39 protein-coding genes (1 of these 39 running past the window's edge) are annotated in these 44,066 nt (G+C 69.8%); 10 read left to right on the top strand and 29 right to left on the bottom strand.

What is annotated here, in order from left to right; all coding sequences use genetic code 11:
- Positions 1 to 160: 160 nt before the first annotated feature.
- Positions 161 to 577, bottom strand: coding sequence for a VOC family protein (locus GWK15_RS22530; protein WP_168043648.1), 417 nt, complete (start codon positions 575 to 577; stop codon positions 161 to 163).
- A gap of 441 nt (positions 578 to 1,018) precedes the next feature.
- Between GWK15_RS22530 and GWK15_RS22525 the strand changes: the two genes are divergently transcribed.
- The 6 genes from GWK15_RS22525 to GWK15_RS22500 all read left to right on the top strand — a co-directional run bounded on the left by GWK15_RS22525 (position 1,019) and on the right by GWK15_RS22500 (position 9,561).
- Positions 1,019 to 2,005: a Bug family tripartite tricarboxylate transporter substrate binding protein gene (locus GWK15_RS22525; protein WP_168043647.1), complete on the top strand. Its 987-nt coding sequence runs from the start codon at positions 1,019 to 1,021 to the stop codon at positions 2,003 to 2,005.
- Positions 2,005 to 2,832: a helix-turn-helix domain-containing protein gene (locus GWK15_RS22520; RefSeq protein WP_168043646.1), complete on the top strand. Its 828-nt coding sequence runs from the start codon at positions 2,005 to 2,007 to the stop codon at positions 2,830 to 2,832. Before GWK15_RS22525 ends, GWK15_RS22520 begins: the two co-directional genes overlap by 1 nt.
- Positions 2,833 to 2,869: 37 nt before the next feature.
- Positions 2,870 to 4,942: a hydantoinase/oxoprolinase family protein gene (locus GWK15_RS22515; RefSeq protein WP_168043645.1), complete on the top strand. Its 2,073-nt coding sequence runs from the start codon at positions 2,870 to 2,872 to the stop codon at positions 4,940 to 4,942.
- Positions 4,939 to 6,639, top strand: coding sequence for a hydantoinase B/oxoprolinase family protein (locus tag GWK15_RS22510; protein ID WP_168043644.1), 1,701 nt, complete (start codon positions 4,939 to 4,941; stop codon positions 6,637 to 6,639). The genes GWK15_RS22515 and GWK15_RS22510 overlap by 4 nt, the downstream gene beginning before the upstream one ends.
- 261 nt (positions 6,640 to 6,900) lie before the next feature.
- Positions 6,901 to 7,773: a class I SAM-dependent methyltransferase gene (locus tag GWK15_RS22505; protein ID WP_168043643.1), complete on the top strand. Its 873-nt coding sequence runs from the start codon at positions 6,901 to 6,903 to the stop codon at positions 7,771 to 7,773.
- 612 nt (positions 7,774 to 8,385) lie between these two features.
- Positions 8,386 to 9,561 (top strand): MFS transporter, encoded by a 1,176-nt coding sequence (locus tag GWK15_RS22500; protein ID WP_168043642.1) that lies wholly within the window; start codon positions 8,386 to 8,388, stop codon positions 9,559 to 9,561.
- A 367-nt stretch (positions 9,562 to 9,928) separates the two neighbouring features.
- On the opposite strand, the gene GWK15_RS22495 is transcribed toward GWK15_RS22500, so the two are convergent.
- From GWK15_RS22495 to GWK15_RS22425, 15 genes are all read right to left on the bottom strand, one after another.
- Positions 9,929 to 11,320 carry an amidase gene (locus GWK15_RS22495; RefSeq protein WP_168043641.1) on the bottom strand — a complete coding sequence of 464 codons (1,392 nt, stop codon included), beginning with the start codon at positions 11,318 to 11,320 and terminating at the stop codon, positions 9,929 to 9,931.
- Positions 11,317 to 11,511, bottom strand: coding sequence for a hypothetical protein (locus GWK15_RS22490; protein WP_168043640.1), 195 nt, complete (start codon positions 11,509 to 11,511; stop codon positions 11,317 to 11,319). Before GWK15_RS22490 ends, GWK15_RS22495 begins: the two co-directional genes overlap by 4 nt.
- 64 nt (positions 11,512 to 11,575) lie before the next feature.
- Positions 11,576 to 12,385 carry a DinB family protein gene (locus GWK15_RS22485; RefSeq protein ID WP_168043639.1) on the bottom strand — a complete coding sequence of 270 codons (810 nt, stop codon included), beginning with the start codon at positions 12,383 to 12,385 and terminating at the stop codon, positions 11,576 to 11,578.
- Positions 12,386 to 12,398: 13 nt separating this feature from the next.
- The gene (locus GWK15_RS22480; protein WP_168043638.1) at positions 12,399 to 13,040 is read right to left on the bottom strand and encodes an N-carbamoylsarcosine amidohydrolase; all 642 of its coding nucleotides are present in this window, start codon (positions 13,038 to 13,040) and stop codon (positions 12,399 to 12,401) included.
- 11 nt (positions 13,041 to 13,051) lie between these two features.
- On the bottom strand, positions 13,052 to 14,083 hold the full coding sequence (locus GWK15_RS22475) for an ABC transporter ATP-binding protein (protein WP_168043637.1): 1,032 nt from the start codon (positions 14,081 to 14,083) through the stop codon (positions 13,052 to 13,054).
- Positions 14,080 to 15,066 carry an ABC transporter ATP-binding protein gene (locus GWK15_RS26635; RefSeq protein WP_338147315.1) on the bottom strand — a complete coding sequence of 329 codons (987 nt, stop codon included), beginning with the start codon at positions 15,064 to 15,066 and terminating at the stop codon, positions 14,080 to 14,082. The genes GWK15_RS22475 and GWK15_RS26635 overlap by 4 nt, the downstream gene beginning before the upstream one ends.
- The gene (locus tag GWK15_RS22465) at positions 15,063 to 15,962 is read right to left on the bottom strand and encodes an ABC transporter permease (protein ID WP_168043636.1); all 900 of its coding nucleotides are present in this window, start codon (positions 15,960 to 15,962) and stop codon (positions 15,063 to 15,065) included. Before GWK15_RS22465 ends, GWK15_RS26635 begins: the two co-directional genes overlap by 4 nt.
- Entirely contained in the window at positions 15,959 to 16,900 is a 942-nt protein-coding gene (locus GWK15_RS22460) for an ABC transporter permease (protein ID WP_168043635.1), read from the bottom strand. Before GWK15_RS22460 ends, GWK15_RS22465 begins: the two co-directional genes overlap by 4 nt.
- Positions 16,900 to 18,453 carry an ABC transporter substrate-binding protein gene (locus tag GWK15_RS22455; RefSeq protein ID WP_245211831.1) on the bottom strand — a complete coding sequence of 518 codons (1,554 nt, stop codon included), beginning with the start codon at positions 18,451 to 18,453 and terminating at the stop codon, positions 16,900 to 16,902. Before GWK15_RS22455 ends, GWK15_RS22460 begins: the two co-directional genes overlap by 1 nt.
- A 144-nt stretch (positions 18,454 to 18,597) precedes the next feature.
- Positions 18,598 to 19,905, bottom strand: a complete 1,308-nt coding sequence (locus GWK15_RS22450) for an amidase family protein (RefSeq protein WP_168043634.1) — start codon at positions 19,903 to 19,905, stop codon at positions 18,598 to 18,600.
- Positions 19,906 to 19,946: 41 nt separating this feature from the next.
- Positions 19,947 to 20,612 carry a GntR family transcriptional regulator gene (locus tag GWK15_RS22445; protein WP_168043633.1) on the bottom strand — a complete coding sequence of 222 codons (666 nt, stop codon included), beginning with the start codon at positions 20,610 to 20,612 and terminating at the stop codon, positions 19,947 to 19,949.
- A gap of 106 nt (positions 20,613 to 20,718) precedes the next feature.
- Positions 20,719 to 21,045 (bottom strand): DUF4387 domain-containing protein, encoded by a 327-nt coding sequence (locus GWK15_RS22440; protein ID WP_168043632.1) that lies wholly within the window; start codon positions 21,043 to 21,045, stop codon positions 20,719 to 20,721.
- Between the two features lies 1 nt (position 21,046).
- Positions 21,047 to 22,411 carry an acyclic terpene utilization AtuA family protein gene (locus GWK15_RS22435; RefSeq protein ID WP_245211829.1) on the bottom strand — a complete coding sequence of 455 codons (1,365 nt, stop codon included), beginning with the start codon at positions 22,409 to 22,411 and terminating at the stop codon, positions 21,047 to 21,049.
- Positions 22,408 to 23,379 (bottom strand): tripartite tricarboxylate transporter substrate binding protein, encoded by a 972-nt coding sequence (locus GWK15_RS22430; protein ID WP_168043631.1) that lies wholly within the window; start codon positions 23,377 to 23,379, stop codon positions 22,408 to 22,410. The genes GWK15_RS22435 and GWK15_RS22430 overlap by 4 nt, the downstream gene beginning before the upstream one ends.
- A 26-nt stretch (positions 23,380 to 23,405) precedes the next feature.
- Positions 23,406 to 24,770 carry an LLM class flavin-dependent oxidoreductase gene (locus tag GWK15_RS22425; RefSeq protein ID WP_209442363.1) on the bottom strand — a complete coding sequence of 455 codons (1,365 nt, stop codon included), beginning with the start codon at positions 24,768 to 24,770 and terminating at the stop codon, positions 23,406 to 23,408.
- Positions 24,771 to 24,958: 188 nt separating this feature from the next.
- Between GWK15_RS22425 and GWK15_RS22420 the strand changes: the two genes are divergently transcribed.
- Positions 24,959 to 26,005 carry a LacI family DNA-binding transcriptional regulator gene (locus GWK15_RS22420; protein ID WP_168043630.1) on the top strand — a complete coding sequence of 349 codons (1,047 nt, stop codon included), beginning with the start codon at positions 24,959 to 24,961 and terminating at the stop codon, positions 26,003 to 26,005.
- Positions 26,006 to 26,009: 4 nt separating this feature from the next.
- Here GWK15_RS22420 and GWK15_RS22415 read toward each other — a convergent pair whose 3' ends face one another.
- The 13 genes from GWK15_RS22415 to GWK15_RS22360 form a co-directional block, all read right to left on the bottom strand.
- The gene (locus GWK15_RS22415) at positions 26,010 to 26,975 is read right to left on the bottom strand and encodes a Bug family tripartite tricarboxylate transporter substrate binding protein (protein ID WP_168043629.1); all 966 of its coding nucleotides are present in this window, start codon (positions 26,973 to 26,975) and stop codon (positions 26,010 to 26,012) included.
- 23 nt (positions 26,976 to 26,998) lie between these two features.
- Positions 26,999 to 27,856: an HpcH/HpaI aldolase/citrate lyase family protein gene (locus GWK15_RS22410; protein WP_168043628.1), complete on the bottom strand. Its 858-nt coding sequence runs from the start codon at positions 27,854 to 27,856 to the stop codon at positions 26,999 to 27,001.
- Positions 27,853 to 28,569 carry an FCD domain-containing protein gene (locus GWK15_RS22405; RefSeq protein WP_168043627.1) on the bottom strand — a complete coding sequence of 239 codons (717 nt, stop codon included), beginning with the start codon at positions 28,567 to 28,569 and terminating at the stop codon, positions 27,853 to 27,855. Before GWK15_RS22405 ends, GWK15_RS22410 begins: the two co-directional genes overlap by 4 nt.
- 1 nt (position 28,570) lies before the next feature.
- A complete protein-coding gene (locus GWK15_RS22400) occupies positions 28,571 to 29,788 on the bottom strand; it encodes a CaiB/BaiF CoA transferase family protein (protein WP_168043626.1) in 1,218 nt (405 codons plus the stop codon).
- Positions 29,785 to 30,669, bottom strand: coding sequence for an aldolase/citrate lyase family protein (locus GWK15_RS22395; protein ID WP_168043625.1), 885 nt, complete (start codon positions 30,667 to 30,669; stop codon positions 29,785 to 29,787). The genes GWK15_RS22400 and GWK15_RS22395 overlap by 4 nt, the downstream gene beginning before the upstream one ends.
- Before the next feature lie 662 nt (positions 30,670 to 31,331).
- Positions 31,332 to 31,946 (bottom strand): alkylhydroperoxidase domain protein, encoded by a 615-nt coding sequence (locus tag GWK15_RS22390; RefSeq protein WP_168043624.1) that lies wholly within the window; start codon positions 31,944 to 31,946, stop codon positions 31,332 to 31,334.
- An 11-nt stretch (positions 31,947 to 31,957) separates the two neighbouring features.
- Positions 31,958 to 32,542: a CMD domain protein gene (locus GWK15_RS22385; RefSeq protein ID WP_168043623.1), complete on the bottom strand. Its 585-nt coding sequence runs from the start codon at positions 32,540 to 32,542 to the stop codon at positions 31,958 to 31,960.
- A 39-nt stretch (positions 32,543 to 32,581) separates the two neighbouring features.
- Positions 32,582 to 33,598: a putative FMN-dependent luciferase-like monooxygenase gene (locus tag GWK15_RS22380; RefSeq protein WP_168043622.1), complete on the bottom strand. Its 1,017-nt coding sequence runs from the start codon at positions 33,596 to 33,598 to the stop codon at positions 32,582 to 32,584.
- The gene (locus tag GWK15_RS22375) at positions 33,595 to 35,265 is read right to left on the bottom strand and encodes a dipeptide ABC transporter ATP-binding protein (protein WP_245211828.1); all 1,671 of its coding nucleotides are present in this window, start codon (positions 35,263 to 35,265) and stop codon (positions 33,595 to 33,597) included. Before GWK15_RS22375 ends, GWK15_RS22380 begins: the two co-directional genes overlap by 4 nt.
- Complete coding sequence (locus GWK15_RS26630; protein WP_209442362.1) at positions 35,262 to 36,098, bottom strand: ABC transporter permease; 837 nt, start codon at positions 36,096 to 36,098, stop codon at positions 35,262 to 35,264. Before GWK15_RS26630 ends, GWK15_RS22375 begins: the two co-directional genes overlap by 4 nt.
- The gene (locus GWK15_RS25705; protein ID WP_209442361.1) at positions 36,095 to 37,039 is read right to left on the bottom strand and encodes an ABC transporter permease; all 945 of its coding nucleotides are present in this window, start codon (positions 37,037 to 37,039) and stop codon (positions 36,095 to 36,097) included. The genes GWK15_RS26630 and GWK15_RS25705 overlap by 4 nt, the downstream gene beginning before the upstream one ends.
- On the bottom strand, positions 37,036 to 38,658 hold the full coding sequence (locus GWK15_RS22365) for a TIGR04028 family ABC transporter substrate-binding protein (protein WP_168043620.1): 1,623 nt from the start codon (positions 38,656 to 38,658) through the stop codon (positions 37,036 to 37,038). The genes GWK15_RS25705 and GWK15_RS22365 overlap by 4 nt, the downstream gene beginning before the upstream one ends.
- Before the next feature lie 163 nt (positions 38,659 to 38,821).
- On the bottom strand, positions 38,822 to 40,453 hold the full coding sequence (locus tag GWK15_RS22360; RefSeq protein ID WP_168043619.1) for a TIGR04028 family ABC transporter substrate-binding protein: 1,632 nt from the start codon (positions 40,451 to 40,453) through the stop codon (positions 38,822 to 38,824).
- Positions 40,454 to 40,948: 495 nt separating this feature from the next.
- Here GWK15_RS22360 and GWK15_RS22355 point away from each other — a divergent pair, with 495 nt between their 5' ends.
- The 3 genes in view from GWK15_RS22355 to GWK15_RS22345 are tightly spaced (each overlapping or abutting the next) and all read left to right on the top strand, a layout consistent with a single transcriptional unit that may run on beyond the window.
- Positions 40,949 to 42,301 carry an ABC transporter substrate-binding protein gene (locus GWK15_RS22355; RefSeq protein ID WP_168043618.1) on the top strand — a complete coding sequence of 451 codons (1,353 nt, stop codon included), beginning with the start codon at positions 40,949 to 40,951 and terminating at the stop codon, positions 42,299 to 42,301.
- Positions 42,298 to 44,031, top strand: a complete 1,734-nt coding sequence (locus GWK15_RS22350; protein ID WP_245211827.1) for an ABC transporter permease — start codon at positions 42,298 to 42,300, stop codon at positions 44,029 to 44,031. Before GWK15_RS22355 ends, GWK15_RS22350 begins: the two co-directional genes overlap by 4 nt.
- Positions 44,028 to 44,066, top strand: the start of a protein-coding gene (locus tag GWK15_RS22345) for an ABC transporter ATP-binding protein (RefSeq protein ID WP_168043616.1). It continues 1,002 nt past the right edge of the window; only the first 39 of its 1,041 coding nucleotides appear in the window; the start codon lies at positions 44,028 to 44,030; its stop codon lies beyond the right edge, outside the window. The genes GWK15_RS22350 and GWK15_RS22345 overlap by 4 nt, the downstream gene beginning before the upstream one ends.

Raw genomic sequence — 44,066 nt, 5'->3', positions numbered from 1 at the left:
AACTCACCCGACATGATCCAAGCTCCGCTACCCAGCAGCTTGAATCACACCCCACCGCGCCGCAGCGAGAACTGATTGGGTTTGGAGCCTAAGGCGGTATGCAAGGCGAAGCCAGCATCGGGAGGCGCCATCGATGTCCAGCACGAAGGCTCCCCTGAGCTCAGTCGCCCCGACGTCGTTCCGCCGGGTTCGCGCAGTAGATCGCAACCTTGTTGCCCAGGGGGTCGCGGAGATAGCCGACATAGAAGCGGTCGCTGTACTCGTCCCGGAAGCCGGGAGCGCCCTCGTCGGAGCCGCCGGCTTCGAGGCCTGCCGCGTGGAGGTTTCGGACCATCTCGTGCGTGTCGGCCCGGAAGGCCATCATGGAGCCGTTGCCGACGGTCGCCTCCTTCCCGTCGTACGGCTTCCTCACGTAGACCGCGCCGGGGCTACTGCTACGGCCCGTCTCTTCCGGCAACGTGAATGCGACCCCCAGTGATCCTTCCTCCTTCTGGTAGCCGAGCGGGACCAAGATCGCGGCGTAGAAGCGTCCCGAGCGCGGCAGGTCGTTCGCACCGACCGTGATGTAGCCCAGCATCCCGTCACTCCCGTTCATGATGGAGCCGCGCGGACGAGCTTGCGCCTGATCGGCTCGGCGAAGCTACGAATGTCATGGTCCACCATGAGGAACGGGCCCGGGCCGCGGGCCGACCGCGTACCGTCGAGCCCCGGCATGTCGCCCGGTTCAGGACCGGCGCGATACGGGGACGAGTTCGACGGGGGGCCGCGGACCGGCATCCGCACCCATGAAGGGGGAGATGGCGGAGGCCGCCTATCCGACGCGGCCCGAGGTAGCCAGTTTCAACATAGCACGTCGCGTCGGAAGGCGCAGTGCCTCGCATTGTCAGGGCGGGCGTCGGCACGCATGAGTTGTCCGCCAGGCGAGCAACGCCCCCAGCACCTCTGGCCCGCTGCGGCCTGACTGTCATAGCGTTCGCGCCTGCGGCGACTGCATCCACTGCTCCAGGGGATCGATCCGATGGTCCAGTTGTCCCGGCGCCTGGTCGCCACCCTGACGGCCCTGGGCGGTCTTCTCGCCCTGACCGGCCCGTCGCGGGCACAGGATACCTATCCGTCCCGTCCGGTCCGGATCATCGTCTCCTTCGCCCCAGGCGGCGGCGCCGACATCATGGCGCGGCTGCTTGCTGTGCCGCTCGCGCGTGAACTCGGCCAGCCGGTGGTGGTGGAGAACCGGGCGGGTGGCGGTGGCGTGATCGGCACGGAGGCCTGTGCCCGGGCGCCGGCCGACGGCTACACGCTGTGCTTCGGTTCGACCACGACGCATTCCATCGTACCGCACCTGCAGCAGGGCCTGACCTGGGATGCGATCCGCGACTTCACCCACATCACCAATCTGGGCTTCCAGCCGAATGTGCTGGCGGTGAATCCCAGTTTGCCGATCCGCACCATGCCCGAGCTGATCGAATGGGCGCGGCACAATCGTGGCGCTGCGTACGGGACCAGCGGCGTCGGCACCTCGAACCACCTGGCGGGCGAGTATCTCAGCCGCCAGTTCGATCTGGGGCTCAACCACGTTGCCTATCGTGGCGGGAATCTCGCGCAGCAGGATGCCGCGGCCGGGCAGATCCCGATCGTCATCGATCAGATCACCGCCATGCTGCCGTTGATCCAAGCGGGCCGGCTGCGACCCATCGTCGTCGCCGGCAGCCGCGGGCGCTCCGCACTGCTGCCGGATGTGCCGAACATCACCGAGGGCACGCTGCCGGACTTCCGCGTCGAATCCTACCAGGCGCTGTTCGCACCGGCGGGCCTGCCACCGGCTGTGCTCGCGCGCCTCCATGACGCGGTCGTCAAGGCGGTGAACAATTCCGATGTGCGCCAGCGCTTCATCGAGATGGGTACAGAGCCAGTCCTGAATACGCCGGCCGAATTCACCGCCTATCTGCGCGAGACCTCCCCGATGTACCAGCGCCTGGTCGAGATCTCCGGCGCGCGCGTGAACTGATGGAGACGCCGCCGCGGCGCGAGGAGAGCGTCCGCGCGGTCCGGCGGGCGCTCGATCTCCTGGCGACGATCAACGCCTCACGCGGCGCGACCGTGCCGGAGCTCGTGCGCGACAGCGGCATTCCCCGCCCGACTGTGCTGAGGTTACTCGCGACGCTGGCTGAGGCCGGCTACGTGCTCCGCTCACCGCAGGGGCGGCGATGGGAGGTCACGCCGCGCGTCGCCCGCCTCGCCTCCGGCTTCAATTTCGACACCTGGCTTGCGGCGACCTCGGCGCCGATCCTGGTCGATCTGCTCGGCAAGGTCGGCTGGCCGAGCGACGTGATGATGTTGGGCGGCACCGAGATCCATGTTCGTGCCTCCAACCGCCCGCAATGCGGCGTCGCGATCGAGGCGGACTTCCACGGCATGCGGTCGCCCCTGGCACAATCCGCCTCGGGCCGCGCCTACCTCGCCTGGTGCCCGGAGGTGGAGCGACGTCGCCTGCTGGCGCTTTGCGTACCGCGGGCGCAGGAACGCGCGGTGCTGCGGGAACTCGAGGCGACACGCCGGCGCGGCTACGGCCTGCGGGACGCGTCGCTGAAGCCGCCGGTTGGCGCCATCGCCGTGCCGGTCATGCTCGGCGCATCGGTCGCTTGCGTGCTCGACCTCGTTTTTCTGCCGCGGGTGGAGCCAGTGGAGCGCATCGCAGCGCGCTGTCTTGCCCCGTTGCGTGAGGCCGCCCTCGCTCTCTCCGGCGCGTTCGCAAAGCTGCACGCCGTTGGACCCGATGCTCACCCTACGGACGATCCGTCCATTGCCCCTGGCCAGCGCCACGCCGACCCCTGACCATGGCGACCATACGGCAGGAACAGTGACGAAAAGCATGATCCGCATCGCCACCGACATTGGCGGGACCTTCACGGACATTGCCCTCGATGCCGGGGGAAGGCTTATCACCGGCAAGGTTCTGACCACGTCCGCGGCACCCGAACAGGGCGTTCTGCAGGGTGTGCGGCAACTCCTGGCCGAGGCGGACGTCGCACCCGGCGCGGTCGGGCTGTTCCTGCACGGGACGACGCTCGCCACCAATGCGGTGATCGAACGCAAGGGCGCGCGTACGGCGCTGGTCATGACCGAGGGCTTCACGGATACGCCCGAGATCGGGCGGGAGCACCGCTTCGACCAGTACAACCTCTACCTCGAGAAGCCCGCTCCCCTGGTGCCGCGCGAGCTGCGCTTCGGCCTGCGCGAGCGCGTCGATGCCGATGGCGGCGTCGTCGAGGCTCTGGCCCAGACGGAGATCGTACGTGTCGCCGATCTGCTGCGCGAGAGTGGCGCGACCGCCATCGCCGTCTGCCTCCTGCACAGCTACGCCAACCCAGCCCACGAGGAGCAGCTGGCGGCGGGCCTGGCGCAGCTGCTGCCGGACGTATCGGTCTCGCTGTCCTGCCGCGTCTCGCCGCTGATCGGCGAATACGAGCGCTGCTCGACCACCTGTGCCAATGCCTATGTCCAGCCGTTGGTCGCCTCCTACCTCTCGCGCATGCAGGAGGGCTTGCGCGACCTTGGCATCGCAGCCCCGGTGCTGGTGATGATGTCGGAGGGCGCGCTCGCCTCGGTTGAAACGGCAGCACAGCTGCCGGTGCGGCTGATCGAAAGCGGCCCGGCCGGAGGTGCGATGCTCGCCGCGGCGGTGGCGCGGAGACTTGGGCGCGATCGCCTCGTGGCCTTCGACATGGGCGGCACCACAGCGAAGATCTGCCTGATCGAGAATGGCCGCCCAACCCAAGAGAGCAGCTTCGAGGCAGACCGTGTCTACCGCTTCAAGAAGGGCAGCGGTCTGCCACTGCGTATTCCTGTCGTCGAACTGGTGGAGATCGGCGCCGGCGGCGGATCCATCGCGCGCGTGGACGGCGCGGGCCGCCTTCTGGTCGGGCCGGAGAGTGCCGGCGCCGATCCCGGTCCTGCCTGCTACGGGCGCGGCGGCACCCGGCCAACGGTCACGGATGCGGATCTGCTCCTCGGCCGGATCACCGCAGCGCGGTTCGCGGGCGGGCGCCTTGCGCTGGACCGTGACGCGGCAGCGCGGGCGGTCGGCGGAGCACTCGCCGATGCCTTGGGCCTACCCGTCGATCCGTCGGCTGCTGCGATCGCAGAGGTGGTGGAGGAGGCCATGGCCTCCGCCGCGCGCACCTACGCCGCCGAGAAGGGCTGCGATCTCGGCGGGTGGACGCTGCTCGCCTTCGGCGGGGCGGCAGGATTGCACGCCGCGGGCGTGGCGCGACGGCTCGGCATCAGGGAGATCGTGCTGCCGCCGAACGCCGGCGTCGGCTCGGCGATCGGCTTCCTGGTCGCACCCGCGGCCTTCACGGTGAAGCGCAGCGCCTTCGCGCCGCTTGCTGGCCTGTCGCCGGCCAGTGTCGCGGCGATCCGCCAGGCCATACGGGAGGAGGCGCAGACGATGCTGCAGAGCCTCGGCGACCTGGATGATGCAGAGGAGAGCTGGATGGTGGACCTGCGCTACAGCGGCCAGGGCACCGAGATCACGCTGCCGCTCGCACCCGATCCGATCGAGACCCTGGCCGACCGCCTGCGCGACATCTTCGAGGCCGAATACCATCGTCGCCTTGGCCTGCTGCCGCAGGGCGTGCCGATCGAGGTCGCGGCCTGGAGCCTGACCATCACGCTGCGCGTCGAGCCGACCGACGTGCTGGCGACGCGGCCAGCCGCAGCCGTGACCGCCGCACCTGGCGAGGCGCTCCTCTACGATCTCGACACCGGCACGCACCAGGCCGCAACCCTGGCCGAGCGCGCGGCGATGCCGGCCGGCGGCGCGCTGCGCGGCCCGGCGCTGCTGGTCGAGGACCACACCACGCTGGTCATCCCACCTGGCATGGCGGCACGCTGCGATGCCGAAGGCTTCATCGTCCTGCGCAGCGAAGGAGACGCGGCATGACGCTCACGGCACGCCAGGCGATCGCGATGCAGGTCATGTGGAACCGTCTGCTGAGCGTGGTGGAAGAGCAGGCGCAGACGCTGATCCGCACCTCCTTCAGCCCGGTCACGCGCGATGCCGGGGATCTTTCGGCCGGCATCTTCACACCCGACGGGTTGATGATGGCGCAGGCCGTGACGGGCACGCCGGGACACGTGAACGCGATGGCGCGCTCAGTAGGGCACTTCCTCGCGGCGATCCCGATCAATGACTGGTCGGAGGGAGATGTCGCCATCACCAACGACCCCTGGATCGGCACCGGCCACCTCAACGATTTCTGCGTCGTCACGCCGGTCTTCCGGCAGGGCCGGCTGATCGCCTTCTTCGCCAGCACAACGCATATCGTCGATGTCGGTGGCCAGGGCATCGGCTTCGATGGGCGCGACGTGTTTCACGAGGGCATCCGTATCCCCGTGCTGCGCTTCCTGCAGCAAGGCCGGCCGGATGCACATGTCGAACAGATCCTGCGCGCTAATGTCCGCTTCCCGGACCAGCTGATGGGTGAGGTCTTCGCCCTGATCGCCGCGAATGAAGGTGGGTCCCGCGCCTTGCTGCGCATGTGCGACGAGTTCGGGCTCGACGACCTCGGCGTCCTTGCCGGCTTCATCTTCGATCGGTCCGCCGCCGGGATGCGCGCGGCGATCGCGACCTTGCCTGAAGGGCGCTTCGACACGGCGATGCGTATCGACCTCGTCGGCGAGCCGATCGAGGTCACGGCGAGCATGACGGTGAAGGACGGCACCATCTCCCTCGACCTCGGCGGCGAGCTCACGCCGCATCCGCGCGGGGTGAACGTGCCTTTCTGCTACACCGAAGCCTATGCGGCCTTCGGCGTGCGCTGCATCGTCGGCCCCGACATACCCAACAACGCGGCCTCGCTGGACGCGGTGCGGATCTCGGCGCCGGAGGGCTCGATCCTGAACGCCCGCTTCCCGGCGCCGGTCGCCTCCCGACACATCCTCGGGCACATGATGGCGGACCTTGCACTCGGCTGCCTCGCCGCGGCAGCGCCGGACCGCGTGCCCGGCGAGCACAGCGGAACCCTGTGGAACCTGCGTCTGGCGCGCAGCGACGGTGCGCGGCCCTTCAACGTCCTCTGCTTCCACAGCGGTGGCGGCGGGGCGCGTCCCGCCCAGGACGGCCTCGCCGCCACCGCCTATCCGAGCGGCGTGCAGGCGATCCCGGTCGAGGTCAGCGAGCGGGCGGCGCCGATCCTCTATCGGCGGCGTGCACTGCGCCCGGATTCCGGCGGCGCCGGGACCTGGCGTGGCGGGCTGGGGCAGGTCATCGAGGTGGCGCCGCGGGACGGATCGCCGATCGAGGTGGGTGCGTCCTTCCAGCGCGTCTCGACACCCGCGCGCGGGCGGCAGGGCGGTCAGGATGGTGCGCCGGGGGTCGTGCGGCTTTCGTCCGGGAGGCCATTCAAAGCGGCTGGGCGGCAACCGATCCCGGCCGACGACAGCCTGATCGTGGAGACCCCGGGCGGAGGTGGATACGGAAATCCCCATAAGCGTGCGCCCGAACGCGTCGCCCAGGATGTCCGCCGCGGATTGATCACGCCCGCCGCTGCCCTGCGCGACTACGGTGTCGTGGTGCCGGAGGTCCTCCAGGAGGCGACCGCGGTGCCTACGGACGCCGCTCCGCCTCCGCCCAGGTAAAGGGGACGCCAGGGCCGCAGAGTCGGCCTGCCGCCCCTACCGCCGGGCAGGCCGTGCCGGTTCAGCCCCGATGCGGGCTTTCAGAGAATGTCAGCACCCATTTTCCACGGCTGGAGGAATGGTCACCAGGGAATGAAATTGCCCGGGCACATCGCAAGGCCGGATCAATGCGCCGGGATTCAGCACCCGTTGAAGATCGACCTGAGCCGAGCGTACCGTGATCGCCATTAGGCGGATGTCCCGCCGTCGCGAGGTTTGTCGGTGAACATCACGCGGAAGAGCCTTCTTGTCTCTCTTGCTGCCGGCGCGGGCCTGTTCCATGGCCGCCTCGCTCCGGCGCAACCAACTGATCCGGCGCCGATTTCGCCCGAACGGATTGCGCAGATTGTCGCCAGCCCCGACCGGAGCGCCGCCGATCGCACGAACGATCTGCGCCGCAAGCCGGCAGAGATGCTCGCCTTCATCGGAATTCGCCCAGGCATGACGGCGCTCGATCTCAGCGCGGCCGGTGGCTACACGACCGAATTGCTCGCTCGCGCGATCGGACCGTCAGGTATGGTGTACGGCCAGAGCCGCCCTCCGAATGCCGGTTCGCAGTTCACGCGTCCCGTTTCACCCGAGGGCAACAGCCATCCGAATATGGCGCCCGCGGCAGCGCCGCCAGGCGGGCCACGCCCATCGCCAGTCGCCTTGGCCGAGCGCGATGCGCGGCTTCGCGCCGCCGGCGTGGCCGCCGCGCCGATTGTCGCGGTATCGCGCCCGTTCGAGGATCCCGTTCCGCCTGAGCTTGCGGAGGGGCGGTTCGACCTCGTGACGCTGATGTTCAACTATCACGACCTCGGACATCTCGGCACGGATCGGGCCATGATGAACCGGGCTGTCTTCCGTGCGCTGAAGCCTGGCGGCATTTACGTCATCGCGGACCATGCCGGCCGCCCCGGCACCGGCATATCCGAAGCCGGCACCTTGCACCGCATCGAGGAAGACTTCCTCCGCAATGAGGTTGAAGCTGCAGGATTCAGGCTCGTTGCGACAGGCGACTTCCTGCGCAATCCCAACGACCCTCGTGACAGGAACACGCCTGATCCGCCACAGCCGAAGGACGAATTCGTCCTGAAATTCGGCAAGCACTGAACTGACTTGGTCCATCCAGCGTGCTGGTCGCCGCCATCGTGATTTGCTCCACCGTGGTGCATGGCAGCTGCGCGAGAGGGCGATGAGGTACGACCCCGATATCGCGTCCTGCCTATCGAAAGGGCGGACACGCAGTGACCGAATGGACGAGCTTTCTGGCGCGTCGTTTGGGGCGTCGTTTGTGCTCCCAGATCCGTGGCTGAGACTACCCAGTATCATGACCTCGGGATGCTGGCCGGTTGCCTGGGCCAATGCCTGCAGGATCGCCGCGTCGATACGTTGACATCGTCGGTTGCGCGTCCCCGATTTGAACCGGCTCACTGATTGCCACACGTGTCCGGTCGGCCTGCTTTTTCTGCTCTGATCTGAGCCCGCGAAACAGGAGCGGTTGGGGGCAGGGTTTTCGGTGCCGGGCTTTTCCTGGTCGGGCCGCAACGGAACCGATGAAGGTCTCGGCTGCCGCAGGATCGCCCGCTGGGGAGTCCTCCGCCGATCCGAAAGCCCTCGGTGCGACGAGGAACACTTTGGCACGCGGAGAATATTGGCCAGACTACTGGCGGGAGATCGCAGCATGCACCGGCCGCTCGCCGCCTGCCTCGGGATGTCACCCTCGTGACCCAGACCACGCGCGTCGCGATCGCTCTCGCCGCCGTTGTGGTCCTCAATCTCCCGCTCGGCACCGTCTATGCATTCAGCGTGTTCCTGCGTCCCATGGAGACCCTGCTCGGCCTCACGCGCGCCGAGCTCTCCTTCATATTCGGCATCACGCTGATAGCCTTCACGCTGGGGATGAACCTGGCGCCCTGGCTCTATCGTCGTGCCGCGCCCGCGATCCTTGTAGGTGCCGCGGCGGCGATAGCGGCCGGCGGCATGGCGCTGGCGGCGACGGCGTCGGGGCTGGCGGACCTCGCGCTGGGCTACGGCGCGCTCTTTGGCATCGGTGGCGGCGCAGCCTATGCGCTGCTGCTGCAGGGCATGAACCTGATGCCCATCACGCGGCGCGGCCTGGTCAACGGCTTCATCGTCGGCCTTTATCCGGCAGGTGCCATGCTCGGCGCCGTCGCCTTCGGCTGGTCGCTCGGACACTGGGGTCTTCGGGCGACACTGGGCGGCCTGGCCGCGACGCTCGCGCTCGCTGGGCTGGCCTCGGCGCTGTTGGTCCTGGCCTGCGGCATGACGCTCGTGCCTCAAGGCATCGCGGGAGTTCCGGAACCGCCTGCGCGCCAGCGAGCGATCTTCCTGCAGCTCTGGACGGTCTTCTTCCTCGCGGCGGCGGCGGGGCTCACCGTCCTCGGCCAAGCGGCTGGGATGGTGGAAGCCTATGGCGGCACGCCCGCGATTGCCCTCGGTGCCACCACCGGCATCGCCGCGGCGATCGCGGTGGCGCGCATCGGCGGCGGGTGGCTCGCCGACCGCGTACCGGCGAGCCTTGTCATGGCGGGTGCGCATCTGCTGGCGATGAGCGGCAACGGCGCGCTCTGGCTCTGGCCCTCAGCCATGGTTGCGATCGGCAGCTTGGTGATGGTCGGAGTCGGCTATGGGTTGGTCAGTGGCAGCACAGCGGCTGCGATCGGGGTCTATTGGGGTGCGAACCACTATGGCCGGCTCGCCGGGAGGCTCTACGTCGCCTGGTGCGTCGCGGCTGTCACGCTGCCGGTGCTCGCGGGGCGGCTCTTCGACCTGACCGGCGGCTATGGCAGTGCGATCCTGATTGCCTGCGCGGGCAATGCGCTGGGTTGTATGGTCGCCGTCAGTCTGCCGCGATCGGGAAAGCCATCAAGCGCGTGAGGGCGGCGTGGCGTTGACCCGGTGGACTGTGCACACCGAGGCTTGAGATCAAAGCGTCCGAGCTACCGAGGTTCTGGATGCTCAGTGCCGCGGAGTTCCGTGGTCGGAGTACCCGGGAAAGTTGTTCGGCCGACGGCCCCGTTGCCCGGTTCAGGACCAGGCCTGCTCGTGCCTAGGAACCGAAGGTCAGCCATCGGAGCGCGTGCACGTCAACGTGTCGCAGCCTCTAAGCCCCTGGCATCCAGAACGCGCTTCAGGGCAGGTGGGTCCACCGCAACGTCGCCTCAAATCACGTGACTTCGGAAGCTCCGGAGCGCTCGAACGAGCCGCGCGCCGGTCGGGCCCATCCCGCACGTCCAGTATCACCCTAGATCGGCAAAGGCGGCCGCGCCTTGTTCCACGGCGTCGCCCGTTCATAGGCATCCGCGATCCGGAACAACCGCGCCTCCGCGAACGACGGTGCCACCAGCGACAGGGACAGCGGCATTCCCGTCGCGGCGAACCCGCAGGGCATCACGATCGCCGGATGTCCCGTCGCGTTGAACAGCGCCGTCACCGGGTGCTGCCTGCGGAAGGGCCCTTCATCAACATCGCTCAGCAGGGGCGCCCCGCCGGTCGTGCCGGCGCACAGGATGGCGTCGCAGCCGTGCAGCACCGCATCCACCTCGGCCGTGATCACGCGCCGCAGCCGCTGGGCCTGGACGTATTCCGCGCCGCTCACGAAGGCCCCCATGGTCAGACGCTCCCTCGTGACCCGGCCATAGAGATGCGGCCGCTCGCGCAGCCAGTCCTGGTGGATGGCGAAGGCCTCGGCGAGGAGAATGCCCTGGGTGACGGCGTCGCCGCGCAGACGCGACGGCAATGCCACGTCGACGACCGTCGCGCCTAATCCGCGCAGCACGTCGCAGGCCGCATCCAGCGCGTCCATGGTCTCGGCATCGACGCCGGATTCGATGTCGTAGGCCCGGGCCCGCCCGATGGTCAGGCCCGAGATCCCGGCGCCGAGCGCGGCGAGGTAGTCCGGGATGGGCTCATCCGCCGATCCGGGATCCCCCGGATCGTGGCCCGCCAAGGCCTGCACCGCCATGGCGCAATCCTCGACGGATCGCGTGAGCGGGCCGGCGTAGTCGAGGGTGAATGACAGCGGAAAGATCCCTCGGCGGCTCACCAGGCCATAGGTCGGCTTGAGCCCCACGACGCCGCAATAGCCCGCCGGCAGGCGGATCGACCCGCCCGTATCGCTGCCCATCGCCATGGCGACCAGGCCAGCCGCGACCGCGGCGCCCGAGCCCGAGGAGGATCCACCGGCGAAGCGCGCCGGGTCCCAGGGATTCTTCGCGTTGGGGAACGGCAGCACATCCGTCGGCCCGCCCCTCGCGAACTCATGGGTCGACAGCTTGCCGAGCAGCACCATCCCGGCCGCCTCCAGCCGGCGCGTGGTCTCGGCATCCGCGTCGGCGACATGATCGAGGCATTGGCGGGAATGGCAGGACGTCCGCAGCCCGGCGACGTCGTAGATGTCCTTCAGCGCATAGGGGATGCCGTGCAGCGGGCCACGGCGGCGGCCGGCCTTGATCTCGGCCTCCGCCGCAGCCGCCGCCGCCCGCGCGCGGTCGGCGGTCACCAGGATGAAGGCGTTGAGCGATGGATCAAGCGCGGCGATACGGGCGAGCGCCTGCTCCGTCAGCGCGACGGGCGACAAGGACCCGGCCGCGATGGCACGTGACGCCTCGGCCAGGGACGGAAGCGGCGCGGTCATCGCGCGGGATCCTTCTGCCGCACGCCGAAGGCCGGTTCCGTCGCAGGCGGGAGGGGTTCGCTCAGCGGCGCCCGAAGGCTGCGCCAGGCGAGGAAGGCCTCGAACATCGCTGGGCGCCGCTCGGGCGGCAGGGTGATGCCGGCTCGCGCGAGGCAGATGTCGAACTCGGTCTCTGGGTCCACCTCGGGCACGCCATATCTCCGTCGAAACTATGCTGGCCGTCCTCGACGACGGCCGGTCGGGAAAGCTGATGCGTCAGGACGCGCGCCGGACCTTCGCAGGATCGGCCTCGTCCCAGACCTTCTCGGGCATGGGCAGGCCGCCGAAGGTCTCCTGGCCCAGCGGGCGATCGGGTTGGATGCCGAGGCCTTCGAGAACCCACATGAACTGCCGCGTGTGCTGGCCCGCGTGCCACACCGTCCGCTCGAGGAACTCGTGCATGGTCTGCTCGCCGTAATAGACGTCGGCGCGGGCGGACCAGTCGCGCGTGCTGCCCGGTCCGTCGAACCAGTCCGACATGCGTCGGCGCATCTCCTCGCAATAGGCGACGAGCTTCTCGCGCGTCTCGTCCTGCGGTTCGGGCACGCGCATGTAGCTGTCGAAGGTCAGCGGGATGCCGTCCTCATGCTCGAGGAAGGCATCGGCGATGTTGGCGATGTGCCAGCCGAGCTGCGCGAAGCTGCGCGGCCGGTTCGGCAGCAGCTGGCCGAGCGCTTCGTCCGGCATCTGCCCGATGAAGCGGGCGGCACCGCCGAGCACCGCGTCCAGCCGGCGCCGCATCTCGTCCACCGGCAGCATGCGCTGCTCGCCATAGGCGATGCCGCAGAGCTTCGCGACGTCGCGTAGGACCTGGCCGTTCGCCCAGGCATCGCCGCGGGTGACGATCGGCACCTGCTTCAGGCCGAAGCGCGACAGTTCCTCGAAGGCCGTCTCGTCCTCGAGCACGTTGCGCGACAGGAAGGGCACGCCGTGACGCGCGAGGAACTCCTTCGTGCGCAGGCAGGACGAACAGCCCGTCATCCAATAGACGCGGATCGCGTCGTCGGTTGCTCCGATGGTTTCCATCTCGATCTCCTCCCTAGGCGGCGCGGGCCGTCAGGCCCGAGAGGTAGGTGATAACCTCCTCCCGGCTGACCACGTCGCCGTACTTGGCGTTGATGTCGAACAGGTTGGCGTCGTGCGGCGCGTCGTGCCGGTCGCCGACGCATTCGCGCGGCACCACCACCCGATAGCCGTGCTGCACCCCATCGAGCGCACCGGCCCGCACGCACCCGCTGGTGGAACAGCCGGCAAGGATCAGCGTGTCGATGCCGAGCGTGGCGAGCATGGGCGCGAGCGGCGTGCCGAAGAAGGGGCTCGGATACTGCTTCACGATCACGACCTCCTCCGGCAGCGGCGCCACGGCAGGGTCGATTTCAGCAAGCGGTTCGCCCGGCACCAGCTTGCGCAGCGCCGGCACCTTGCGCACGAACCAGCCGCCATCGGCGCCGGACGGGTGGTACATGACCTTGGTGTGGATGATCGGGATGCCCGCGCGGCGCGCGGCGGCGAGCAGCGGCACCGTGTCGCGCACCGCGCGCACGACGCCTTCCGCGTAGAAGGGCGACCCCGGCGTGGTGTAGGCGAGGGTGAAGTCGATCACCACCACCGCCGGCCTGGCGCCGAAGCCGACCTTGCCGTCGAAGACGCCGAGGTAGTTCTGCTCGCGGGTGACATCCATGGCGGGGCTCCTCACGCTTCATCCGGAAAGTGGCAGGCGGCGACGTGGCCGGGATCGCCGGCGGGGGTCAGGTGCGGGTCGTCGTGGACGCAGGCGCGCGGCAGTTGCGCGCCGGCGGCCTGGACCGTCTCGCCGCCGCGCGCACCGACGATGCGGGCGCGGGGGCAGCGCGGATGGAAGCGGCAGCCCGAGGGCAGCGAGGCGGCCGAACCGATCTCACCGATCGGCCGGATACGGGCCTTCGAGCGCTCCCGCACCGGATCCGCGTGCGGCACCGCGGAGAGCAGCGACACGGTATAGGGATGCCGCGGCGCGCCGTAGAGCGCATCGCGCGGCGCCATCTCCACGATCCGGCCGAGATACATCACCGCGACGCGGTCACTGACATGCCGCACGACCGCGAGGTCATGGGCGATGAACAGATAGGCGACGCCGGCGCGCGACTGGATCTCCGCGAGCAGGTTGAGGATCTGCGCCTGCACCGACACATCGAGGGCGGAGACAGGCTCATCCAGCACGACCAGCGCCGGATCGAGCGCAATGGCCCGCGCGATCCCGATCCGCTGGCGCTGCCCGCCGGAGAACTCGTGCGGATAGCGCGCGGCCATCGCGGCGCGCAGCCCGACCCGGGACATCAGCTCACGCGCCCGCTCCATCGCCTCGGCGCGCGCGACGCCGTGGGCGATGATCGGCTCGGCCACGATCTGTCCGGCGGTCATGCGCGGATCCAGTGATCCATAGGGATCCTGGAACACCATCTGCATGCGCGGCCGCAGCGCGCGAAGCCCTGCGGTGGACGCCGCGGTGACGTCCTTGCCCTCGAAGCGGACCTGGCCGGCGCTGGGTTCGATCAGGCGCAGGACAAGGCGACCCAGGGTGCTCTTGCCGCTGCCGGTCTCGCCCACCAGGCCGAGCGTCTCCCCGGCAGCAAGGGTGAACGAGATGCCGTCGACCGCGCGCACCAGCGGCTTTGGGGCGCCGAGGAAGGACCGCCCGCCGCCGAAGGTCTTCCGCAGGTCGTCGACCGCCAGCAGGGGGGTCATGCCGCCTGCTCCAGCATGCCCTGCCGGTGGCAGGCGACGGCGTGGGCGCCGTCTGTCAGCAAGGGCCGGCTGGACATGCATCCATCCGCCTCCCGCGCGGCGAAGCATCGCGGCGCGAAGGCGCATCCGGCCGGCCGTCGCTGCGGATCGGGCGGGGCGCCGGCGATGGGCGCGAGCATCGTGCCTGCGGGCGCGTCCAGATCCGGAATGCTGCGGAACAGGGAGATGGTGTAGGGATGCCGCGGCGCGCGGAACACCTCATCGACGGTGCCCGTCTCGACCACGCGGCCGGAATACATGACGGCGATCCGGTCGGCCTGGCGCGCCACCACACCGAGGTCATGGGTGATCAGCACCATGGCCATCCCCTCCTCCTCGCGGAGTTCGGAGAGCAGGTCGAGGACCTGGGCCTGGACCGTGACGTCGAGCGCCGTGGTCGGTTCGTCCGCGATCAGCACGCGTGGCCCAAGGGCGATCGCCATGGCGATCAGCACGCGCTGGCGCATTCCGCCCGAGAACTGGTGCGGATAGTCGTCGACACGCCTGGCAGGATCAGGGATCTGCACGCGCCCGAGCAGCTGCACGGCGCGGTCCCGCGCTTCCCTGCGCCCGATCGGCAGATGGGCGCGCAGCACCTCGGCAATCTGGTCCCCGACTCGGAAGACGGGATTGAGCCCCGTCAGCGGATCCTGGAAGACCATGCCGATCTGCGCGCCGCGCACGCGCCGCAGGGCTTCGGGGGCGAGGCTGAGCAGGTCGGTGCCGTTGTAAAGCGCCTGCCCCTCGATGACGCGCCCGGGCTTCGGCAGGAGACCCAGGGCCGAGGTGAAGGTGACGGTCTTGCCGGAACCACTCTCACCCACCACCGCCAGTGTCTCGCCCGCGCGGACGGAAAGCGACACCTCCTCGACGAGGCGCACCGCGCCTTTCTCGCCCGGAACGGCGGCGGTGAGGCCACGGAGTTCGAAGGTCGCGGCGGTCACAGCAACTTGCCCGTGTTGCGCCGCATCTGCGGGTCGAGCGTGTCGCGCAGCCCATCGCCCAGCAGGTTCAGCACGATGACGGTGAAGGCGATGCACAGGCCGGCGGACAGCGAGATCAGCGGATTGGTCGTGATGGAGGTCTGGCCCTCGGCGATAACATTGCCCCAGGTGGGCGTGGGCGGCTGCACGCCGAGACCGAGGAAGGACAGGCCCGCCTCCGCCAGGATGGCGGTCGCCGCGCTGACCGTCGCGACGACGATCACCGGCGGCAGCGCGTTCGGGATGATGTGCCGCAGGATGATCTTCCAGGGTGAGAGACCAATGGCGCGCGAGGCTTCGATGAAGGGTCGCGGCCGGATGGTGAGCACGACCGAGCGCATCACCGCCGCGACGCGCGGCGTGTAGGCGATCGCTACGGCGACGATGATCGAGTCCAGCGTATTGCCACGGGCGGCGACCAGCGCGAGCGCCAGCAGGAAGGACGGGAAGGCGAGCAGTATGTCGATCGCCGCGACCAGGGCGCGTTCCACCCATCCGCCGGCATAGCCCGCCACGGCGCCGAGGATGGTGCCGGCCGAGAGCGAGATCAGGACGACGAAGAAGCCGACCTGCAGCGAGACCTGCGCGCCGTAGATCAGCCGCGACAGCACATCCCGCCCGAACTGGTCGGTCCCGAGCCAGTGGCTCGCCGATGGCGGGGCCAGGGTGTTCATCAGGTCGGTCCGCGTTGGCGAATGCGGCGCCAGCCAGGGTGCGAGCAGCGCGACGACCAGCAGCACCAGGATGCCGCAGGCCCCGATGACGAAGCCCGGATGCTTCGCGTAGCGGCGGATCGCGGCCCGCCGGCGCTGAGCCGCTTCCTCGCGGATCTCGATATCGTCCACGGTCGCGCTCATGCCTTGCGAAGCCTCGGGTCGATGGCGCCGTAGACCAGGTCCAGAAGCGTGTTCAGCAGGACGACCGCCGCGGCGAGGACGAGCACGCCCGCCTGCACCAGCTGGTAGTCGCGCGCCAGGATGGCCTTGAGGATGGTCGAGCCGAGCCCGGGGCGGCTGAACACCGCTTCGACCAGGATGGCGTTGCCGAGCGACCAGGCGAAGGTCACGCCGATGACCGCGAGGATCGGAATCGATGCGTTGCGCAGCGCGAGGCGCCAGACGATACGCCGTTCCGGCACCCCCATGGCGCGGGCCACGCGGATGTGGTCCTGGCCCAGCACCTCCAGCATCGCGGATCGCGTCAGCCGCGCGATGTAGGCGGCGACGGACAGGCCCAGGACCAGCGCCGGCAGCGCCAGGTGGTGGATCGCCGGCCACAGGCCCGGCTCGCTCGTCGCGCCGAGGGCCGGAAAGAGTCCAAGGTCGTGCGAGAGGACGAGGATCGCCACGAGGCCGAGCCAGAACACCGGGAAGGAGATGCCGCCCAGCGCCAGCGCCATTACCGCGACATCGACGTAGGTCCCCTGCCGCACCGCCGCGATGACGCCGAGCGGCACCCCGAAGGCGATGGCGATCGACATGCCTGCGACGGCCAGCTCCGCCGAGGGCGGCACGGCCGACCAGATCTCCGCCAGCGCGGATTGCCCGGTGACGACCGACGCGCCAAGGTCGCCCCTCGCCGCGCTGGCCAGGAACATTCCGTATTGCTGCCACACGGGCAGGTCGAGACCGAGACGCGCGCGCAGCGTCGCGAGCGACTCGGTCGTCGCATAGTCGCCCAGCATGTAGATGGCGGGATCGCCGGGGATGGCCCTCATCAGGAAGAAGGCCACCGTGACGATCCCGACCAGCGCGACGGCGAGCTGCGCCGCGCAACGGGCGACGTAGAGCAGCATCAGGCGCCGCGCAGCGACACGGGCGACGCGTTGACGGTGAACAGGCTGTTCTGCACGAAGCCCTGCACGCGCGCGCCGTGCGCCACGAAAAGCTGTTCGGCGAACAGCGGCAGGACCGGCACGTCCTCCATGGTCTGCTTCAGCAACCGTCCGTAGGTGGCCTTGCGCTGCGCCATGTCGGTCGCCCGCGCGGCCTCCGCCAACAGGTCGTCCGCACGGTCATAGCGCGAGGTATTGAGGCCCGGCGGGAACGAACGCGTGTGGAACAGCGTCACCAGCGCGCTGTCCGGGTCGGGCGGACCGACCACGGCCGTGATGCAGGACTGCACGTTGCCGCTGCTGCGCGCCTGCCCATAGGCGGCGCGTTCCAGCACGCGCACCGTCGCCTGGATGCCGACCTGCTGAAGGTCGTTGGCGAGCGGCACGGGGAAACGGTCATAGGGGTTGAGCGCCGGCGTCGTGATCTCGAAGCGGAAGTTCGAGACTCCGGCCTCGCGCAGCAGGGCGCGCGCGCGGTCGGGATCGTAGGCGTAACGCGGCACGCCTTCGTCCGTATACTCCTGGAAGGTCGGCGTGAGGACGCTCGTCGCCTCGGTCTTGGTGCCGCGGAAGAAGCCGTCGATCAGCGCCTTGCGGTTCATCGCATGCATGATCGCCCGGCGCACCCGCACGTCGCGCAGCGGCCCGGCCGTCGTGTTGAGCACCAGGTTGACGGTGTTGTTCGCCGGCCGGTCGAGCAGCGTCACGCCATTGGCGCGGCGCAGCCGATCGATCACGTCGGGCGATTGCAGGGCGAAGAAGATGTCCAGCTCGCGATTCTCGAGCGCGATGGCCGCCGCGGTCTCGTCGCGCACCACGCGGAACATCAGCTCGGACACCTGCGGGGCGCCGCCGAAATAGGCGGCGTTCGCGCTCATCCTGACCTCGTTGCCGGTGGTCCAGCGCTCGAAGACGAAGGGACCGGTGCCGATGGGATTCATGCTGTAGCGCTCGCCGATCTCCGTGACCGCGCGGCGCGAGACGATCCAACCCTGGTTGAAGGCGCAGAGCTTGTGCAGGAAGCCCGAATTCGGCGCCTCGAGCACGAAGCGCACCGTCATCGGGTCGGGCGCCTGGACTTCCTTCAACCCGGCGAGTTGGCCGCGATAGGCACTGCCCGTGGCCGGATCCAGGATGCGGTCGAAGGAGAACTTCACGTCGTCCGAGGTGAAGGCGCCGAAATTCTTGTGCCATGTCACGCCCGGCCGCAGCCGGAAGGTCCAGACGGTGCCGTCGGACGAGACCTCATGGCCTGTCGCGATGTCCGGGACGATGGCGTTCGTCGCCTGGTCGTACTTCACGAGGCCGCTGTAGACATGCGTCGCGACCGACTGGTTCTCGATGCCGAAGATCTTCGCGGGATCGAGCTGCGAGATGTCCGATCCGAAGCGGATGCGAAGCATCTGCGTGCCCTGCGCCAGCACGGGGCTCCCGAAGGCGCCCAGGGCGATGCCGGTCGCCCCTGCCATGATGCCGCGTCGACCCACGTCGGGCATCGTCGTCCGTTCACCCATCCTTCTGCACTCCCTTGTTTGTCGCATTGCCGCAGGCCGGATGTGCCGGCGCGTGGTCCTTGGGCCAGTCCCTGGGGATGCGCGCGGCAATCGCCACCATGGCCTTGGCGAGCTCCGCCGCGCGCTGGGCCCAGGGTTCCCGATTCACAGCGGCCTCCTCGAACGCCACGGCGTCGCGCGTTCGTAGGCCATGGCGAGACGAAACATTGCGGCCTCCCGATCGGGGGGCGTCATGAGATGCCAATGCAACGGAAGCCCGCCGCGGGAGAAACCCGTGCACTGCACCATCGCCGGCAGACCCGCGAGGCTGGCCGGGGTCAGCATCGTTTCCATCGTGTAGGCGCTCGATTCCGGTTCGACGCCGAGCCGGGGCGGCGGATGGAGCGCGCCGAAGGAGAGCAACACGTCGTATCCGGACCAGAGCGCTGCGGCCGCGTCCGTGAAGGCGCGGCGGAAGCGCTGCGCCGCCAGGTAGTCCACGGCGCTGACACCGAGGCCAGCCATCACCTTGTCCCGCAGGGCCGCACCCATCAGGGCGCCGGAGGAGCGGAACTCCATCTCATGGATCGAGGCGGATTCCACGGCGCCGATGATCCGCGCGGCGTCGAGGCAGGTCGAGGCTGGCCACGGCAGCGCGGCGTCGCTGACCTTCGCGCCGAGCCCGGCCAGGACACGGACGCCCTCCTCGAAGGCTGCCGCCATCTCCGCATCGGGGCCCGGCAGGGTGGGACCGGGATCGCGCAGGACGCCGACGCGCAGCCCCGCGGCGCCCCCGGCGCCCGCCGCGCGCAACCGCGTCCCGATCGCCGCATCGACGACGATGGCAGCGTCCTCCGCGGTCCAGGTGATCGGCCCCGGCCGGTCCATGGAATAGGTGTTGGGCAGCGCGCCGTCGATCGGCAGTGCGCCCGGCGTCATGATGACGCCGCAGCAACCTGTCGCGGCCGCGGGCAACCGCACCGATCCGGTGGTGTCAGAGCCGATGGCGAAGAGCGCCATGCCCGTCGCGACCGCGACGCCGGTTCCGGTCGAGGATCCGCCGGTGAAGCGGGACCGGTCCCAGGGGTTGCGCGCCGGCGGCCGCGGGAGGTCGAAATGCTCCGCACCCGTGCCGGTGCCATACTCCCAGGTCGCGAGCTTGCCCAGAAGAGGCGCGCCGGTGGCGCGCAGGAGCGTGACGATGTCGGCATCGCGCGTAGCAAGGCGGCCGGCACGCAGGCGCGAATTGGCCTCGCAGGGCAGACCGGCGACGTCGAAATTATCCTTGATGCCCCAGGGAATGCCGGCAAGCGGGCCCGCGGTCGGCACACGGGCGCCATGCACATCGAGGTGGTGGAAGGCGTGCAGCCCGTCGTCGAGGGCGGCGATGCGCGCCAGGCACGCCTCGAGCACCGCCGCGGGCGAGGAGGTCCCGCGCTGGATCGCGCCCAGCGCTTCCGCGACGCTCGGCACGCCCGATTGTATGCAATCTGGCGCCTTCGATGTGCCCGACGTCATGCGGCGGCCCCGGCTGCGCCCTGGGCGGTGCCGGCCAGGAAGATCGCCTTCCCCGCCTCCACATGCGCGCGCATCACGGCGCCGGCCAGAGACGGATTGCGCGACGCGATCGCGGCCGCCATCTCGCGATGCTGCGCGAGGCTGCGGCGCAGATTGGCGTCGTCGAAATGCTGGAAGTTTCGAAGGATCATCGGCGGCACGGCAAGGGTGCCCAGCATCGAACGCGTGCGTGCCTGCCCGCTCATCTCCCAGATCGTCTGGTGGAACCGGACATTGGCATCGGAAACGGCTTCCACCGCCGCCAGCGTCGTCGCCGGCAGGGAGGCCTCGCCCGCAGCACAGGCCGCGTTCAGCGCGGCGATCCCGGCCGGGGTCGGCCGCATCGCCGCCTGCTCGCAGGCATGGGCCTCGAGCAGCGCGCGCAGGTCGAAGATCTCCTCGATGTCCTGCCGCGACCAGGACGCGGCGAAGGCGCCCTGGTTCGGGACGACGCGCAGCCAGCCCTCCGCATCGAGGCGTCGAAGCGCTTCGCGTATCGGCGTGCGGCTTACGCCGAGCTGGGCGGCGAGTTCCTCCTCCCGCAGGCGAGAACCCGCGGGATAGGTGCCGTCGGCGAGACGGCGCCGCAGCGTCAGGTAGGATTGCTCCCAGGCAGTCGCCATCTCCGCTTCCGGCGCTCCGGTTGATGGGTCCTTGCGCGGGAGGATTGTATGCAGACTACGTCGGGAGGCACAAGCCGCTCCGTCGCGCCCGGCGCGCGCCACCGGTTCAACCAGCCGGGTCGTTGAGCGGTATGTCGACCTCGAGCAGCGGAGCATGCTGCTGCGCGCCATAGACGTCGGTGTCGCCGACGTCGCCCGCCGGCACCAGGCGCGGCAGCGTGGCCTTGAAGGCCGATGCAGCATCGTAGGGGCTGAACTGCACGTCCTCCTCCGCCACGCCATAGAGGCGCGCGAAAAGCGCCGCGTTCAGCACGCCCGTCGCCTTGACGCGGGCATAGAGCGCGGGATCCTCGAACAGCACGTCGATGGTGACGTGGAAGGGCCCGGCATTCTTGCTCTTGCAGACCTGGGCGATGTCACGGATCCGCGGCATGTCAGACGGTCTCGTATTCGATGGGGAAGGGCGCGCAGGGATCGTCCACCGCCATGGTGTGGAAGATGCTGAAGCGATAATGCGGCCCGAGCGGAATGTCGGACGGCGAGAAGGGGAAGGCCATGTTGCCCTCCTTGCACAGCCGCCCCGGGAAATCCGCGTGCAACAGTGACGTGCGCGCGACGGCCAGCACGGTGTTCGCCGTCTCCTGGTCCGCGGCCACCACCTCGAGCACGAAGCCGAGTTCGTGCGGCGATCCGGCGTCGCGCTCGGGCTCCCAATCGGCCATCACGCCATCGCGGCCATAGGTCCGGACCGCGAGCCGCCAGCTGCCGGCACGGACGCCGATCGCGGCGGCGCGGGCCGCCACGCGATCGCGGTGCGCCGCCAGGTAGCTGTCGATCTGGCCGATCAGCACCGGATCGCGCGTGCCGCACACCGTCATGGTGCGATGGCCGTTCAGTTCCACGCCTTCGAGCTTCACGGTGTAGGTCGGCGACGACGTCCACCGCATGCCGCCGACGCGAACGGCGCGATCGGTCACCGCATCGATGCTGATGTCGGCGGTGTCCAGGATGCCGCCGGGCTCGACGTGGCGGATGGGACTGGCGTTCTCGTGCAACGCGAAGTTCGACACCGACAGCGGCGTGCAGCGGCGTACCGGGTTGGGCGGTTCGCAGACCACGTGGTCATCACGCACGGTAACGAGCAGGCAGTCCGGCTCTTTCGGTACCGCAGGCTCCGCACCGCATTCGAGCATCTTGCCAGCATACCACGACGGCGCCGGGGGCAGCCCGGCACGGATGGCAACCGCGGCCCATTGCGCGGGGTCGCTGCTGCGGCCGCACAGGATCACCTGCGCGCCGGCATCCAGCGCGCGGATGATGGGTTCCGGACCCATCATGCCGACCACGCGCACGGCCCGGTCGATCGTCGCGTCATCCAGCGGCGGCAGCTTCGCCAGCGCCTTGGTCCGGCCGGCCGCCACCGCGGCCTTCAAGGTTGCCGCGTCCTGTTCCGCATGGATCAACGCCATCCGGAAGGTAAGGCCCTCCTCGCGCGCGATCTCGCGGACCAGGGCGGCCGTGTCCTGCAGGTGCGGCTCGCCGCCCGCACCGCCAGCAGTGCCGATGATGCAGGGGATACGTGCCGCCATCGCGGCGAGCAGCATGAGCCGCAGGTCGCGCTTGACCGAGAGCCGAGCGCAGAAGCCGGTGCCGGAACCGAGGTAATGCGGACCCGGATCCGTGCTGCCGCCATCGGCGCCGATGACATGCGGCGCGGCCTCCATGCCGATGCGCAGCGCTTCCTCGGAAAAGCCGTAGCCGAGGATGCCGCTGGTCGACAGCATGCGGACTTCGGTCATGACGACCGCCGGATCAGGCCGTTGCGCGACGCCTCCGCCCACCGCGCATCGTCCTCGCGCATCAGGGCCGCCAGCTGCTCGAGGTCCAGGGCCGCGACCTCGTTGCCGAGCGTCCGGTAACGGGCCTGCATCTCCGGCGTCGCCATCGCCTCGTTGATCGCCTGGTTCATCTGCCGGGCGATCGGCTCCGGCAGGCGGGCGGGGGCGAACAGGCCGACCCATCCATCGAACTCCGCGCCCTGCACGCCGGCCTCGCGCAGCGTCGGTACGTCGGGCAGATAGAGCGACCGGTCGCGCGACGAGACGCCGATCAGCCGGATCTGGCCCGACGCGGTCAGCGCCGCGGCGGTCGCCGGGCTGCCCCAGGCCACCGGGAGATGACCGGCGGTGAGGTCCGCGAGATAGGCACCGCTGCCGCGATAGGGCACCTCGTTCAGCTCGATGCCGGCCTGCTTGGCGAAGAGTGCGGCCGTGAAACTCGATTGCGCATCGGAGGTGCCCTGGGCAATGCCGCCCGGGTTCGCGCGCGCCGCGGCGATGAGGCTCGCGAGGTCGCGGAAGGGTGCCCGATTGCTCGCCATCAGAACCAGCGGGTAGCGCGCCAGCAGCGCGATCGCGGTGAAGTCGGTGACCGGGTCATAGGGCAGCGTCTGCATCTGCCGCGCCATGATATGCGTCGCGGTCTGCGCCACGAAGGTGTAGCCGTCGGGCGCAGTACGCGACACCTGCTCGGTACCCACCACGCCATTTGCGCCTGGACGGTTCTCGACGACGAAGGTCTGGCCGAACCGCTTGGTTAATGCCTCGGCGATGGCGCGGGAAGTGATGTCGGTCCCGCCGCCCGGCGCGTAGGGGACGACGATGCGAACCGGTCGGCCCGGCCAGGTGTCCTGCGCCCATGCAACGCCCGGCGCGAGCAGGGCGGCGGCAGAAAGTAGGGCCCGGCGGCCCGGCTGAAGCTGGTTCATTGTCGTTCCTCCCGAAGGTTGGTGCGTCAACGGCCGCGCCAGGCGCCGACCGCGGGCCGCTCCAGGCCGAGGTTTTCGCGCAGAGTCGTGCCCGCGTAGTCCTGGTGATAGAGGCCGCGCTTCTGCAGTTCCGGCACGACCAGCCGGGCGAAATCCTCGAAGGCGCCGGGCATCTGCGTAGCGACAAGCACGAAGCCGTCGCAGGCGCGCGAGGTGAACCATTCCTCCATCTGGTCGGCGACGTCGGTCGGCGTGCCGCAGAAGATCGGGAACTCACGTATGGTGCCGCGGCCCGAATAGTGGACGAAATCGCGCACCGTCGGATTGGGTTTGCCGCTCAGCGCGATGACGCGGTCCTTGAAGCCGGTCCAGGAGACCTTCTTCAGCTCCTCCTCGGTGAACTCACTGTCGAGGTCCTTCGAGGCGAAGTCGAAGTTCGTCACCTCCGACAGCAGCACCAGCGCATCGATCGGCTTGGACAGCGACAGCACGAAGTCGCGCTTCGCCTCGGCCGCCGCCCGCGTCTCGGCGACGCAGACGTAGCAGGCGGGGTTGACGCTCATCTTGTCCGGATCGCGCCCGGCCTCCCGCACCGCCTGCTTGAGGTCCGCGTACTGCTTCTGGCCCATCTCCTTGGTCGGATAGACCACGAAGATGAGTTCGCCCCAGCGGCCGGCAAAACGGCGTCCGCGGCCGCTCTGGCCCGCCTGGATCAGGACGGGGTGGCCTTGCGGAGACCGCGGCACGGGCAGCGGCCCCTTGGAACGGAACCACTTGCCCTGGTGGTTCAGCGCGTGGACACGCGAACCATCGGCGAAGCGACCGCTGGCCTTGTCGCCAACGATCGCGTCGTCCTCCCAGCTGTCCCAGTGGCCCATGACCACCTCGACGAACTCGTCGGCGCGGTCGTAGCGCAGGTCGTGCTCGAGATGCTCGGCCTTGCCGAAATTCGCGGCCTCGGAATCGTTCAGCGAGGTCACGATGTTCCAGGCCACGCGCCCGCGCGTCATCAGGTCGAGCGTCGCGAAGAGACGCGCGACGTGGAAGGGCTCGTAGTAGGTCGTCGAATAGGTCGCGCCGAGGCCGAGCTTCGTGGTCGCGCAGGCCATGCTCGACAGGATGGCGGAGGGATCCATCTTCACCACGCGAATGCCGTTCTCCACGGCCTGGCGATGGTCGCGGCCGTAGATGTCGGGCATGGCGAGGCGATCGTCGAAGAAGGCCAGGTGGAACTTCCCGTCCTCGAGCACGCGGGCGATGCGCTGGAAGTAGTCCGGCGACAGGAAGTCCATGGGGTTGGCGGGGTGCCGCCAGGATCCCGGCGCGATGGAGCAGTTCTGCGCCTGCAAGAAGCCGACCATGGTCATCTGGCGCTGGGGCGCTGCGCTCATTGCCTCGTTTCCTCCGTGGTTGACGTGACACTAGGGGGCGGGTTCATGGCCGTCGAGTCATTTCACGCAAACGTCTGCGTTCCCGATAAATCATTGTAATTGTTGCCATTTGTCTCGTTCTCATCGTACAAATCTGCCGGTTCACGCGAGCGTTTGCGCCACAGCGGCCGGCGGGCCATGCTGCGGCGATGACCGACGCCCCGGGCAAGCCGAGGACCACCATCGTCACCCTCTCGCGCAGCGCGGGGGTCTCGACCTCGACCGTCTCGCGCGCCCTCAAGGGCGACCCGAGCATCTCGCCCTCCATGCGCGCCCGCATCGCCGCCCTGGCCGCCGAAGCCGGCTACATGCCGAACATCATGGCGCGCACCCTGTCCTCGGGGCGCAGCGGGTTGATCGGCCTCGTGCTCGGCGCCGCCAGCAATCCCTTCTACGCCATGCTGCTCGAGGAGCTGGTCCGGCAGGCGGCGGCGCGGCAGCAGCGCTTCATGATCATCCACGCCGGCGCCGGCCCGATCGAGGACAGCACCGCCGAGGCGCTGCTGCACTATCGCGTCGATGGCTGCCTGATCACCTCGGCCGACCTGTCCTCGCGCGCCGCCGACATCTGCGCGCGCAACGGCGTGCCGGTCGTGATGATCAACCGCATCCCGCGGCAGCATGCGAGCGCCGTGTCCTGCGACAACGCCGAGGGCGGGGGGACGCTGGCGCGATTTCTGCGCGCGGGCGGACACCGCCGCGCCGGCATCCTGCACAGCGGCGCCGGCAGCTCGAACGGCATCGAGCGCGAGCGCGGCTTCACCGAGGCCTTCACCCGTGGCGCGGCACGCATCGTCTTCCGCTTCGACGCCCGGTCCGTCTACGAAGGTGGCTATGCCGCCGGCGAGGCCATCGCCGAGATGCCGGCCGGGAAGCGTCCGGATTGCCTCTTCGCCGTGTCGGACATCATCGGCATGGGCGCGATGGATGCCCTCCGCGCCAAGGGCCTGCGGGTGCCGCAGGACATCTCGGTCGTCGGCTTCGACTGCATCCCGGATGGCGCGCGCCCGCATTATGCGATCACCACCTTCCGCCAGCCCGTGGCCGCGATGGTGCGTCGCGGCCTCGATCTGCTCGCGGCGCGCATCGGCGAACCCAGCCTACCGGACGAAGCGGTCCTGCTGCGCGGCGAGATCGTGATCCGCGCTTCCGCCCGCCAGGCCGCGGGCGACGCATGGGACAAGGCCGCCGGCTGACCCATCAGCTCCTCGGCAGACGGCCGGCGGCCGCGGCGGCGGCCCAGCGCCGGTCGTCCTCGGCGACGATCGAGGCCATCTCCGCGGGGCTCGCGGGCCAAGGCTCCACGGCGAGGGTGCGCAGCCGCTCGGCGACCGCGGGCATGCGGGACGCCTCGATGATCGCCGCGTGCATCTGGCTGGTGATCGCCTCAGGCAGGCGCGCCGGGCCAAACAGGCCGAACCAGCCGTCGAAGTTCGCGGCACCGTAGCCGAGTTCCTGCAGCGACGGCGTATCCGGCAGGAAGGCCGACCGGCGCGAGGAACTGACCGCGAGCGGGCGCACCTTGCCGCCGGGCAGCAGCGTCATCACCGTCGCGGTGCTCATCCAGGCGAGGGGCATGTGGCCGCCGGTCAGGTTGCCGACCGCCTGGCCCGAACCCTGGTAGCGCACCTCCGTCATGTCGACGCCCGCGGCGCTGGTGAACTGGGCCGCTGTGTAGGCCGAAGCGATGTCGGCGGTGCCATAAGCCACCTCGCCCGGCCGCCGGCGGGCATATTCGACCAACGACGGCACGTCGCGGAAAGGCGCATCGACATAGGCGAGGAGGACGAAGCAGTAGCTGGCGAGCAGCGCGACCGGCGTGAAATCCGCGACCGGGTCGAAGGGCGGGTTGGTGATGTGCCGCAGCATGGTGTGCGTGATGTTTGGCGCCACGAAGGACGTACCGTCCGCCTGGCTGCGGGAGACCGCCTCGGCGCCGATGATGCCGTTGCCGCCGGGCCGGTTCTCGACGACGAAGGCAGTGCCGAAGCGCCGCGTCAGGGCCTCGGCATAGGCGCGGTTCGTGACGTCGGTGCCGCCGCCCGGCGCATAGGGCACGACGATCCGCACCGGCCGGGACGGCCAGGCAGGCTGGGCCCGCGCGATGGCAGGCATGGCGAGGCCGGCCGCGACCAGGGCGCGGCGACCGAGACCGATCTTGGTCATGTTCATTTCCTCCGTTGCGATGCTCAGGCGTCGGCCAGCGCGGCCTCCTGCGCGATCGCGATGATCCGTTCCATGCGTGGCACCAGGTCCATGGCGATGAACTCGCCGTCGACGTAGGCGACGTTCTCACCGCGCGCAGCCGCCTCACGAAAGGCCGCGACATAGCGTTCGGCGTGCGCCACCGTGCGGGCATCCGGCGTGAAGACCGCATTCACCGGTGCGATCTGGTCGGGGTGGAAGACCACCTTGCCGGAGAAGCCGAGTTCGCGCGCGATCTCGGCATCGGCGCGCGTGCCCTCGGCATCGCGCAGCCCCAGCAGATAGGGCGCATCCAACGCCTGGATGCCTGCCGCGCCGGCGGCAGCCGCGATGACGGCGCGCGGCATGGCGAGCGTCGCGGGCGTCAGGCTGCCGCCGGTCTGCAGCGTGTAGTCGCCCGGACCGAAGAACAGCGCGAGGGTGCGGCGCGACGCTTCCGCGATGTCGAGCGCCCGCAGCACGCCGCGCGGCGTCTCCAGCATCACGATCGCCCCAAGGCCTGGATGATCGGCGAGACGAGCGTCGAGGGCATGCAGCTCCGCCGCGCTCTCGACCTTCGGCACCATGATGGCGTCGATGCGGTCCAGCGGCAGGGCGGCAAGGTCGGCCTCGAGATCGGGCGAGCCGATCGCGTTGACGCGGACCACGCGTTCGCGGCGCCCGAAATCCAGCGTCCGCAGCGCTTCCGCGATGACGGCGCGGGCTTCCGCCTTGCGGGCCGGCGGCACGCCGTCCTCGAGGTCGAAGGCGAGGCTGTCGGCGGCCAGCGTCACCGCCTTGGCGAGCCTTTCCGCCCGGTGCCCGGGCGTCAGCATCAGGGACCGGCGAAGACGAATAGTCATGGCTCGGCCTTCACGCACAGCGCGGCGATCTCGGCGGCCGGCTCGATGCCCAGCCGGCGATAGCCGCTGCGGATGATGACGGTACGGAAGGTGGCGTCGGCGAGGTTCGGATCGCCGCCGCGCAGCACCTCGAGCATGCGGTGGTGATTGTGCAGGACGTCGCCGGCATCCCGCTCATAGGCGGGATGGTGATGGAGAAACAGGCGGATGAGGTTGCTGATCGACACCCAGGACCGCAGCAGGAATTCGTTGTCGGCCGCCTCGCAGACCATCTCGTGGAAGCGCCAGTCATGGTCACGCCATTCGCGGGTCCGCCCGGCGGCCGCAGCCTCCTCGATCAGCCGGTGCTGTTCGGTCAGGGAGGCCGCCATCTCCGGCGTGATGCGCGCCGCGACGAGCCGGGCGGCGAGCCCTTCCAGCATCGCGCGCATGACGATCATCTGCAGCGCGCGGTCGAGGTTCACCTCGGCGACGAACATGCCGCGATTGGCGCGCCGCTCGACGAGGCGGTCGGCCTCGAGACCCTTCAGCGCCTCCCGCAGCGGCCCACGGCTGACACCGAGTTTTTTGGCCAGCGTCGCCTCGACGATACGTTCGCCCGGCGCCAGCACGCCGGCGCGCATGGCATCGAGGAAGCGTTCCGTCACGAAGTCCGGCAGGGACGTCCGAGCCGGCAGCGCCCAGATCGCGGCGTCGCTTGCCTGATCGGACACGTCAGAGGACCTCGAGCGCCTTCAGCCGCGCGATCTCGGCGTCGTCGAGGCCAAGGCGCTCCTTGTAGACGTGATCCTCGTGCGCCCCCTTGGAGGGGCCGAGCCACTTCACGCGGCCCGGCGTCTCGGACAGCCGGGGAACCACGTTCGGCACGGCGAGCTCGCCGACACGCTCGTCCTTCACCCAGGCGATGTTCTCGCGGGCCTTGTACTGCGGATCCTCGAAGATCTCGTCGATGCCGTAAACCGGGCCGCAGGGGACCTGGAACTTCTCGCACAGGGCCAGCACCTCGTCGCGCGTGAACTGCGACGTCCAGGTGCCGACATATTCGTCCACCTGCGCGCGATCCGCGTCGCGCTGGCGGATCGTGCCCCACTTCCCGTCATCGGCCCATTCGGGCACGCCCATCGCCTCGGCGAGGCGCGAGAAGATCTTGTCCGAGGTGCAGGCGATCGCGATCCAGCGATCGTCCTTGGTCGGGTAGTGGCTGTGCGGCACGACGTTCACCGTGCCCGGTCCCATCCGCTGCCGCACATAGCCGCTGGTCTGGAACTTCGGCGCGAGCTCATCGAGGATGCGGAAGATCGGCTCGTAGAGACCGATGTCGATGAACTGCCCGCGCCCCGTCAGGTCGCGCGCCTTCATCGCGAGCAGCGCGCCGAGCGCGCCATAGAGGCCCGCCAAGTAGTCCGGGATCGTCGCGGAACCGGGCGTGACCGGCGGGCGGTCCGGATACCCCGCCAGGAAGGACAGGCCGCCGAAGGCGTTGCCGATGCGCCCGAAGCCCGGTCGGCCGCGATACGGGCCGGTCTGCCCGTAGCCGGAGATGCGCACCATGATGAGGCGCGGATTGACCTCCTTCAGGACGTCCCATCCGAGGCCCCACTTCTCGAGCGTGCCGGGCTGGAAGTTCTCGACCAGGATATCGGCATCGGCGATCAGCTTCTTGAACAGCGCCGCGCCCTCGGGCTTGCGCAGGTCGAGCGAGGCGATCTTCTTGTTGCGGCATTCCGAGAGCCACGGGAGCGTCTCGCCGCATTCGGTCACGGTGCCGAACTTGCGCAGCGGATCGCCCACCCCAGGCAGCTCCAGCTTGATCACGTCAGCGCCGAATTCGGCGAGCTGGGTGGAGCAAAAGGGGCCCGCAAGGAAGCTCGAGACGTCGATGACCTTGCAGCCCTGCAGGGCTTCGACCTGGTCGGCGAGGGGCAGGCTCATGCAGCGGACTCCGCGTTCTGGATGGCGTTGGCGCGCGCCAGGATGCGCTGCGCGGCATAGGCGATGGGGTAGTCGATGAAGGCGCCGTCGAGGGTGATGGAGGCGAGGCCCTTGGCTTCCGCCTCCGCGAAGGCGGCGACGACGCGGCGGGCGCGCGCCACCGCCTCGGGCGAGGGCGAGAAGGCCGCGTTGGCCGGCCCGAGCTGGGAGGGATGGATGCAGAGCTTGCCGGCGAAGCCGAGCGCGCGGGCGCGCTCCACAGAGGCAGCATAGCCCTCGGCATCGTCGAGCCGCGCCCAGACCGTGTCGATCGGCGGTTCCAGGCCCTGCGCGCGCGAGGTCAGGACGCAATGGCTGCGATGCGGCAGCAACTCCCATTCCTCGCGCGACCAGTCGAGATTGGTGTCGAGCGTGAAGTCACCCGCCCCGAACGCGATGCGCCGCGCGCGGCGCGCCGTACGGGCGATGGCTTCCAGCGCCTGCATGCCTGCGGCGGTCTCGATCAGCGGGATCAGGTCTATGCCGCCGGCGGGCAGGCCCGCATCCCGTTCCAGCGCGGCGATCAGCCATTCCGCGGTGCCGAGGTCCTGCGCGCTCTCGACCTTGGGCAGCATGATGCCGTCAATGCCGGGCGCGACCATCGCGACCAGGTCCGCATAGCCCCATTCCGTCGTCAGTCCGTTGACCCGGACGATGAGCCGCCCGCGCCGTTGCAGGCCCCGGGCCGCGAGCGCGTCCTGCCGTGCCCTGGGCTTCTCGGACGCCGCGACAGCGTCCTCGAGGTCGAGGATCACCGCATCGGCCGGGAGCGTGAGGGCCTTCTCCACGCGGCGGGCGTGGTTCGCCGGCGTGAACAGGAGGGTTCGCAGGAGGTCGGTCACGGAGCTCGGCGTTTCCCTGAGTATTGTCGGCGGTTGATTGTCGACAATCTTACGGTAAATCGGACCTCGGTCAAGGCGCGTCCGGCCGCGGATCGGACCCCGAGCCGCTTGATGTCCGCACCAATACCGGGGCTCCGCCGAGTGGCGCCCTCACACAGGGCATCGGCGGTTTCGCATGCCTGTCGATACCCGACTGTCCGGCGCAACCGCGCCGGGATTGCCGTTGCTGGGCCGGCGCCGGTCGACGACGACCTGCCGCCCGGTCTGCCCGCCTGGCGTCCGGACCAATGTGTCGTCGACGGGCTGACCTGTCGCCCCTGCACCACGACGGATCGAGGCGCGCAGCCGGCCGCTCGTCGGCTCGCCACCTGGATCCGGAGCACTGCCAGGGCCGCGACGCCGCGAACCGGCGAAGGTCGTGCCGTCAGGTCGGCCATGCAGCCAGGCCGGACAACACGCGGTTTCCGTTGCCGTGCATCGCGCAGGAATCCCTGCCGCGCCCGCACCACCGGTGAGCCGCCATACGTCGTCCGGTCCAGGCGGGGCGATGCATGCCGGGTCTGCGCGCCGCACAGCCCCGGCCACAACCTGCTGGCGGCGCCCAGAACGCCAGGATTAGGGACCTTCGAACGACGGACGGGCCGACGCTGCGTCGCCGTCGCTCAGCGCGCCGCGCCGTTGGGCGGCCGATCCGCCGAGGCCTCGCCCAGCGAAAGCATCAGCCGGTTCGCCCAGTTGAAGAAGGACGCGGCCTGGATGATGTCGCTGATGGCGAGATCGTCCATCCCCGTCGCTCGCAGCCGCGTGACATGCTCCGGCCCGAAGGTCATCGGGATGGCGGTCAGCGCGACCGACGCCGCCACGATGGCGTTCCAACGTTCGCCGATGTCGGTGCCGACGCCCTCGGCCAGCAGCTTGTCGACATCGGCCTCGCGCTTCGCATAGGTCGCGGCGAAGCGGGCATGGACCGAGCAGCAGTAGATGCAGCCGTTGAAGCGCGACACCGCCGCCGCGGCGAGCTCGCGATCCGCCCGCGGCGCGCCGGCCTCGGGGTTGTAGAAGATGTCCTTGTCGGTGCGCGTGCGGTGCTCGAGCGCATCCGGGTCGCGCGCGAGCAGGCGGAAATACTCCGACTTCGCCCGGGCGGCATCGATCAGCGCAGCGATGTGGTGCGGCGTGAGCTCGGCCTCGGAGAGCGGTTCCACGAACGGGACCCAGCCGATCTGGGCGCGGGTGAAGACGTTCGGCACGGGGGACGGCACAGCGGTGTCGGGCATGGTGCGGATCCTCAGGGCGTCGCGGCCAGCACGGACAGGCCGGCGATGACGCGGATCTGGAAGGCGAGGAAGGAGACCAGCTGCGAGAGGGACACGATGCCGTCCTCGGTCCAGCCGGCTTCCTTCAGCGGCACGAAGCGCGACGCCGCGGCATCGCGGGGGTGAAACACCAGGTAATGCGTATGCGCGAGGGCGGCGACGAGCTTCGGACCCAGCGCTGCGGCCACCTCCGGCGACAGGGCGAAGGGCGGCGCGGGCGTATCCTCGACGCTAAGCGGGCCCGGCGGATACGCGCCCTTCGGCCCCTCGGCCACGGTCTGCGCCACGGCGGCCGCGACAGCGCCGGCCAACACTTCCCCGCCATGCTCGCGCAGGCCCGCGGCATAATGCGCGACGGTCGGCGCGGCGCGATGCAGCCCGGCGACATAGGCGGCGACGGCGAAGCGTTCCGCGATGCTGAAATCGCCGGGCGCGGCGGGGGTCAGCAGCACGTCGTAGCTCTTCTGCGCGTGGGTGCGCGCGACCTTCCGGCCGTCGCGCACGGCATCCATGCGCGAGCCAGGCGCGATGCCGGCCAGCGTGTCGATCACATCCATCGGTATTCCGTCCTTGTCATGGCCGTGGTCCTGGTCGCCTCAGGCCGCGCGTGCAGCCTCCGCCGCCTCGCGGCGCCAGCCGAAGGCCGGGGCGACATGTTCGGCGACCAGTTCGATGGAGCGCAAGACGTAGGGGTGCGGCGGATCGACCGAGTGCACCTGCACCGCGAGCTCGGTCGCGCGGTCCATGATGCGGTCCGCCTTCAGCGAGGCCAACACCTCCTCCGGCGTCCCGAGATGAACGTCCTGGCGGCGGATGATCTCCGCGGTCGAACGCGGCGCATCCGGCACGCGCCCGAGCGCCACCAGGCGCTTGTGGTAGCGCTGCAGGCCCACCTCGGCGAAGCGCATCACATCCTCCCGGCGATCGGCCGCGAAGACCGAGCGAGAGGCGAGGATGCGCGGCGCCACGCCCGGAGGCAGCGCCTCGAGATAGGCATCCACCATCGGATCCTGGATGTCCGCGAGGCTGGCATCCGGCGCCTCCTTGGTGCGCGGCTGCGTGCGCGACAGCAGCAGCCCCATCCCGAGCCTGCCGGCCGCGCGCGAGCCATCCACCGAGAAGGTCGCGTACCACATCCGCTCGAGCAATTCGGGGCGCGCGGGATAGACGCGGTCGCCCCCGTTCAGTTGCTGCCCGCGCAGCGCGCCGAGCAGCTCCTCCAGCTTGTCGCCAAACACCGTGCGGCGGTCGGCGTCCTTCAGCCCGAAGGCGGCGAAGGCTTCCGGATTGCCGCCGGAGCCGACGCCGAGTTCCAGCCGCCCGCCCGACATGATGTCGAGGACCGTCGCATCCTCGGCCACGCGGATCGGCATCTCCATCGGCAGGGTGACGATGCCGGTCGCGAGGCGGATGCGGCTGGTCAGCGCCGCCGCCTGGGCCAGCAGGACGAAGGGGGATGGCAGGCCGCCCTCGAATTCGTGGAAATGGTGCTGCGCCACCCAGGCACTGTCGAAGCCCTGGGCCTCGGCGTGGCGGATCTGCGCGAGGGCACAGCGATAGCGTTCCGCCGCGCTGCCTTCGTCGAGGACCCGGGTGAAGAAGCCGAGCTTCATTGCGCTGCCTTTCCTGCTGCACCACCGCCGCCGGGAATGGCCGCGATGAGGTCGCGCGTGTAGTCATGGGCCGGGGCGTGGAACACCGTCTCGACCGGCCCCGATTCCACCACCTGCCCGGCCCGCATGACCGAGACGGTGTCCGCGATCAGCCGTACCACGGCCAGGTCGTGGGAGACGAAGACATAGGTGAGGCCGAGTTCCCGCTGCAACTCGTCCAGCAATTCGAGGATGCGCGCCTGCACCGTGACGTCCAGGGCGGACACCGCCTCGTCCAGCACCACCACGCGGGGCTTCAGCACCAGGGCGCGGGCGATCGCCACGCGCTGCCGCTGCCCGCCGGACAGCGCGGCCGGTGGCCGCCCGAGTACGGAATCAGGCAGGCCCACGCGCCCGATCATCGCGCGCACGCGGTGCTCGCGCTCGGCCTTCGGCACGGGGTCGAAGTTCCGGAGCGGCTCCTCGACGATCTGCCCGATGGTCTGGCGCGGATCGAGCGAGGCGAAAGGATTCTGGAACACCAGCTGCACCTTGTGGCGGAACTGCCGCAACTGCTCGCCCGACAACCGCGCGACATCGGTGCCACCGACCTCCACCGTGCCCGACGTGGGACGCAGGAAGCCCGCGATGCAGCGCGCCGTGGTGGTCTTGCCGGAGCCGGATTCTCCCACCAGCGCATGGGTCGTACCGGCACGGACCTCGAAGCTCACATCGTCGGCGGCGCGGAAGACACGGCCGCGCTCGCCCACCACGGGGTAGGTCTGGGTCAGCCCCGCGACCTTCAGCATCACCCCCGCCGTCGCCGGCACCGCGGGGCGCGCCCGAGGCGTCGCGAGCGACGGCGCATCCGCCAGCAATTGCCGCGCATAGTCGCTACGCGGCGCGGCGAGCACCTGGCGTACCGGCCCAGCCTCCTGGATGCGGCCCTGGCGCAGCACCACGACGCGGTCCGCGCGGTCCGCCGCGACGCCAAGGTCATGCGTGACCAGCAGGACCGCCGTGCCGTCCTCGCGCCGCAGGTCGTCCAGCAGGTCCAGCACGCGCCGCTGCACCGTGACGTCGAGCGCCGAGGTCGGTTCGTCCGCGACGATCAGCCCGGGGCGCAGCGCCACCGCGATCGCGATCAGCACGCGCTGGCGCATGCCACCCGACAGCTGGTGCGGGTATTGCTGTGCGCGCATTTCCGCGGGTTCGAGCCCGACGCGGGCCAATAGTTCCAGCACCCGCGCGCGGATCCGCCCGCGGTCGCGCTCGCCATGGATCTGCAGGATCTCGGCGATCTGCGACCCCACGGTCCGCACCGGGTTGAGCGAGGTCGTCGGGTCCTGCGGGATCAGCGACATGCGGGTCCCGCGCAGCGCCGACAGCCGCCGGTCGGACCAGCCGGTGATGTCCGTGCCGTCGAGGCGGATCGCGCCGCGTTCGATCATGCCGTTGGCCGGCAGCAGGCCAAGCACCGCCTGGGCGGTGGTCGTCTTGCCCGAGCCGGATTCGCCGACCAGCGCGACCACCTCCCCGGGCGCGATCGAGAAGGACACGTCCTCCACGACGCGGCGCGACGCACCGCCGCTGACATAGCGGATGGCGAGGTCCTCGACCGCCAGCAGCGGCGTGCCGCTGGCGGCGGTCGCGGCGGGGTTCAGTCGCACCGCACTGTCCATGTTCATGTCCGCCGTGCCCCGATGCTGCGGCTGATGCGCTCGGCCGAGAGCACCACCAGCACGACGACGACGCCCGGCGCGCAGGTCAGCCACCAGGCGGAAGCGAGGAAATCCCTCCCCTCCGCGATCAGCAGGCCCCATTCGGGCGTGGGCGGCGGCGCGCCGTAGCCGAGGAAGCCAAGCGTCGCGAGCGCGAGGATCGCCGAGCCGAACTGCAGCGCGGCGAGTGCGAGCACCGAGGTCATCGCATTGGGCAGGACATGGCGCCACAGCACCGCGCCGAAGCGCCCGCCGCTGCCGAAGGCGGCCTCGACATACTCGGCGCGGCGCACACGCAGCACCTCGGTGCGCGACAGCCGCGCGAAATGCGCGATCGACACGCAGCCCACCGCGAAGGCCGCGTTGATCGACCCGAAGCCGAGCAGGATGATCACCGAGAGCGAGAGCAGCAGCGAGGGTATGGCGAGCAGCGTATCCACCAGCCGCATCATCGCCGCATCCACCAGTCCGCCCCGCGCGCCCGCCACCAGGCCGAGCAGCGTGCCGAAGGACAGGCCCACCGTCACGGCGAGGCACGCCCCGAGCAGCGATTCCCGCGCGCCGTAGACCACGCGCGCATACATGTCGCGCCCGAGCCCGTCGGTGCCGAGCCAATGCGCCGCGCTCGGTTCCGCCAACTGGCTGCCGGACACACCCTGCAGCGGGCTTTGCCAGGCGAACAGTCCGGGCGCGATCGCCCAGGCCAGCACCAGGCCGATCACGGCCCAGGCGAGCACCAGCCCGGCCGGCGGCAGGCGAAGGCTGCGCGGCGCGCGCAGCGGAATGGCGGTCTCGCTCACGACGCACCCGCCGGGCGCAACGCGAGCCGCGGGTCGAGCAGCGGCATCAGCAGGTCGATCAGCAGGCTGATCGCCACGAAGGCGAAGGCGGACAGCACGACGATCGCCTGCAGCACCGCGACATCCTGGTTCGCCACCGCCTGCTGCGTCATGCCGCCGAGACCGCCGAGGCCGAAGACCGTCTCGGTGACCACGGCGCCGCCCAGCAGTTCCCCGAACAGTACGCCGGCCATGGTCAGCGTGGCCGGCAGCGCGTTGCGGAACACATGGCGCCACAGCACCCATTGGTGGCGCGCGCCCTTGGCGCGGGCGACGGCGACGAAGGGTTCCCCGAACACCGCGTCGATGTTGCGGATCAGCACCTGCGCCATCGGCGCGGAGATCGGCACGGCCAGGGTGGCGACCGGCAGCACCAGTTCCTCCCACGGCTCCGGCGCGATCACCGAGACCAGGCCGAGCTGGAAGGAGAACACCTGGATCAGCATGATGCCGAGCCAGAACACCGGCACGGCGACGAACAGCGACGGCATCGACCGCGCGAGGCCGCGCACCCATCCGAATCCCTCGAGCTGGCTCAGCAGCGCCAACACCAGCGCGAGCAGGCAGGCCGCCGTCAGCGCGAGCAGCGCCAGCCACAGGGTGGAGGGCAGGTTCTCCGCCAGAAGCTGCGCCACCGGCACGCCCGAGCGGATGGAGTAGCCGAAATCCCCGCGCAGGAAGTTGCCGAGCGTATGCAGGTACTGCTCCCACACCGGCGCATCCGCGCCGTAGGCGATGCGCAGCTCGGCGATCTGCTCGGCCGTCAGGCCCATCTCGGATCCGAGGAACTTGATCAGCACCGCATCGCCCGGCAGCGCCTGCAGCAGCACGAAGGCGACCGTGAAGGCCGCGAGCAGCACCAGCAGCGCCTGGCCGAGCTTCTGGGCGACCTGTCGCGTCATCGCGCGGCGATCCAGGTGCCGTAGAAGGACGGCCGGCCCACCGCCTCGAAGCCGAAGCCCCGCACGCGCGGGGCGGCGGCGAAGACCTGCGGTTCCTCGAACAGCGGGATCACATAGGCCTTGTCGATGATGTAGCGCTGCACCTCGCCGGTCAGCGCGAGGCGCTTCGCCGGATCGGTCTCGGCCGCGATGGCCTCCAGCAGGGCGTTGAGCTCGGGATCCACGAAGCTCTGCACGCGCTGGCTGACGCCGCCGCGCTGCAGCAGCACGTTGCGCGTGGTGGGATAGTAGTTGGAACGGATCACGTCGGGATCCGCGCGCCCAACCATGGCCGGCGCCACAGGGGTCCTGGCCGGGTCGAGGCTGTCCACCGTGCGCGAGCCGAGATCGCCGGCCAGCACGTTCAGCTTCACCCCCACCCGCGCCCATTGCTGCGCGACCAGCTGGAGCGTGTCCTTGTTGCGCGGCTGCGGCGGGGATTCATACGCCGTGAGCGCCAGTTCCTGCCCGTCCTTCGCGCGCACGCCATTCGCGCCCATCGTCCAGCCCGCCTCGTCGAGCAGCCGCGCCGACAGCCCCGGGTCGAATGTCAGGCGATCGGCGAGGTTCACATAGCCCTGCGCGGTCGAGGCGATGACCGAGGTCGCCTGCGGATAGTTTGCCGAGAACAGCGTCGCCACCACCTCCGCCGCGTTGGTCGCATGCAGCAGGGCGCGGCGCACCCTGATGTCGGCGACCATCGGGTTGTCGGGGCGGAAGGCGATGGAATTGTTCACCCCGCGCGTGGACGGCGCGAAGATCTGGAAGCCGCGGCTGCGGACCCGCTCCTCGTCATAGGCCTGGACCTGGCGGATCACATGCGCCTGGCCGGCGAGCAGCCCGCCGATCCGCACGCTGTCCTCCCCGGTGACGATGATCCGGATGGTATCGAGCAGCGCGCGGCCCTGGTGCGGGTGCTTCGCCGGACCCCAATTGTAGTCCTGCCGGGCGTTCAGCACGAGCTCGCGCCCCAGCACCTGGCGCGCCACGACGAAGGGGCCGGACCCGATGATCTTCGTCGCGTCGCCCAGCTGGTCGAAGGGCAGCGCGAGCGTCCGCAGCGACACCAGCCCGCCCCCGATCACCGAGGTACCCTGCAGGAAGCCCGGCGAAGGCGCCTTGAACAGAAAGCGCACGGTCAGCGGGTCGATCACCTCGCTGCGGTCGTAGTTGGTGATGACCTCGCTCACGGGCTGGCGCAGCTCGCGGTTGCCGAGGCCATAGGTTTCGTAGTTCTTCGCCACCGCCGCCGCATCGACTGGCGTGCCGTCCGAGAAGGTGACGCCGGGGCGCAGCCTGAACACGTATTCGGTGGCGGTGGCGTTGACCGTCCAGCTCTCCGCGATCCAGGGCTCGATCTCGAGCGTGCGGGGGTTCTGGTAGGTCAGCTTGTCCGTGATCTGATTGAGCACGCCGCTGTTGGGATAGAAGCCGCCCGCCGGCGGATAGAGGTTCGTGTAGGTCTGCTGCTCCAGGTAGATGAGCGTGCCGCCGCGCACCGGCGCACCCTGGGCGGCGGCCTGGCGCGCAAGCCCGATCAGCGCGGGTGCGGCAAGCAGGCTGCGACGGGTGGCGCTCATGGCAGCTCCTTCCGGGTAGCGGGGATGAGCCTAGGCAACGGCGCCATGGCGCTTCCAGGGAAATGACGAAGATCTTCCAAGATAAGTGTCATTTGCAGACGGACTTGCTCCAGAATTGCGGCAACCTGGAATCTCGTTGCCCGGATTCCAGGCATCCGCGTCGTCAGCGCGCCGCCAGCCAGGCGGCGTAGAAGAAGGGCCGCCCCACCGCCTCGAACCCCATGCCGCGAAGCCGGGGGGATGCGGCGAAGACCTGCGGTTCCTCGAACAGCGGGATCACATAGGCCTGGTCGATCAGGTGGCGCTGAACCTCGCCCACCAGCAGCAGGCGCTTCGCCTGGTCGGGTTCCGATGCGATGGCGTCGAGCTGCGCGTTGAGCGCGGGATCCGAGAAGGACTGCACCCGCCGGCTGACGCCGCCGGTCTGCAGCAGCATGTTGCGCGTGGTCGGATAGAAGTTCGACCGGATCACGTCGGGATCCGCACGGCCGACCATCGCGGGCGACAGCGGCGTCTTCAGCGGGTCGAGGCTGTCGACGGTGCGCGAGCCGAGGTCCCCCGCCATCACCGACAGCTTCACCCCCAGCCTGGCCCATTGCTGCGCGACGAGTTGCATCGTGTCCTTGCTGCGCGCGTAGTTCGGGCTCTCATAGGCGGCCAGGGCGAGCTCCTGGCCATCCTTCGCGCGCTGTCCATTCGCACCGCGCGCCCAGCCGGCCTCGTCCAGCAGCCGCGCGGCCAGGGCCGCATCGAAGGTCAGCCGGTCCGACAGGTCGACATACCCCTGCGCGGTCGAGGCGATGACCGAGGTCGCGCGCGGATAGTTCGGCGAGAACAGCGTGTCGACGACCTCCTGCGCATTGGTGCCGTGCAGCAGGGCGCGGCGCACGCGGATGTCGGCGACCATCGGGTTGTCGGGGCGGAAGGTGATGGAGTTGTTCACGCCGCGGGTCGGCGGCGCGAACAGCTGGAAGCCGCGACCCTGGATCCGGTTCTCGTCGAAGGCCGGGATCTGCCGCGCGATCTGCGCCTGGTTCGACAGCAGCGCACCGACGCGCACGCTGTCTTCCCCGTTGACGATGATGCGGATGCTGTCGAGCAGCGCGCGACCCTGGTGCGGATGCTTCGCGGGGCCCCAGGCGTAGTCGCGCCGCGCATTCAGCACGAGCTCGCGCCCCAGCACCTGGCGCGCCACCACGAAGGGACCGGAGCCGATGATCTTCGTCGCATCGCCCATCTGGTCGAATGGCAAGGCGAGCGTCGCCGGGGAGACCAGGCCCGACCCGATCACCGAGGTTCCCTGCAGGAAGCCAGGCGAGGGCGCGCGAAAGACGAAGCGCACCGTCAGCGGGTCGATCACCTCGCTGCGCTCGTAGTTTGTGATGACCTCGGACACCGCGTGGCGCAGTTCGCGATTGCCGCGGCCGTAGGTGTCGTAGTTCTTCGCGACGGCGGCGGCATCGAGCGCCGTGCCGTCCGAGAAGGTCACGCCCCGGCGTAGCCGGAACACGTATTCCGTCGCGTCGGCGTTGATCGTCCAGCTCTCGGCGATCCACGGCTCGATCTCGAGCGTCTGCGGGTTCTGGTAGGTCAGCTTGTCGGTGATCTGGTTGATCACGCCGCCTGCCGGATAGTGCCCGGCCGCGGGCGGGTAGAGGTTCGTGTAGGTCTGCTGCTCGAGATAGATCAACGTCCCGCCACGCTGCGGCGCGGCCTGCGCCGAGGCGCCGCGCGAGGCGGCCAGCGCCGGCAGCAGGGCCGGTGCGGCGAACAGCGAACGGCGCGAAAGAGACATTTCAACTCCTGATGCGGGAGATCACGGCCGACGAGGCTAGGGACCCCGGCGGCTTTCCCGCAACCAGGAAGTGACTCAACAACGCGCCAGATCAATAGCCTAGATCATTATCGCCCAATTTGCGGGCGGGCCGGCACGCCATTGCCCCAGGAGTGGCACAGGGGATGATCCTTCTCCCGGCGCGCAGGAACGTCGACCGCTCTGGCCGCCATGTCGCCGCTCATCCAACGCGGAGTCGGTCGGTCGGGGCGGCCCGCGGCCGTTGGCACTCGCCTGTCGCGCCGGGCACCTTTCGCCGACGACGCGGCCGCGCCGAAGCTTCGCGCGCAGACCGCCCTGCCCGCTCGCGACGGCACTGCGCGCCGCAACCGCGAGCCCATCCGCCGCCGTGTCGTCGCGGATGGCGCATTCCCACTCCTCGCCGCTTCATGGCAGATTGACCCGAGACCGGGACCGAAGCCTCAGCAAGAGGCCGGAAACAAGGAGACGCACGCCATGCCGCAGCCCGCCACATCCCGCCGCGCGATTCTCGCCGCCGGCGGCACCATCGGGCTGCTGCACGGCACGACGCGGGCCGGTGCCCAGCCGGCGCTCGAACCGCGCGTCGTCATCGTCACCAGCTTCTCGCGCGACGTCACCACGCCCTTCGTCCAGGCCTTCGAACGCGCGAACCCCGGCACCAAGGTCGAGATCCAGAACCGCAACACCGCCGCTGCCGTCGCCTTCATCCGCGAGACGCGCTCGAGCCCGCCGGACCTGATGTGGGCCAGCGCGCCCGATGCCTTCGAGGTGCTGAAGCAGGGCAACCTGCTGGCGCAGCCGCGCATCGACACCGCCGGCATTCCCGAGCGCATCGGCGGCCAGCCGACCAATGATCCCGACGGGCGCTACTTCGGCTTCGCCGTATCCGGCTATGGCATCATGTACAACACGCGCTACCTGCGCGCGAACCGCCTGCCCGAACCAAAGGAATGGGTGGACCTGACGCGGCCGGTCTACCAGGGCCATGTCGGCATCTCGGCGCCGAGCCGCTCCGGCACCACCCACCTGACCATCGAGACGATCCTGCAGGGCGAAGGCTGGGAGATGGGCTGGGCGCAGCTGCTCGAGATGGCGGGCAACTTCGCTCAGGTCTCGGACCGCAGCTTCGGCGTGCCGGATGCGGTGAACAGCGGCCAGTACGGCATCGGCATCGTGATCGACTTCTTCGGCCTCTCGGCCAAGGCGTCGGGCTTCCCGGTGGAATTCGTCTACCCGACCGTGACCACGCTGGTGCCGGCGAATATCGGCATGGTCGAAGGCGCGCGGAATCCGGAAGCCGCGCGCGCCTTCATCCAGTTCCTGCTCTCGCCCGCGGGGCAGCAGGTTCTGCTCGATCCCAAGGTGATGCGCCTGCCGGTGCGGCAGGAGACCTATGCGAACGCGCCGGCCGGCTTCCCGAACCCCTTCACCAACCCGAGCCTCGGCGCGCGCGTGCGCTTCAACAACGACGTCTCCGAGGTCCGCTACGAGCTGGTCAACAGCCTGTTCGACCGCGTCATCACCTTCCGCCTGCGAGAGCTGACCGATGCCTGGAAGGCCGTGCGCGCCGCCGATACGGCGCTCGGCCGTCGTGACAACGCCGAGGGCCGGCGCCTGCTGAACGAGGCGCGCGCCAAGCTGACCGCCGTCCCGGTCACCGAGGCCCAGGCCGCCGATCCCGCCATCGCCGGCGCTTTCCGCGCCGCGCGGCCCGACCGCCCCGCCGCCGGCCGTCAGGCACAGTTCGAGGAGGAATGGGACCGCCACGCGGTCGCCGCCTATGCCGAGGCGAAGCGCCTCGCCGAGCAGGCCCAGCGCGCCCGTTGAGCGCGACCGCCTCGCGCCCCTGGAGCGCGCGCCTCCGCATCGAGGCGAGCGCGAGCCAGGTCGCCGCCGCCGCCATCGTCGCCGCCTTCCTGCTGGCCTTCCTGGTGGTGCCGGTCGGGCGCGTCTTCCTGACCGCCTTCGCTGCGGCGGAGGGTGGCTTCACCCTCGTGCACTTCGCCGACTTCTTCCGCACCAGCCTGTTCATCGAGAGCTTCTGGAACAGCCTCTACGTCGCGGGCATGAGCGTGGTCTTCGCCTCGCTGCTCGCGGTGCCGCTCGCGGTGATCCTCGCGCGCTACCGATTCCCGGGCAGCGCGCTGATCGCGGTGCTGGGCGTGCTGCCGCTGGTCATGCCGCCCTTCGTGGGGGCGGTCGCGATGCAGCTCATCTTCGGGCGCAACGGGACGGTGAACCTGCTGCTGATGGACTGGTTCGACGTCCGGCTCGACCTGATGGAGGGACTGAACGGCGTCATCTTCGTCCAGTCGCTGCACTACTTCCCCTTCATCCTGATGAACCTCAGCGCCTCGCTCTCGAACATCGACGTGTCGATGGAGGAGGCCGGGCAGAATCTCGGCGCGCGCGGGGCGAACTTGCTGCGCACCATCGTCCTGCCGCTGGCGCTGCCGGGCTACCTCGCCGGGGCGAGCCTCGTCTTCGTCAAGGTGTTCGATGACCTGGCGACGCCGCTGCTGCTGAACGTGACGAACATGCTCGCCCCGCAGGCCTATCTTCGGGTCACCTCCGTCGGGCTCGGCGACCCGATGGGCTATGTGATCAGCGTCATCCTGGTGGTGGTCTCGGTCGCGGCGATGGCAGGGTCAGCGCTCCTGCTGCGCGGGCGTGACTATGCCACCGCGCAGCGCGGCGGCGGCGGGCTGTCGCAACGACGGATGACGCGCACCGGCAGGATCCTGGCATGGTGCTTCGTGGTGCCGGCGCTGCTGCTCGTGCTCGCCCCGCATGCCGGCATCCTGCTGCTCAGCCTCGCGACCATCTGGTCCTTCAGCCCGCTGCCCGACGGCTTCACCCTCGCCCACTACGCGACGGTGTTGCGGGAGACGCCGCAGTTCCTGACCAACACGCTGCTCTTCTGCGGCATCGCGGCGCTCATCGACGTCGTGCTGGGCGTCGTCATCGCCTGGCTGGTGCACCGCACGCGGCTGCCGGGGCGCGCCCTGCTCGACCTTGTGGCGATGTCGGCATTGGCGGTGCCGGGGCTGGTGCTCGGTATCGGAATCCTGCGCACCTATTTCGACGTTCATTTGCCAGGCGGGGATTCCCTCGCGACGTCCTGGATCATGCTGACCATCGTGCTTGCGGTGCGGCGCCTGCCCTATGCGCTGCGGGCGGCAACGGCGGCGCTGCGGCAGGTGCACCGAAGCCTCGAGGAAGCGGCCGAGAACCTGGGCGCGGGGTCCGCGACGACCCTTGCGCGCATCGTCGTGCCGCTGATGGCGGGCGGGCTCGCCGCGGCCTTCGTCACCAGCTTCGCCACGGCCGCAGTGGAACTCTCGGCCACGCTGGTGCTGGTGACGCGGGACGTGGACGCGCCGCTCTCCTACGGCATCTACATCTACATGCAGAGCGCGGCCGGCCGCGGACCCGGCGCCGCACTCGGCGTCATCGCGGTCGTCGTCGTCGCGATCTGCACCTGGGCGGCCCATGCCTTCGCCGAACGCGAACGCCGGCGCCGCTCGAGGACCGTTGAACCCCGGGGGGCGGCATGAGCGCGCAGGGCGTGGATGTGGAGGGCGTCTCCTTC

Source organism: Neoroseomonas oryzicola (assembly GCF_012163135.1).
GTDB classification, from domain to species: Bacteria; Pseudomonadota; Alphaproteobacteria; order Acetobacterales; family Acetobacteraceae; genus Neoroseomonas; species Neoroseomonas oryzicola.
Note: the sequence above shows the minus strand (reverse complement) of the source record. Positions and strands in the feature narration are given on the sequence as shown.

Bases quoted from the DNA above. Each gene is read 5' to 3' on its own strand.
- GWK15_RS22530 (WP_168043648.1), bottom strand. From the start codon at position 577: ATGCTGGGCTACATCACGGTCGGTGCGAACGACCTGCCGCGCTCGGGA.
- GWK15_RS22525 (WP_168043647.1), top strand. From the start codon at position 1,019: ATGGTCCAGTTGTCCCGGCGCCTGGTCGCCACCCTGACGGCCCTGGGC.
- GWK15_RS22520 (WP_168043646.1), top strand. From the start codon at position 2,005: ATGGAGACGCCGCCGCGGCGCGAGGAGAGCGTCCGCGCGGTCCGGCGG.
- GWK15_RS22515 (WP_168043645.1), top strand. From the start codon at position 2,870: ATGATCCGCATCGCCACCGACATTGGCGGGACCTTCACGGACATTGCC.
- GWK15_RS22510 (WP_168043644.1), top strand. From the start codon at position 4,939: ATGACGCTCACGGCACGCCAGGCGATCGCGATGCAGGTCATGTGGAAC.
- GWK15_RS22495 (WP_168043641.1), bottom strand. From the start codon at position 11,320: ATGACCGCGCCGCTTCCGTCCCTGGCCGAGGCGTCACGTGCCATCGCG.
- GWK15_RS22485 (WP_168043639.1), bottom strand. From the start codon at position 12,385: ATGGAAACCATCGGAGCAACCGACGACGCGATCCGCGTCTATTGGATG.
- GWK15_RS22480 (WP_168043638.1), bottom strand. From the start codon at position 13,040: ATGGATGTCACCCGCGAGCAGAACTACCTCGGCGTCTTCGACGGCAAG.
- GWK15_RS22475 (WP_168043637.1), bottom strand. From the start codon at position 14,083: ATGACCCCCCTGCTGGCGGTCGACGACCTGCGGAAGACCTTCGGCGGC.
- GWK15_RS22465 (WP_168043636.1), bottom strand. From the start codon at position 15,962: ATGAGCGCGACCGTGGACGATATCGAGATCCGCGAGGAAGCGGCTCAG.
- GWK15_RS22460 (WP_168043635.1), bottom strand. From the start codon at position 16,900: ATGCTGCTCTACGTCGCCCGTTGCGCGGCGCAGCTCGCCGTCGCGCTG.
- GWK15_RS22455 (WP_245211831.1), bottom strand. From the start codon at position 18,453: ATGGGTGAACGGACGACGATGCCCGACGTGGGTCGACGCGGCATCATG.
- GWK15_RS22445 (WP_168043633.1), bottom strand. From the start codon at position 20,612: ATGGCGACTGCCTGGGAGCAATCCTACCTGACGCTGCGGCGCCGTCTC.
- GWK15_RS22440 (WP_168043632.1), bottom strand. From the start codon at position 21,045: ATGCCGCGGATCCGTGACATCGCCCAGGTCTGCAAGAGCAAGAATGCC.
- GWK15_RS22435 (WP_245211829.1), bottom strand. From the start codon at position 22,411: ATGACCGAAGTCCGCATGCTGTCGACCAGCGGCATCCTCGGCTACGGC.
- GWK15_RS22430 (WP_168043631.1), bottom strand. From the start codon at position 23,379: ATGAACCAGCTTCAGCCGGGCCGCCGGGCCCTACTTTCTGCCGCCGCC.
- GWK15_RS22425 (WP_209442363.1), bottom strand. From the start codon at position 24,770: ATGAGCGCAGCGCCCCAGCGCCAGATGACCATGGTCGGCTTCTTGCAG.
- GWK15_RS22420 (WP_168043630.1), top strand. From the start codon at position 24,959: ATGACCGACGCCCCGGGCAAGCCGAGGACCACCATCGTCACCCTCTCG.
- GWK15_RS22415 (WP_168043629.1), bottom strand. From the start codon at position 26,975: ATGACCAAGATCGGTCTCGGTCGCCGCGCCCTGGTCGCGGCCGGCCTC.
- GWK15_RS22410 (WP_168043628.1), bottom strand. From the start codon at position 27,856: ATGACTATTCGTCTTCGCCGGTCCCTGATGCTGACGCCCGGGCACCGG.
- GWK15_RS22400 (WP_168043626.1), bottom strand. From the start codon at position 29,788: ATGAGCCTGCCCCTCGCCGACCAGGTCGAAGCCCTGCAGGGCTGCAAG.
- GWK15_RS22390 (WP_168043624.1), bottom strand. From the start codon at position 31,946: ATGCCCGACACCGCTGTGCCGTCCCCCGTGCCGAACGTCTTCACCCGC.
- GWK15_RS22385 (WP_168043623.1), bottom strand. From the start codon at position 32,542: ATGGATGTGATCGACACGCTGGCCGGCATCGCGCCTGGCTCGCGCATG.
- GWK15_RS22380 (WP_168043622.1), bottom strand. From the start codon at position 33,598: ATGAAGCTCGGCTTCTTCACCCGGGTCCTCGACGAAGGCAGCGCGGCG.
- GWK15_RS22375 (WP_245211828.1), bottom strand. From the start codon at position 35,265: ATGAACATGGACAGTGCGGTGCGACTGAACCCCGCCGCGACCGCCGCC.
- GWK15_RS25705 (WP_209442361.1), bottom strand. From the start codon at position 37,039: ATGACGCGACAGGTCGCCCAGAAGCTCGGCCAGGCGCTGCTGGTGCTG.
- GWK15_RS22365 (WP_168043620.1), bottom strand. From the start codon at position 38,658: ATGAGCGCCACCCGTCGCAGCCTGCTTGCCGCACCCGCGCTGATCGGG.
- GWK15_RS22360 (WP_168043619.1), bottom strand. From the start codon at position 40,453: ATGTCTCTTTCGCGCCGTTCGCTGTTCGCCGCACCGGCCCTGCTGCCG.
- GWK15_RS22355 (WP_168043618.1), top strand. From the start codon at position 40,949: ATGCCGCAGCCCGCCACATCCCGCCGCGCGATTCTCGCCGCCGGCGGC.